The 56,689-nt window shown below is 72.8% G+C and carries 49 protein-coding genes, 2 tRNA genes, 1 pseudogene and 1 riboswitch; of the genes and pseudogenes, 16 read left to right on the top strand and 36 right to left on the bottom strand.

What is annotated here, in order from left to right:
- Together HS99_RS28670 and ilvA are read right to left on the bottom strand one after the other, a co-directional pair.
- A partial coding sequence (locus tag HS99_RS28670; protein ID WP_079151542.1) for an ATP-binding cassette domain-containing protein occupies positions 1-1,043 on the bottom strand: 1,043 nt, incomplete at its 3' end.
- A gap of 181 nt (positions 1,044-1,224) precedes the next feature.
- Positions 1,225-2,436 (bottom strand): threonine ammonia-lyase, encoded by a 1,212-nt coding sequence (ilvA, locus tag HS99_RS28665; RefSeq protein WP_030554279.1) that lies wholly within the window; start codon positions 2,434-2,436, stop codon positions 1,225-1,227.
- Positions 2,437-2,620: 184 nt separating this feature from the next.
- Here ilvA and HS99_RS28660 point away from each other — a divergent pair, with 184 nt between their 5' ends.
- Positions 2,621-3,100, top strand: coding sequence for a MarR family winged helix-turn-helix transcriptional regulator (locus HS99_RS28660; RefSeq protein WP_033347623.1), 480 nt, complete (start codon positions 2,621-2,623; stop codon positions 3,098-3,100).
- 11 nt (positions 3,101-3,111) lie between these two features.
- Here the strand turns inward: HS99_RS28660 and HS99_RS28655 are convergent, their stop codons facing one another.
- A complete protein-coding gene (locus HS99_RS28655; protein ID WP_030554277.1) occupies positions 3,112-4,266 on the bottom strand; it encodes a cystathionine gamma-synthase in 1,155 nt (384 codons plus the stop codon).
- 117 nt (positions 4,267-4,383) lie between these two features.
- On the opposite strand from HS99_RS28655, the gene msrA reads away from it, so the two are divergent.
- Positions 4,384-5,049, top strand: a complete 666-nt coding sequence (gene msrA, locus HS99_RS28650) for a peptide-methionine (S)-S-oxide reductase MsrA (protein ID WP_030554275.1) — start codon at positions 4,384-4,386, stop codon at positions 5,047-5,049.
- Between the two features lie 85 nt (positions 5,050-5,134).
- On the opposite strand, the gene HS99_RS28645 is transcribed toward msrA, so the two are convergent.
- The 5 genes from HS99_RS28645 to HS99_RS28625 form a co-directional block, all read right to left on the bottom strand.
- On the bottom strand, positions 5,135-5,770 hold the full coding sequence (locus HS99_RS28645; protein ID WP_063737956.1) for a hypothetical protein: 636 nt from the start codon (positions 5,768-5,770) through the stop codon (positions 5,135-5,137).
- 81 nt (positions 5,771-5,851) lie between these two features.
- The gene (locus tag HS99_RS28640; protein WP_043387839.1) at positions 5,852-6,403 is read right to left on the bottom strand and encodes a SigE family RNA polymerase sigma factor; all 552 of its coding nucleotides are present in this window, start codon (positions 6,401-6,403) and stop codon (positions 5,852-5,854) included.
- A 139-nt stretch (positions 6,404-6,542) separates the two neighbouring features.
- Positions 6,543-7,823, bottom strand: coding sequence for a L,D-transpeptidase (locus tag HS99_RS28635; RefSeq protein ID WP_046385487.1), 1,281 nt, complete (start codon positions 7,821-7,823; stop codon positions 6,543-6,545).
- Between the two features lie 189 nt (positions 7,824-8,012).
- Positions 8,013-8,345: a hypothetical protein gene (locus HS99_RS28630; protein WP_030286581.1), complete on the bottom strand. Its 333-nt coding sequence runs from the start codon at positions 8,343-8,345 to the stop codon at positions 8,013-8,015.
- Between the two features lie 543 nt (positions 8,346-8,888).
- A complete protein-coding gene (locus tag HS99_RS28625) occupies positions 8,889-10,289 on the bottom strand; it encodes a cystathionine beta-synthase (RefSeq protein WP_030286579.1) in 1,401 nt (466 codons plus the stop codon).
- A gap of 213 nt (positions 10,290-10,502) precedes the next feature.
- Between HS99_RS28625 and HS99_RS28620 the strand changes: the two genes are divergently transcribed.
- The 3 genes from HS99_RS28620 to HS99_RS43600 all read left to right on the top strand — a co-directional run bounded on the left by HS99_RS28620 (position 10,503) and on the right by HS99_RS43600 (position 14,079).
- Positions 10,503-11,564, top strand: coding sequence for an SGNH/GDSL hydrolase family protein (locus HS99_RS28620; protein WP_063737954.1), 1,062 nt, complete (start codon positions 10,503-10,505; stop codon positions 11,562-11,564).
- A gap of 64 nt (positions 11,565-11,628) precedes the next feature.
- The gene (locus tag HS99_RS28615; RefSeq protein WP_030286575.1) at positions 11,629-12,849 is read left to right on the top strand and encodes an acetyl-CoA C-acetyltransferase; all 1,221 of its coding nucleotides are present in this window, start codon (positions 11,629-11,631) and stop codon (positions 12,847-12,849) included.
- Positions 12,850-13,137: 288 nt separating this feature from the next.
- The gene (locus tag HS99_RS43600; protein WP_050366603.1) at positions 13,138-14,079 is read left to right on the top strand and encodes a hypothetical protein; all 942 of its coding nucleotides are present in this window, start codon (positions 13,138-13,140) and stop codon (positions 14,077-14,079) included.
- Positions 14,080-14,222: 143 nt separating this feature from the next.
- Here the strand turns inward: HS99_RS43600 and HS99_RS28605 are convergent, their stop codons facing one another.
- The 3 genes from HS99_RS28605 to HS99_RS28595 all read right to left on the bottom strand — a co-directional run bounded on the left by HS99_RS28605 (position 14,223) and on the right by HS99_RS28595 (position 15,767).
- The gene (locus HS99_RS28605; RefSeq protein WP_030286571.1) at positions 14,223-14,591 is read right to left on the bottom strand and encodes a hypothetical protein; all 369 of its coding nucleotides are present in this window, start codon (positions 14,589-14,591) and stop codon (positions 14,223-14,225) included.
- Positions 14,592-14,677: 86 nt separating this feature from the next.
- Positions 14,678-15,544: a Bax inhibitor-1/YccA family protein gene (locus tag HS99_RS28600; protein ID WP_030286569.1), complete on the bottom strand. Its 867-nt coding sequence runs from the start codon at positions 15,542-15,544 to the stop codon at positions 14,678-14,680.
- Between the two features lie 141 nt (positions 15,545-15,685).
- Positions 15,686-15,767: transfer RNA gene (locus HS99_RS28595), tRNA-Leu, on the bottom strand.
- Positions 15,768-16,035: 268 nt separating this feature from the next.
- Between HS99_RS28595 and HS99_RS28590 the strand changes: the two genes are divergently transcribed.
- Entirely contained in the window at positions 16,036-16,848 is an 813-nt protein-coding gene (locus HS99_RS28590) for an ABC transporter ATP-binding protein (protein ID WP_050366604.1), read from the top strand.
- A 44-nt stretch (positions 16,849-16,892) separates the two neighbouring features.
- Positions 16,893-19,448, top strand: coding sequence for an ABC transporter permease (locus tag HS99_RS28585; RefSeq protein WP_030290820.1), 2,556 nt, complete (start codon positions 16,893-16,895; stop codon positions 19,446-19,448).
- Positions 19,449-19,721: 273 nt separating this feature from the next.
- Here HS99_RS28585 and HS99_RS28580 read toward each other — a convergent pair whose 3' ends face one another.
- From HS99_RS28580 to HS99_RS28550, 7 genes are all read right to left on the bottom strand, one after another.
- Positions 19,722-21,089: an NAD(P)/FAD-dependent oxidoreductase gene (locus HS99_RS28580; protein ID WP_030290818.1), complete on the bottom strand. Its 1,368-nt coding sequence runs from the start codon at positions 21,087-21,089 to the stop codon at positions 19,722-19,724.
- A 428-nt stretch (positions 21,090-21,517) separates the two neighbouring features.
- Positions 21,518-22,453: a Ppx/GppA phosphatase family protein gene (locus HS99_RS28575; RefSeq protein WP_030290815.1), complete on the bottom strand. Its 936-nt coding sequence runs from the start codon at positions 22,451-22,453 to the stop codon at positions 21,518-21,520.
- Between the two features lie 2 nt (positions 22,454-22,455).
- The gene (locus HS99_RS28570) at positions 22,456-23,133 is read right to left on the bottom strand and encodes a DUF501 domain-containing protein (protein WP_078656355.1); all 678 of its coding nucleotides are present in this window, start codon (positions 23,131-23,133) and stop codon (positions 22,456-22,458) included.
- On the bottom strand, positions 23,105-23,584 hold the full coding sequence (locus tag HS99_RS47935) for an FtsB family cell division protein (protein WP_050366605.1): 480 nt from the start codon (positions 23,582-23,584) through the stop codon (positions 23,105-23,107). Before HS99_RS47935 ends, HS99_RS28570 begins: the two co-directional genes overlap by 29 nt.
- A 184-nt stretch (positions 23,585-23,768) precedes the next feature.
- Positions 23,769-25,055 (bottom strand): phosphopyruvate hydratase, encoded by a 1,287-nt coding sequence (eno, locus tag HS99_RS28560; RefSeq protein WP_030290807.1) that lies wholly within the window; start codon positions 25,053-25,055, stop codon positions 23,769-23,771.
- Between the two features lie 261 nt (positions 25,056-25,316).
- On the bottom strand, positions 25,317-26,093 hold the full coding sequence (locus HS99_RS47930; RefSeq protein WP_030290805.1) for a LysM peptidoglycan-binding domain-containing protein: 777 nt from the start codon (positions 26,091-26,093) through the stop codon (positions 25,317-25,319).
- A 5-nt stretch (positions 26,094-26,098) separates the two neighbouring features.
- Positions 26,099-26,266, bottom strand: a riboswitch (cyclic di-AMP (ydaO/yuaA leader).
- Positions 26,267-26,476: 210 nt separating this feature from the next.
- Positions 26,477-27,778 carry a cytochrome P450 family protein gene (locus HS99_RS28550; RefSeq protein ID WP_030290803.1) on the bottom strand — a complete coding sequence of 434 codons (1,302 nt, stop codon included), beginning with the start codon at positions 27,776-27,778 and terminating at the stop codon, positions 26,477-26,479.
- Positions 27,779-28,044: 266 nt separating this feature from the next.
- On the opposite strand from HS99_RS28550, the gene HS99_RS28545 reads away from it, so the two are divergent.
- The gene (locus tag HS99_RS28545; RefSeq protein WP_030290801.1) at positions 28,045-28,470 is read left to right on the top strand and encodes an SDR family NAD(P)-dependent oxidoreductase; all 426 of its coding nucleotides are present in this window, start codon (positions 28,045-28,047) and stop codon (positions 28,468-28,470) included.
- Positions 28,471-28,488: 18 nt separating this feature from the next.
- Here the strand turns inward: HS99_RS28545 and HS99_RS28540 are convergent, their stop codons facing one another.
- The 3 genes from HS99_RS28540 to HS99_RS28530 form a co-directional block, all read right to left on the bottom strand.
- Positions 28,489-29,508, bottom strand: a complete 1,020-nt coding sequence (locus tag HS99_RS28540) for a nucleoside triphosphate pyrophosphohydrolase (RefSeq protein ID WP_030552294.1) — start codon at positions 29,506-29,508, stop codon at positions 28,489-28,491.
- Positions 29,509-29,618: 110 nt separating this feature from the next.
- On the bottom strand, positions 29,619-33,251 hold the full coding sequence (gene mfd, locus HS99_RS28535; RefSeq protein WP_030290797.1) for a transcription-repair coupling factor: 3,633 nt from the start codon (positions 33,249-33,251) through the stop codon (positions 29,619-29,621).
- A 621-nt stretch (positions 33,252-33,872) separates the two neighbouring features.
- On the bottom strand, positions 33,873-34,199 hold the full coding sequence (locus tag HS99_RS28530; protein ID WP_157846534.1) for a beta/gamma crystallin domain-containing protein: 327 nt from the start codon (positions 34,197-34,199) through the stop codon (positions 33,873-33,875).
- Between the two features lie 404 nt (positions 34,200-34,603).
- Between HS99_RS28530 and HS99_RS28525 the strand changes: the two genes are divergently transcribed.
- Positions 34,604-35,323 carry a hypothetical protein gene (locus HS99_RS28525; protein WP_030290793.1) on the top strand — a complete coding sequence of 240 codons (720 nt, stop codon included), beginning with the start codon at positions 34,604-34,606 and terminating at the stop codon, positions 35,321-35,323.
- 10 nt (positions 35,324-35,333) lie between these two features.
- Here HS99_RS28525 and HS99_RS28520 read toward each other — a convergent pair whose 3' ends face one another.
- The 4 genes and pseudogenes from HS99_RS28520 to HS99_RS28510 all read right to left on the bottom strand — a co-directional run bounded on the left by HS99_RS28520 (position 35,334) and on the right by HS99_RS28510 (position 39,881).
- Positions 35,334-36,698, bottom strand: coding sequence for a coiled-coil domain-containing protein (locus tag HS99_RS28520; RefSeq protein WP_030552296.1), 1,365 nt, complete (start codon positions 36,696-36,698; stop codon positions 35,334-35,336).
- Positions 36,699-36,963: 265 nt separating this feature from the next.
- A pseudogene (locus HS99_RS48570) lies at positions 36,964-37,977 on the bottom strand (SUKH-4 family immunity protein); the annotation flags it as partial.
- A gap of 2 nt (positions 37,978-37,979) precedes the next feature.
- Positions 37,980-38,816 carry an SUKH-4 family immunity protein gene (locus tag HS99_RS48565; RefSeq protein WP_370863310.1) on the bottom strand — a complete coding sequence of 279 codons (837 nt, stop codon included), beginning with the start codon at positions 38,814-38,816 and terminating at the stop codon, positions 37,980-37,982.
- A 63-nt stretch (positions 38,817-38,879) separates the two neighbouring features.
- On the bottom strand, positions 38,880-39,881 hold the full coding sequence (locus tag HS99_RS28510) for an HNH endonuclease (RefSeq protein ID WP_030290661.1): 1,002 nt from the start codon (positions 39,879-39,881) through the stop codon (positions 38,880-38,882).
- Between the two features lie 595 nt (positions 39,882-40,476).
- Between HS99_RS28510 and HS99_RS28505 the strand changes: the two genes are divergently transcribed.
- Positions 40,477-40,938, top strand: coding sequence for a YwqJ-related putative deaminase (locus HS99_RS28505; RefSeq protein ID WP_046387190.1), 462 nt, complete (start codon positions 40,477-40,479; stop codon positions 40,936-40,938).
- A 137-nt stretch (positions 40,939-41,075) separates the two neighbouring features.
- Entirely contained in the window at positions 41,076-41,591 is a 516-nt protein-coding gene (locus tag HS99_RS28500) for an SUKH-3 domain-containing protein (protein ID WP_046386413.1), read from the top strand.
- Between the two features lie 59 nt (positions 41,592-41,650).
- Here the strand turns inward: HS99_RS28500 and HS99_RS28495 are convergent, their stop codons facing one another.
- Positions 41,651-42,919 (bottom strand): sensor histidine kinase, encoded by a 1,269-nt coding sequence (locus HS99_RS28495; protein WP_030290667.1) that lies wholly within the window; start codon positions 42,917-42,919, stop codon positions 41,651-41,653.
- A gap of 260 nt (positions 42,920-43,179) precedes the next feature.
- Between HS99_RS28495 and ppc the strand changes: the two genes are divergently transcribed.
- Complete coding sequence (gene ppc / locus HS99_RS28490) at positions 43,180-45,975, top strand: phosphoenolpyruvate carboxylase (RefSeq protein WP_030552302.1); 2,796 nt, start codon at positions 43,180-43,182, stop codon at positions 45,973-45,975.
- Positions 45,976-46,035: 60 nt separating this feature from the next.
- Here the strand turns inward: ppc and HS99_RS42795 are convergent, their stop codons facing one another.
- The 4 genes from HS99_RS42795 to pth all read right to left on the bottom strand — a co-directional run bounded on the left by HS99_RS42795 (position 46,036) and on the right by pth (position 48,473).
- On the bottom strand, positions 46,036-46,827 hold the full coding sequence (locus HS99_RS42795; RefSeq protein ID WP_030290670.1) for a hypothetical protein: 792 nt from the start codon (positions 46,825-46,827) through the stop codon (positions 46,036-46,038).
- Positions 46,817-47,338, bottom strand: a complete 522-nt coding sequence (locus tag HS99_RS28480; RefSeq protein WP_078867751.1) for a SigE family RNA polymerase sigma factor — start codon at positions 47,336-47,338, stop codon at positions 46,817-46,819. Before HS99_RS28480 ends, HS99_RS42795 begins: the two co-directional genes overlap by 11 nt.
- 93 nt (positions 47,339-47,431) lie before the next feature.
- Positions 47,432-47,755 (bottom strand): hypothetical protein, encoded by a 324-nt coding sequence (locus HS99_RS28475; RefSeq protein WP_141763841.1) that lies wholly within the window; start codon positions 47,753-47,755, stop codon positions 47,432-47,434.
- A 139-nt stretch (positions 47,756-47,894) separates the two neighbouring features.
- A complete protein-coding gene (gene pth, locus HS99_RS28470) occupies positions 47,895-48,473 on the bottom strand; it encodes an aminoacyl-tRNA hydrolase (RefSeq protein WP_030290675.1) in 579 nt (192 codons plus the stop codon).
- Here pth and HS99_RS47135 point away from each other — a divergent pair.
- Positions 48,472-48,579, top strand: a complete 108-nt coding sequence (locus HS99_RS47135) for an NAD-glutamate dehydrogenase (RefSeq protein WP_141763840.1) — start codon at positions 48,472-48,474, stop codon at positions 48,577-48,579. The two genes, pth and HS99_RS47135, sit on opposite strands and share 2 nt — an antisense overlap.
- Positions 48,580-48,591: 12 nt before the next feature.
- Here HS99_RS47135 and HS99_RS28465 read toward each other — a convergent pair whose 3' ends face one another.
- The 4 genes from HS99_RS28465 to HS99_RS28450 all read right to left on the bottom strand — a co-directional run bounded on the left by HS99_RS28465 (position 48,592) and on the right by HS99_RS28450 (position 52,391).
- Positions 48,592-49,179: a 50S ribosomal protein L25/general stress protein Ctc gene (locus HS99_RS28465; protein ID WP_030290678.1), complete on the bottom strand. Its 588-nt coding sequence runs from the start codon at positions 49,177-49,179 to the stop codon at positions 48,592-48,594.
- 342 nt (positions 49,180-49,521) lie between these two features.
- Positions 49,522-50,499, bottom strand: coding sequence for a ribose-phosphate diphosphokinase (locus HS99_RS28460; protein ID WP_030290680.1), 978 nt, complete (start codon positions 50,497-50,499; stop codon positions 49,522-49,524).
- Between the two features lie 200 nt (positions 50,500-50,699).
- Positions 50,700-52,166 carry a bifunctional UDP-N-acetylglucosamine diphosphorylase/glucosamine-1-phosphate N-acetyltransferase GlmU gene (gene glmU, locus HS99_RS28455; RefSeq protein ID WP_030552304.1) on the bottom strand — a complete coding sequence of 489 codons (1,467 nt, stop codon included), beginning with the start codon at positions 52,164-52,166 and terminating at the stop codon, positions 50,700-50,702.
- A gap of 154 nt (positions 52,167-52,320) precedes the next feature.
- A tRNA-Gln gene (locus HS99_RS28450) sits at positions 52,321-52,391 on the bottom strand.
- Positions 52,392-52,659: 268 nt separating this feature from the next.
- Here HS99_RS28450 and HS99_RS28445 point away from each other — a divergent pair.
- Positions 52,660-53,652, top strand: coding sequence for an acyl-CoA desaturase (locus HS99_RS28445; RefSeq protein ID WP_030552306.1), 993 nt, complete (start codon positions 52,660-52,662; stop codon positions 53,650-53,652).
- 218 nt (positions 53,653-53,870) lie between these two features.
- Positions 53,871-54,473, top strand: a complete 603-nt coding sequence (locus tag HS99_RS28440) for a TetR/AcrR family transcriptional regulator (protein ID WP_223886267.1) — start codon at positions 53,871-53,873, stop codon at positions 54,471-54,473.
- 100 nt (positions 54,474-54,573) lie between these two features.
- On the opposite strand, the gene HS99_RS28435 is transcribed toward HS99_RS28440, so the two are convergent.
- On the bottom strand, positions 54,574-55,365 hold the full coding sequence (locus HS99_RS28435; protein WP_030290688.1) for a methyltransferase domain-containing protein: 792 nt from the start codon (positions 55,363-55,365) through the stop codon (positions 54,574-54,576).
- Positions 55,366-55,475: 110 nt separating this feature from the next.
- Here HS99_RS28435 and HS99_RS28430 point away from each other — a divergent pair, with 110 nt between their 5' ends.
- Positions 55,476-55,973, top strand: coding sequence for a MarR family winged helix-turn-helix transcriptional regulator (locus tag HS99_RS28430; RefSeq protein ID WP_030290689.1), 498 nt, complete (start codon positions 55,476-55,478; stop codon positions 55,971-55,973).
- A gap of 15 nt (positions 55,974-55,988) precedes the next feature.
- Here the strand turns inward: HS99_RS28430 and HS99_RS28425 are convergent, their stop codons facing one another.
- A complete protein-coding gene (locus HS99_RS28425; RefSeq protein WP_100041113.1) occupies positions 55,989-56,687 on the bottom strand; it encodes a LuxR C-terminal-related transcriptional regulator in 699 nt (232 codons plus the stop codon).
- Positions 56,688-56,689 lie beyond the last annotated feature (2 nt).

The raw sequence follows: 56,689 nt of genomic DNA, 5'->3' as shown, positions 1-56,689 counted from the left end.
TCCTGCTGCGCGGCGCCGCCCGCGCCGCCGCCGCTGTTCCCACGGCCCCGGCCGCCCCGGCCGCGGCCCTCCGAGCCGGCGGCGCCGCCGTCCTCCTCGACCGCCTCGGCGACGTGGCCGGTGAGGGTGAGGAAGACGTCGTCCAGGGTCGGGCGGCGCAGGCCTATGTCGTCGATCTCGATGCCCCGGCCGTCCAGTTCGCGGATCGCGTCGGCAAGCACCCGGGCGCCGCCGCTGACCGGCACGGTGATCTTCCGGGTGTTCTTCTCCACGGCCGGCTCGCCCAGCGCGTACCGGGACAGCGCCGCGACCGCGTCCGCGACCAGGCCCGGGTCGTGCACCACGACCTCGATCCGCTCGCCGCCGATCTGCGCCTTGAGCCGGTCGGCCGTGCCGCGGGCGATCACCCGGCCGTGGTCGACCACCGCGATGTCGTGGGCGAGCCGGTCGGCCTCCTCCAGGTACTGGGTGGTCAGCAGCAGCGTGGTGCCCTGCTCGACCAGGGTCTCGATGACCTCCCAGAGCGCGAGCCGGTTGCGCGGGTCGAGGCCGGTGGTCGGCTCGTCCAGGAACATCACCGGCGGCCGGACGACCAGCGCGGCGGCGAGGTCGAGGCGCCGGCGCATGCCCCCGGAGTACGTCTTGGCGGTGCGGTCCTTGGCCTCGGTGAGGTTGAACCACTCCAGCAGCTCCAGCGCGCGGGCCTTCGCGTCGCGGGTGCGCATCTGGTACAGCTCGCCGACCATGGTGAGGTTCTCGAAGCCGGTGAGGTACTCGTCGACCGCCGCGTACTGACCGGACAGCCCGATCAGGCTGCGCACCCGGTCCGGGTGTTCGAGGACGTCGACCCCGGCCACCACCGCGCGGCCGGAGTCCGGGCGGAGCAGGGTGGTGAGGACGCGCACGGTGGTGGTCTTGCCGGCCCCGTTCGGGCCGAGCAGCCCGAGCACCGTGCCCTCGGGGACGTCGAGGCTGACGCCGTCCAGGGCTCGTACGTCGCCGAAGGTCTTGACCAGGTTCTCGGCTTGGATGGCTGGCGCCATGGCCTGCCTCATCTCCTCGGTCGAGTATGGGCGATCTGTCCCACTCCGCCCCCCGTTCGGGCGCGCGGGCGACTCGGTTCCCGATAACCGAAACAGAACGCGATGTATCGCGAGTGTGGCAACTCGCGATACATCGCGTCAAGGGGATTAAGGGGAACGGATCGGGAGAGGGGACGGCCGCTCAGCCCGCGACCACGTACCCCGCGTCCCGCAACTCGCCCACCACCAGCGCGCAGTGCTCCGGCCCCTTGGTCTCCAGGTGCAGGTCCACCTCGACCTCGGTCAGCCCCAGCCGCGGGTCGGTCCGCACGTGCGCGACGTCCAGCACGTTGGCGTCCACCCTGGTCAGCACCCCCAGGAGGTCCGCCAGCGAACCCGGCTTGTCCGCCAGCCGCACCCGCAGCGACAGGTAGCGCCCGGCCGCCGCCAGCCCGTGCCGCAGCACCCGCTGCATCAGCTGCGGGTCGATGTTGCCCCCGGAGAGCACCGCCACCACCGGGCCCTCGAAGGAGTCCGGCTGCTCGAGCAGCGCCGCGATCGGGGCCGCCCCGGCCGGCTCGACCACCAGCTTCAGCCGCTCCAGGCCCAGCAGCAGGGCCCGCGCCAGGGCGTCCTCGGAGACCGTGCGGATGCCGTCCGCCAGGGTGTTGACCACCTCGAACGGGATGTCCCCCGGGCGCCCGACCATGATCCCGTCGGCCATGGTGGCGAAGTGCTCCAGCGTCACCGGCCGCCCGGCCGCCAGCGAGGGCGGGTACGCGGCCGCGGCCGCCGCCTGCACCCCGACCACCCGGACGTCCGGTCGCAACGGCTTGACCGCCGCCGCGATCCCGGCCAGCAGCCCGCCACCGCCCACCCCGACCAGGATCGTGCGCACCTCGGGGCACTGCTCCAGGATCTCCAGGCCGACGGTCGCCTGGCCGGTGACCACGTCCCAGTGGTCGAAGGGGTGGATGAACACCGCCCCGGTCGCCTCCGAGTACCGCTGCGCGGCCTGTAGCGCCTCGTCCACGGTGGTGCCGTGCAGCCGCACCTCGGCGCCGTACTCGCGGGTGGCCGCGACCTTGGGCAGCGGCGCCGCGACCGGCATGAACACGGTCGAGCGCACCCCCAGCAGCGAGGCCGCCAGCGCCACCCCCTGGGCGTGGTTCCCGGCGCTCGCCGCCACCACCCCGCCGGCCCGCTGCACCGGCGAGAGTCCCGCGATCCGCACGTACGCCCCGCGCAGCTTGAAGGAGCCGGTGCGCTGGAGGTTCTCGCACTTGAGGTGGACCGGCGCGCCGATCAGTCCGGACAGGTGCCGGCTGCCCTCCATCGGGGTGACCCGGGCGACCCCGGCGAGCATCTTCTGGGCGCCGCGGACGTCGTCGAGGGTGATCGGCCAGTTGTGCATGATCCCAGCCTAGGGCGCCCCGCGTGGGGCAGGCCGGATCAGCACGCCCGGCCTGGCCCGCACGGGGCGCCCCCGGGCGCCCCGCACCCCACATCGGGGACGTCGGGCCTGTTCCCGGGCCCGCTCCGCCCGCGTACGCTGCTGGTTCTGAGCTTCTCTCACCGCATGACGATCGTGAGCCGCGATGACGACGCCCTCGCCCCAGGCCACCGACCGAACCGAGCCCGTGCACACCCAACTCCAGTACCAGCTGGCGGTGTTCGCCCGCCGGATGGAACAGGTCCGGACCTCCGGCGGCGTCGGCACGCTGGACCGGGCCGCCTATCTGCTGCTCGACCGCCTGGAGCGGCACGGCCCGGCGAACGTCAAGGCGCTGGCCGAGGCGCTGGGGGTGGACTCCTCCACGGTGACCCGCCAGGTCGCCCCGCTGGTCGCGGCCGGGCTGGTCGGCCGGGTGCAGGACCCGGCCGACCGCCGCGCGGTACGGCTCGCGCTGACCTCCTGCGGCACCGGTCGGCTGGCCGAAGTCCGGGACGGGCGGGCCGAGTTGACCCGCCGCCTGGTGGCCGGCTGGCCGCCCGAGGAGCAGCGGGCGTTCTGCGCCCTGCTGGCCCGCTTCAACCTCGCGATGGAGTCCTACACGGCGGACCAGCAGGGGCAGTAGGGCCAACGCCCTTAGCCGAGCGCCTGCTTGAGGTCGGCCAGCAGGTCGTCGACGGACTCGATGCCCACCGAGACGCGCACCAGGTCGGCCGGCACCTCCAGCGGCGAACCGGCCGCCGAGGCGTGGGTCATCCGGCCCGGGTGCTCGATCAGCGACTCCACGCCGCCCAGCGACTCGCCCAGGGTGAACAGCTGCGCACGGTTGCAGACCTCGACGGCCGCCTCCTCGCCGCCGGCGACCCGGAACGAGACCATGCCGCCGAAGGCCTTCATCTGCTTGGCGGCGATGTCGTGGCCGGGGTGCTCGGGCAGGCCCGGGTAGAGCACCTGGCTGACCTTGGGGTGGCTGCTCAGCAGCTCGGCGACCTTCTCCGCGTTGGAGCTGTGCCGGTCCATCCGGACGCCCAGGGTCTTGATGCCGCGCAGCACCAGCCAGGCGTCGAACGGCCCGGAGACGGCGCCCATCGCGTTCTGGTGGTACGCGACCTCCTCGCCGAGGCCCGCGTCGGCCAGCACCAGCGCACCGCCGACCACGTCCGAGTGGCCGCCCATGTACTTGGTGGTGGAGTGCACGACGGCGTCCGCGCCGAGCGAGATCGGCTGCTGCAGGTACGGGCTGGCGAAGGTGTTGTCGACCACCAGCAGGGCGCCGGCGCCGTGCGCGACCTCGGCGAGCCCGGCCAGGTCGGTGATGCCCAGCAGCGGGTTGGAGGGGGTCTCGACCCACACCGCGCGGGTGTTGGGGCGCAGCGCGGCGCGGACGTCACCCAGCGCCTGGGTGTTCGCGACGGAGAACTCGACGCCCCAGCGGGTCAGCACCTTGGCGAACAGCCGGAAGGTGCCGCCGTAGGCGTCGTTGGGGATCACGATGTGGTCGCCCGGCTTGAGGATGGTGCGCAGCAGGGTGTCCTCGGCCGCCAGGCCGGAGGCGAAGGCGAGGCCGCGGGCGCCGCCCTCCAGCGCCGCGAGGCACTCCTCCAGCGCGGTGCGGGTCGGGTTGGCGCTGCGGCTGTACTCGTAGCCGCCCCGCAGGCCGCCCACCCCGTCCTGCTTGTAGGTGGACACCTGGTAGATGGGTGTGACGACGGCCCCGGTCTGGGGGTCTGCTTCCTGACCCGCGTGGATGGCGAGGGTCTCGAAGCCGTGGGGAAGCTGGTGCTCGGTCATGGCTCCGAGCCTAACGGCCGTACGGCCGAGCGCTCGCCGGAATCGGCGGACGGAATCCGCAGGCCGTCCGGTGCGTTGAACCCTGGGCAACCCTCCCTACCCCCGCTGGAGCAGGCCGTGCTGTTCAACCGCCACAAGACCTCGCTCGTCCCCGCCGACCAGGCACTGCCCGGCCGCCAGGCCCCGGGTTTCGCCCTGACCGAGCCGCACACCGTGCTCGGACACCCGCTCACCGGCCCGTATCCGGAGGGTCTGGAGGTGGCCGACTTCGGGCTGGGCTGCTTCTGGGGCGCGGAGCGCACGTTCTGGCTGCTGCCCGGCGTCTGGACGACGCTGGTCGGTTACCAGGGCGGCCACACGCCCAATCCCACGTACGAGGAGGTGTGCAGCGGGCTGACCGGGCACACCGAGGCGGTCCGGGTGGTGTTCGACCCGGCGGTGATCTCCTACGAGCGGCTGCTGAAGACCTTCTGGGAGGCCCACGACCCGACCCAGGGCAACCGCCAGGGCAACGACGTGGGCACCCAGTACCGATCCGCGCTCTACACCCACTCCCCCGCCCAGGCCGCCGCCGCGGGCGCCACCAGGGACGCCTTCCAGCCCGCCCTGACCGCGCTCGGTTACGGCCCGATCACCACCGAGATCGCGCCGGCCGGCCCGTTCTACCCGGCCGAGCCGTACCACCAGCAGTACCTGTCGGACGCCAAGAACCCCAACGGTTACTGCGGTCTGGGCGGGACGGGCGCCTCCTGCCCGATCGGCGTGGCCCGCACCCAGGGCTGACCGCCGCCGCCCCTCGCCGCCCGGCCCGGGAGCGGGCGGAGCCGACCGGGCGCGACCGGAGCCGGAACGGGTCGGCCGCGCCCGGTCACAGCCGCTGCGGCGCCCGCTCGTCGGAGCCGTCGGAGGCGGTGCCGGGGTTCTCCGCCAGCAGTTTGCCCTCGGCGTCGTACACCCCGATCGCGGGGCCGGCCGGCCGCCGGTGCGCGGACGGGTCGCCCGTCGGCATCGGCGGCAGGACCACGTAGTAGCCGGTCCAGCCCTTCATCCCGGCGGTGGTGACGATGGTGGCGACGGTCGGCTTGCCGTCGAAGAACGCGACGATCCGGGAGGGGGTCGGTCCCAGGTAGAAGCTGGCCACGACGGAGCGGTCCCGGTTGCCGCTGGTCTGCGCGTAGACGCTGGGCTTGTCGTGCTCCAGGTTGTCGCTGCGCACGTCCCGGCAGCCGAAGGAGGTGTGCCAGCTGCCGTCGGACTCGCGGGACTCGTCGCAGCGCTGGTTCGCGGTGAACCAGATCCGGGTGTCGTCGGTGACCAGGATCTTCTCCCCGGGGGCGACCTGCCGCACCGGCGAGAGCGGCAGCGCGGTCCGGGTCGAACTCGGGGTCGGTGAGCCGGTCGGGGTCGGTGCGGCCGCCCCCGTCGACCCGGCCGCCCCCGTGGAGGGGGCCGACGCCGCCTCCAGCTCCGCCGCGGCGTTCCCGGGCGCGCCGCCGCCGGGCACCGGCGATGACCGCCGCCGGCTCCGGCCCGGCCGCGTGCGGGTCCTCGTTCCTGAACAGCTCTCCGAGTCGGTCCTCGAAGCTCATACCGTCACCTCGATGTGCGTCGTGGCACCCGCCGGGCCGCCCGTGCGGTCGGCGAGTTCGGGGTGTGCGCGCAGCTTCGACATCGCCCGGTTGAGCGTGCTCTTCACGGTGCCCCGGGCGATTCCCAGTTCGGCCGCGACGGCGGCCTCGGTGAGGTCCCCGTAGTACCGCAGCACGACGACCGTCCGCTCCCGGCGGGTGAGGGTGCCCAGCGCCTGGTGCAGCAGCGCCCGTTCGGCCTGCCGTTCGGCCAGGTCCTCGGCCAGCGGCCGGTCGGGGGCGTGGTCGGTGGGCAGTTCGCGGTTGCGCAGCCGGCGCCACCAGTCGCGGTGCTGGTTCACCACGATCCGGCGGACGTACGCGATGGGGTCGTCGCCGGTGATCCGGTGCCAGTGCAGGTAGGCGCGTTCCAGCGCCGACTGCACGATGTCCTTGGCCCGCTCCGGATCTCCGGTCAACAGCTCGGCCAGCCGCAGCAGTTGGCGGCCGCTCCCGGCGACGAAAGCGCTGAACTCGGCATCCTGCCGCTGTCTCTGCTCGCGTTTCACACCCACCTGACTCCTCGGGCGGACCGCGAGGTTCGGTCCGCCCGGAGCTTTTCTTCGGATACGGGGGTGCGGGAATGCAGGAATGCGGCTGTGCGGGGGTGCCGGGGATGCGGACCGGCTCCCGCCGGCCCGGACCCGATCAGACGGCGCTGCCGGCCTTCCAGTCGGCCCAGCTCAGGTTCCAGCCGTTCAGGCCGTTGTCCGGGGCGACGGTCTTGTCCCCGGAGTTCACGACCTCGACCACGTCGCCGATCATCGAGGACTTGTAGAACTTGTAGCCGTCCGTGCTGCTGTCCGAGGCGCCCTTGGCGTCCTGCAGGCCGACGCAGCCGTGGCTGGTGTTCTGCCCGCCGAAGATCGACGGCGAGGACCAGTAGTTGCCGTGGATGAAGGTGCCGGAGGTGGTCAGGCGCTGGGCGTGCGGCACGTCGGCGATGTCGTACTCGCTGCCCAGGTTGACGGTCTGCGAGTTCATCCGGGTCTGGGTGAACTGCTCGGAGATGACCATCTTGCCGCCCCAGGTGGTGTGCTCGGGGGCGCCGCCGGAGATCTTGTAGACGGCGCTGACCTGGCCGTCCGTGGTGACGGTGAGCTTCTTGGTGCCGAGGTCGGCGACGCTGGTCTGGGCGCGGCCGATGGTGAAGCTCACGTCCTTGGACTGGGTGCCGTAGACGCCCTTGGCGCCCTCGACGTCCTTGAGCCGCAGCTTCAGGGTGACCTTGGTGCCCTTGGCCCAGTACTCCTGGGGCCGGAAGTCGAGGCGGGTGCTGGAGAACCAGTGGCCGACGATCTCGACACCCGGCTCCGCTATCACGGAGATCGCCGACTGGACGGCCTTCTTGTCGGTGATCGGCTTGCTGAAGTTGATCGAGACCGGCATGCCGACGCCGACCACCGAGCCGTCCTCGGGGGTGAAGTACCCCACGAAGGTGTTGGCCGGGGTCGCCGTGGTGAAGGTGGCGTTGGCGTCCGCCTCCAGCTTGTCCTTGTCGACGCCGCTGGCGGTGACGGAGTACTTGGTGCCGCTGGCCGGGGCCGCCGCGGAGGTCCAGCTGGTGTTGTCGGAGGAGAGCTGGCCGGCCAGCTCCTTGCCGGTGGAGTCGGTGACCTTGACGGCGCTCAGGGTGCCGTTGCTGACGGTGACCTTGACCGGCTCGCTGAAGCTGGCGCCGGTGGTGCCGTCCGCCGGGCTGACGGTGATCACGGCGGCCGAGGTCTTCGGGGCGCTGCCACCGCCCGAGCCCCCGGCGCCGCCGTTGGCACCGCCACCGCCGGAACCGCCGTTGCCGCCGCCGCTGCCGCCGCTGTTGTCGTTGCAGGCCGCGAGCAGCAGGACCGGCGCACCGATCAGGCCCGCGAGCACTCCGCGCCGGCTCCAGCCGCCCCCGGCCACCCGCCCCTGACCGTCCCGTGCCGTCACGTCACGTCTCCCTGCTGATTCGTCCCGGGCAATTACGGATACAGAAACGCAATCCGGCTGCTCACGGTTCCATCCCCGAAGGGTAAGCGATCGTATGAGATGACCCAACTTCCCGCCTAACATGGACAAAACGCCCGGTCCGCGGAAAGCGGACCGGGCGTTCACGGGCGTTCACGGCACGTACGGCCGTTACTCGGCGGACTCCTCCACCGTGTACTCGTCCCACTCCTCGCTCTCGGGGTCGAACTCGGTCTGCGCCGACTCCCAGGTCGCCGAGGCGAGCTCGACGCCCGGGACGTCGCCGAGCAGCGCGACGGGGTCGATGAAGTGGGCGAGCGAACCCGACGGGTCCACCTCGATGGCCTCGACGGACTGGGCCCGCTCCTCGTCGTCCAGGTACTCGTCCCCGGCGACCTGCTGCAGGGCCGCCGCCTTGAGGGCGCCCTCGTCGGTGATCTCCGCGATGAGCTCGATCTTGAGCTTGACGTAGCGCGGGGCGTCGGTCGTTTCAGTGCTGGTCATGCGTGCGAGCGTACGGGAACGGAGGCTCCCCGGCGCGCACACGGAGGCCGGACGCACGGGAGGGCCGGTCCTCGGAACAGGACCGGCCCCACCGTTCCTCCGCCTCGGCTCCCCCACCCGGGAGCCGCGGAGCCGCGCCGTGCGGCGCGGTGATCGCCGCGGGAGTCGCCGCACCCTGTCGACCGGCCGGAGCCGGACAGGGGCGGGACGACGGCGCCTCCCGCGGAGGGCCCCTCCCTCCGGTACCGGTCGGGGAGGGCGGACACGGCGGCCGGGTCAGGACCGTCCGACGTGTCCGGAGCCGACCGCGCCCGCCGGGGAGCCGCTCCCAGTCGGCCGCTGCCGCCTCGCTCGGCGTCTCGCCGTTGACCACCACGATGCCGGAGCCTTGTTAACCACGTGCTGCGGGCAGGTGACGCCGGTGTACCACTTCGCCCGTGGACGAATCCTTCCGATCCGCCCACGGGCCGCGCGGGGTGAGCGGGCCTCAGCGCGCACCGGGCCCGGGAACGGGCCTCAGTGCCCGCCCGCCGTGATCCGGCGTCAGTGCGCGCCGCGGGTGGTCAGGAAGCTCAGCAGGTCCTGGCGGGTGACGATGCCCTGGGGCTTGCCCTCGACCAGCACGACCGCCGCGTCGGCCTTCTCCAGCACGGTCATCAGGTTGGTGACGGTCTCGCCCGAGCCGACCACCGGCAGCGGCTTGGACATCACCTTGTCCAGGGTGTCGGTCAGCTCGATCTCCTTGGCGAAGATGCCCTCGAGCAGCAGCTTCTCCACCACCGAGCCGATCACCTCGCCGGCCATGATGTCCGGGTGGCCGGCGCCCGGGGAGACCACCGGCATCTGCGAGACGCCGTACTCGCGCAGCACCCGGACCGCCTCGGCGACCGTCTCGTTCGGGTGCATGTGGACGAACTGCGGGACGCCGCCCTGCGCCACGGACTCCTTGCGGGCCAGCACCTCGCCGATGTGGGCCTCGTCGGTGGAGGAGGGCAGGAAGCCGTAGTCGGCCATCCAGTCGTCGTTGAAGATCTTGGACAGGTAGCCGCGGCCGCCGTCCGGCAGCAGCACCACGACGACGTCGTCCGGCCCGAGCTTGCGGGCCACCTCCAGCGCGGCCACCACGGCCATGCCGCAGGAGCCGCCGACCAGCAGGCCCTCCTCCTTGGCCAGGCGGCGGGTCATCTGGAACGAGTCCTTGTCGGAGACCGCGACGATCTCGTCCGCGACGTTGCGGTCGTAGGCGGTCGGCCAGAAGTCCTCACCGACGCCCTCGACCAGGTACGGACGGCCGGTGCCGCCCGAGTAGACCGAGCCCTCCGGGTCGGCGCCGACGACCTTGACCTTGCCGCCGGAGACCTCCTTCAGGTAGTTGCCGGTGCCGGAGATGGTGCCGCCGGTGCCGACGCCCGCCACGAAGTGGGTGATCCTCCCGTCGGTCTGCTCCCACAGCTCCGGACCGGTGGAGTGGTAGTGCGAGGCCGGGTTGTCCGGGTTGGAGTACTGGTCCGGCTTCCAGGCGTTCGGGGTCTCGCGGACCAGGCGGTCCGAGACGTTGTAGTAGGAGTCGGGGTGCTCCGGGGCGACGGCGGTCGGGCAGACGACCACCTCGGCGCCGTAGGCGCGCAGGGTGTTGATCTTGTCGGTGGACACCTTGTCGGGACAGACGAAGATGCACTTGTAGCCCTTCTGCTGGGCCACGATCGCCAGACCGACACCGGTGTTGCCGGAGGTCGGCTCCACGATCGTGCCGCCCGGCTTGAGGGCGCCCGAGGCCTCGGCGGCCTCGATCATGCGCATCGCGATGCGGTCCTTCACCGAGCCGCCGGGGTTGAAGTACTCGACCTTCGCCAGCACAGTCGCGCTGATGCCCTCGGTGACCTTGTTCAGCTTGACCAGCGGCGTGTTGCCGACCAGGTCGATGATCGAGTTGTGGTACCGCACGGGGGTCCTCCCGGTCTATGGGCATGCGAGTGCATTCGGTACTGCAAAGCCTAGGGCGTGGGTGGCACCCCGGCGCTCCCCTCCGGCACACCGCCCCCAATGGCCCACCTCCGCCCGTGCCGCCGGTAGTCCCACCCCCGGTCCGGGTAAGAGCGCTGTGCAGGCGTTGCCGTGCCTCGAGGGGACGGCACGAGGACGCGAAGGGGGCGCCGGATGCCAGGCGCACAGGACTCACGGGCCCGGGTGGCCCGCCGGATCGCCACCGCCGCGGCGTACGGCGGCGGGGGCCTCGGCCTGCTCGGCGTGGGCCTGGTGGGCCTGCTGCTGACCGAGAGCAAGCTCGCCATCCAGGCCATCGGCGTCCTGGAGACCGTCCCGCCCAAGGCCGACGGGGTCTACGGCGAGGCCTTCGCCGACCGCTGCGCCGCCCCGCAGGCGCCGCTGGTGCTGGCCGTCCTCGGCGACTCCACGGGCGCCGGGCTCGGGGTGGCCCGGGCCCGCGAGACCCCGGGCGCGCTGCTGGCGGCCGGCCTGGCCTCGGTGGCCGAGCGCCCGGTGCGGTTGGTCAACGTGGCCCGGTCCGGCGGCCGCTCCGCCGACCTCCCCGGCCAGCTGGAGCAGGCCCTGCGACACCGCCCGGACATCGCGGTGATCATGATCGGGGCCAACGACGTGACCCGGCACAGCCCCGCCCAGGTCGCCGTCCGGCAGCTCGGCGAGGCCGTCGCCGCGCTGCGCGCGAACGGCTGCGAGGTGGTGGTCGGCACCTGCCCGGACCTCGGGACGATCAAGCCGGTGCGCCCGCCGCTGCGCTGGGTGGCCCGGCGGCTGAGCCGCCAGCTGGCCGCCGCGCAGACCATCGCGGTGGTGGAGGCGGGCGGCCGCACCGTCTCGCTGGGCTCGCTGCTCGGCCCGGAGTTCGCCGCCCGCCCGGAGATGTTCGCCGCCGACCGCTACCACCCCTCCGCCCAGGGCTACGCCACCGCCGCGATGGCCGTCCTGCCCTCGGTGTGCGCCGCGCTGGGCCTGTGGCCGGAGGAGGAGCGGCCGAGCGCCGCCGTTCCGGGTGAGTCGGTGCTGCCGGTCGCGCTGGCCGCCGCGGCGGCGGCCGGGCGGGCGGGCACCGAGGTGGCGGCCGTGGAGGCGGAAGGCACGGGCCGGCGCTGGGCCCTGCTGCGCCACCGGCTGCGGGTCGGCGCGGAGGCGCCGACGGAACCCGGCGCGGACCCCGGGAACACGTCGGCCAGCTCACACGCCGGGGCCGGTGACGGTTGAGCTACCAACCGGTAGCTTTCCTCCCGGACCGCCAAGTCCGCCGTCACTCAGCGAGGAGCCCGCAATGCCCGAAGCCGTCATCGTCAGCGCCGCCCGTTCGCCGATCGGCCGGGCCTTCAAGGGCTCGCTCAAGGACGTCCGCCCGGACGACCTGACGGCCCACATCATCCAGGCCGCCCTGGCCAAGGTCCCGCAGCTCGACCCGCGCCAGATCGACGACCTGATGCTCGGCTGCGGCCTGCCCGGCGGCGAGCAGGGCCACAACCTGGCCCGCATCGTGGCTGTCCAGATGGGCATGGACTACCTGCCCGGCGCCACCATCACCCGCTACTGCTCCTCCTCGCTGCAGACCACGCGGATGGCGCTGCACGCGATCAGGGCCGGCGAGGGCGACGTCTTCGTCTCGGCCGGTGTCGAGACCGTCTCGCGCAGCATCAAGGGCACCTCGGACGGCCTGCCGGGCACCATGAACCCGATCTTCGACGAGGCCCAGGCCCGCACCGCCAAGCGCGCCGAGGAGGGCGGCGGGGAGTGGCACGACCCGCGCGAGGACGGCCTGGTGCCGGACGCCTACATCGCGATGGGCCAGACCGCCGAGAACCTCGCGGCGCTCAAGGGCATCACCCGCGCCGAGCAGGACGAGTTCGGCGTCCGCTCGCAGAACCTCGCCGAGGCCGCCATCAAGGCCGGCTTCTGGGAGCGCGAGATCACCCCGGTCACGCTGCCGGACGGCACCGTGGTCAGCACCGACGACGGCCCGCGCGCCGGCGTGACCCTGGAGGGCGTGTCCGGCCTGAAGCCGGTGTTCCGCCCGGACGGCACCGTCACCGCCGGCAACTGCTGCCCGCTGAACGACGGCGCGGCCGCGCTGGTCATCATGTCCGACACCAAGGCCCGCGAGCTCGGCATCACCCCGCTCGCCCGGGTGGTCTCCACCGGCGTCAGCGGCCTGTCCCCCGAGATCATGGGCTACGGCCCGGTCGAGGCCTCCCGGCAGGCGCTCAAGCGGGCCGGCCTGACCATCGACGACATCGACCTGGTCGAGATCAACGAGGCCTTCGCGGCCCAGGTGATCCCCTCCTACCGCGACCTGGGCATCGACCTGGACAAGCTGAACGTCAACGGCGGCGCCATCGCGGTCGGCCACCCCTTCGGCATGACCGGCGCCCGGATCACCACCACGCTGATCAACTCCCTGCAGTGGCACGACAAGCAGTTCGGTCTGGAGACCATGTGTGTCGGCGGCGGCCAGGGCATGGCCATGGTCATCGAGCGCCTCAGCTGACCCTCCCGCACTCCCGAAGGGTCTGGACCACCCGTTTGGAGTGACACTGGGTAATTGAGGGCCGGATCACACCGAGAGGTCGATCCGGCCCTCTTCTCTGTCATTTCCGGTCCCGAAATCGACACTGCGGAGCGGATCAACTCCACTGCGTAGAAGGGTGTTACCTAACAATTTGGGGACAAGCGCGAAACTCCCGGACGAATTAGACATTCGCCACTGCGGTAACAGCCCCGCATACGGCAGTGTGGACACGTAACCCCGTTCCGCTCCGCGCTAGGAGTACGTTCCGTGAGCGTCGTCTACACCATCCTGCTGCTGATCCTGATCACCGTGTCGTCCGCCGTGCTGCTCCGCCTGCGCGGGATCTCCCGCCGGCTGGACGCGCAGGCCGCGGCCCCGACCGTGCCCGCACCGGTGGACGAGGCCGCGATACGCCGGGCCGTCGGCGAGGCGCTCGCCGCCGACCGCGAGCGGGAGATCACCGAGGCCCGGGCGTTCTGGGCCGAGCAGGAGGCCCGCGCGGCCGAGGACGCTCCACTGTTCGACTCCCCGTTCACCGGTGCCTTCACCGGCACCGCCGAGTGGCCGGTGTTCTTCCCCCGCCCCACCGGCCCGCAGGATGCCGCCGACAACGCCGGGACGATGGACCCGGAGTTCGGCGAGGCGTTGCGCTCCGCGCTGGAGGACCTGATCGGCGAGGGCGGCACCGGCCCGGCCGAGCCCGGCGGCGAGGGCGGCGCCCCGCTGCGCCCCGGCCACCCGGTCGGCGAGCCTTCCAAGGACGCCCGAGCCCGCCGCGAGGCCGACCTGCTGGCCACCGGCCTGGAGGCCGGACTGCTGGACGCCGAGCCGGTCGTGGAGGACGCCCCGGTCGCCGTGCCCGACCCGCGCCGCCACCCCTCGCACCCCGACTTCGTGCCGAGCCAGTCGCCCTCCCGGGAGTGGACCGACACCCGGCTCGCCGCCCTTGCCGAGGAGGCCGTCGCCCTGGTCGACGTCCGCCCGGGCCCGCTGGGCACCCTGGACGTGTACGCCTTCGCCGACGGCACCACGCTGTGCGTGGCCCCGGGCGACCGGGAGGCCGCCTACCGGCTGATCGACGCGGTCCGTGCCGGTGAGCACGTCCGGCTGCTCGGCGGCTCGCGCTTCTCCGGCTCGTACTCGCTGACCTTCTCCACCGACGACGAAACCGTCTACGTGCTCGCGGACCGGGTGGTCGCCAGCATCTGACGTCACCTCACCCAGCAGCGGGACCGAAGGCCGGCCGGGCCAAGGGGTTAGTTACCCGGCCGGCCTTCGGCGTGTCCGCGCCCGCGCCGTCCCCTACCCGCGCCGGCCCGAACGCGTCGGGGGTCAGGGGCGTCGAGGCTCGGTCAGGCGCAGAGCTCGGCGGTCTCCCGCACCGCGGCCACCGCCCCGGCCAGCACCTCGGCCGCCGCCGCCGGCCCGTCCGGCAGCGCCACCGCGGCGCCCTCCGGCAGGGCCGCCAGCGCGGCCGCCAGGTCGTGCCCCGCGACGGCCAGCTGGTCCCCCGCCGCGAAGGCCCCGGCGTCCGGGAACTCCCGCTCCGGCCCGCCCTCCGCCGCCAGCGCGAGCGCGGCCAGCCGCCGGGCCAGCGCCAGCGCGGCCGCCGCCCGCGAGGGGTGCCCGGGCACCGCGCCCAGCAACTTGCTCTGCGGCAGCGAGCGGAAACGATCCGCCAGTTTGTCGACGGCTTCGACCAGGGGCTGTACGTCATGCATGCACAGGAGCCTAACCACAAACGCCGCCGGGCCCCGGAGCGGTCGGCTCCGGGGCCCGGCGGCAGTGGTACGGCGGGGAGTGGGCGTCAGTCGTCGCCGCGCAGGCTCGCGATGAGGCGCATCATCTCGACGTAGATCCACACCAGCGAGAAGGTGAGCCCGAAGGCGGCGCGCCAGGCCTCCTCCTGCCGGGCACCCCGGGCGATCGCCTCCTCGACCTCACTGAAGTCCAGCGTCAGGTAGAACGCGCCGATGGCGACGCCGAGCAGGCCGATGCCGAAGCCCAGCGGGCCGCCCCAGGTGTTGAGGCCCCCACCGAACGCCCAGGCGATGCAGTTGATCAGCAACAGCCCCGAGAAGCCCAGGCCGATCGCCAGGCCGATCCGGCGGTACTTCGAGCCGACCCGGAGCCGACCGCTCTTGTAGACGTAGAGCGTCGCGCCGAAGACCACCGCCGTGCCGACGACCGCCTGGATCGCGATGCCGGACCAGATGGTGTTGAGGACGTGGGTGGTCGCACCCAGCGCGAAGCCCTGGAACGCCGCGTAGGCCAGCACCAGGGCGGGGCTGATCTTCTCCCGGAACTGGACGACCAGACCGACGATCGCGGCGACCAGCGAGGCGCCGATCGCGAAGCCGTAGTTCTCGAACGGCAGGGTCAGCCAGGACACCGCGCCGGCCACGACCACGGTCAGCAGCGTCATGGCGGTGCGGGCGACCACGTCGTCGAGCGTCATCCGCCCGGTGGCCGCGGGGCCGGCCGACGGACCGCCGTACATCTGGTGGAGCTGGTCGTCCGTCAGCGGGCCCTGCCCCTGGGGCTGCGCGTACTGCGTCCCCGCGTAGGGGTTGCCGTACGGGCCCCCGGCCTGACCGCTCGTTCCGAACCCCGCGTAGCCGGGCTCGCGGGTGAACGACCCCTCCCGCGAGAAGACCGGGTTGCTGCTTCTCATTGCTCATTCCCTCCGTGGCGGCACTGCACCGCCCGCGCACCAGGGTAATGGCTTGGCAAAAATTTCGGGATACGCCGCGAGGAGGATCCGGTGAACGACTCCCGGCGGGGACGCCGGTGGCGCCCCCGCGGGTCGTTGCGGTGCCCGGAGCCGGACTCGAACCGGCACGGCCTCGCGGCCAAGCAGTTTTAAGCTGCCCGTGTCTGCGTTCCACCATCCGGGCGTCCTGCGAACCACCCCTGAGAGTAGTCGCCCGGATCACTCTTTCGCATGTTCCCGGCCCGGGAAGTTGTCATGTTTCCTTGCCATCTGACGAACAGTTCGGAATTCGGCCACGAAGCACGGTGATTCCGGCCACCGCCCGGCCACCGCGCCCGACCTCAGGGTTCCCGTCATACCGCAGGAGGAGGGTGCCGCCCCTCCCTACACCCAGCGGCGGTCGGGCCAACCGTCCGGCGGAGCGACGCCGGACCATGATCACGTAACGGAGCATGGGGGTACGAATCCGCGAACCAGCAAGGAGCACCCCCGTGACCACGTCGACCGCAACCGCCGTCCACACCGGCCTGGCGGCCGCCCGCGCCACCGGTCTGAACAAGGTCTACGGGGAGGGGGAGACCCGGGTCGTCGCCCTCGACAACGTCAGCGTGACCTTCCCCCAGGGCGAGTTCACCGCCATCATGGGCCCCTCCGGCTCCGGCAAGTCCACCCTCATGCACTGCATGGCCGGCCTGGACACCGTCTCCTCCGGCTCCACCACCATCGGCGACACCGAACTCGTCGGCCTCAAGGACAAGCAGCTCACCCAGCTGCGCCGCGACCACATCGGCTTCATCTTCCAGGCCTTCAACCTGCTCCCCACCCTGACCGCCCTGGAGAACATCACCCTGCCGATGGACATCGCCGGCCGCAAGGCCGACCAGGCCTGGCTCGACCGCGTCGTCGACACCGTCGGCCTGTCCGGCCGCCTCGGCCACCGCCCCTCCCAGCTCTCCGGCGGCCAGCAGCAGCGCGTCGCCTGCGCCCGCGCCCTCGCCGGAAAGCCCGACATCATCTTCGCCGACGAACCCACCGGCAACCTCGACTCCCGCTCCGGCGCCGAGATCCTCTCCTTCCTGCGCAACTCCGTGCGCGAACTCGGCCAGACCGTCGTCATGGTCACCCACGACCCGGTCGCCGCCTCCTACGCCGACCGCGTCGTCTTCCTCGCCGACGGCCGCATCGTCGACGAACTCCACGCCCCGACCGCCGACACCGTCCTGGACCGCATGCGCCGCTTCGAGGCCAAGGGCCGCACCAGCTGACACCCGGCCCGTACGCCCGACGCCCTCGATTCCCAGGACACCTCATGTATCGCACCGCACTGCGCAACGTGCTGGCCCACAAGGGCCGACTGCTGATGACGGCACTGGCCGTCATGCTCGGCACGGCGTTCGTCGCCGGCACCATGGTCTTCTCCGACACCTTCGGCAAGGCCCTGCGGGACAGCAACTCCAAGAGCTACTCGGACATCGCCGTCCAGGTCGTGGACCGCTCGGCCGGCTCCAGGGCCTCCGCCAGGGAGAAGAGCGAGGGCGGCTCCGCCACGCTCACCGACGAAACCGTCCAGCAGCTGGCCTCGCTGCCGGGCGCGGCCGGCGCCCGCGGCGTGGCCGGCGGCTTCACCGGGGTCGCCGACAAGAAGGGCGACCTGATCGGCCAGGTCTGGTCCGCCAAGGGCGCCAACTTCGCGCCCGGCCAGGACGGCCGGGACCCGCGCTACCCGATGGTCGAGGGCCAGGGCCCGAAGAACGCCAAGGAGATCGCCCTCGACCGCAGGACCGCCGACAAGGCGGGTTACAAGGTCGGCGACACCGTGCGGGTGGCCGCCAACGGGCCGGTGATCGAGGCCAAGCTCACCGGCGTCTTCACCACCGACGACCCGGTGGTGAACACCGGCGGCACGCTCACCCTGTTCGACAAGGCCACCGCCCAGCAGACGCTGCTGGAGCCGGGCCGCTACAGCAGCATCGTGCTCACCGCCAAGCCCGGCACCTCCCAGGACGCGCTGCTCGCCCAGGTCGAGCCCAAGGTGACCGGCCACCAGTTCGACGTCGAGACCGGCACCAAGCTGCAGGCCGACGAGCAGGCGCAGATCACCCAGGGCACCGACAGCATGCGCACCATGCTGCTGGTCTTCGCCTTCATCTCGCTCTTCGTCGGCATCTTCATCATCGCCAACACCTTCACCATGCTGGTCGCCCAGCGCACCAGGGAGCTCGCGCTGCTGCGGGCGATCGGCGCCAGCCGCAAGCAGGTGACCCGCTCGGTGCTGATCGAGGCGCTGGTGATCGGCGTCGTCTCCGCAACGGCCGGTCTGCTGGCGGGCATCGGGATCGGCGCCGGGATGCAGTCCCTGATCGGCTCGCTGAACGAGAACATGCCGAACGGCTCGCTGGTGGTCAAGCCGCTCACCGTCGTGGCGACCCTCGTGGTCGGCGTCCTGGTGACGGTCCTGTCCGCCCTGCTGCCGGCCATGCGCGCCGCCCGGATCGCCCCGGTGGCGGCGATGAGCAGCGGCGACCAGCCGGCCAGTCAGAAGAGCCTGGTGGTCCGCAACACCATCGGCTCGGTGCTCGCCGGCGGCGGCCTGGCACTGATCGGCTACGGCGCCTCCACCGGCAACGACAGCGGCCGGCTGCCGGTCGGCGCGGGTGCCTTCCTGGCCCTGATCGGCGTGTTCGTCCTGCTGCCGCTGCTCTCCCGCCCGGTGGTCGCGCTGGTCGGCCCGCTGCTGCGGGCCCTGGGCGGCACCCCGGGCAAGCTCGCCCAGCAGAACGCGGTGCGCAACCCGCGCCGCACCGCCGCCACCGCCGCCGCACTCACCATCGGGCTGACCCTGGTCACCGGTCTGACGGTGCTCGGCACCTCGATCGGCGACACCATCGACCGGGCCGTCACCAAGTCGATGAAGGCCGACTACATCGTCTCGACCGCCAACGGCATGAACCTGTCCGGCCAGGTGCCCGCCCAGATCGCCAAGGCCCCCGGCGTGGCGGCCTCCTCGCCGATGACCGCCGCCTACTGGAAGCTCGACGGCACCTCGAAGGCGATCAGCGGCCTGGACGCGGCCGCCTTCGAGCAGCTCGCCGAGATCAAGCTGACCAGCGGTTCCGCCGACGCACTCGGCAAGGGCCAGCTGCTGGTGGACCAGGACGTCGCCACCAAGTTCAACGTCGCCACCGGCTCGACGATGACCGCCACCTTCCCGGACGGCTCCACCGGCCCGCTCACCGTCGGCGGCGTGTACGAGAAGGGCGGCATGCTCGGCCCGGTCCTGCTGGCCAACAGCGAGATCGCGAAGCACGACCCGAAGCCGTACGTCGCCGACGTGCTGGTCAGGGGCAAGAACGGCGCCACCCCCGAGCTCAAGCAGGCGCTCAAGGACGCCACCGGCGCCAACCCGGTGATCGAGGTCAAGTCCAAGCAGGACGTCCGGGACGACTTCAGCCAGGTCATCACCTTCGCGCTGAACCTGATGTACGGCCTGCTGGGCATGGCGGTCCTGATCGCCGTCCTCGGCGTGATCAACACGCTGGCCATGTCGGTCTTCGAGCGCAAGCGCGAGATCGGGATGCTGCGGGCGATCGGCCTGGACCGCAGCGGCATCAAGCGGATGGTCCGGCTGGAGTCGGTGGTGATCTCGCTCTTCGGCGCCGGGATCGGCCTGCTGCTCGGCTGCTTCATCGCCTGGGCGATCAACGGGACGCTGAAGTCCAGCCTGGCCGGGCTGACCACCGTCCTGCCGTACGGCCAGCTGGCGGTCTTCCTGGGCCTGGCCGGGCTGGTCGGCCTGGTGGCCGCGATCTGGCCGGCCCGCCGGGCGGCCAAGCTGGACATCCTGGAGAGCATCAAGACGGACTGACGCCCCGGCACCGGCTCCCGCCCCCGGTCGCACCCGCGGCCGGGGGCGGACCTGTGGCCGGGGGCGGACCCGTGGTCGGGCGCGGACCTGTGGAGGCCGTCCCGGGACACGGCAAGAGCCCCTGCCGGAGGGTTTCGGCAGGGGCTCTTCTACTGCTGTACTCCGCCCGGTCGCACGGCCGGCTGAGCACCACGGAGGTCGTGGTCCGGCGACACTGCCGGGCGGAGGGCCTCCGACTCATACCCCGGCGCTCCCACACCGGGGTCCAGTCGCTTACTTGCTGGCGAGCTCCTTGTCGGCGGCCGGCTTCGCGGCCTCGACGGGCTTGGTGGGCGGCGTGACCTCCTGGATCGGAAGCTGCGGGTTCTCCATCTGGGAGAGGCCCACCGCCTCGCGCTTCAGGAACATCGCGAGGGTCCAGTCGGTGAAGACCCGGACCTTGCGGTTGAAGGTCGGCACCATCGCGCCGTGGTACAGGCGGTGGAACCACCAGGCCGGACGGCCCTTCAGCTTGTACTTGCCAAAGAGGATCGCCACGCCCTTGTGCAGGCCGAGACCGGCGACCGCACCCAGGTTCTTGTGCTTGTACTCCTTCTGCGGGAAGCCCCGCATGCCGGAGATGACGTTGTCACCGAGGACGACGGCCTGGCGGCAGGCGTGCTGGGCGTTCGGCGGGCACCAGGCGCCCTCGCCGGCGGCGAGGTCCGGGACCTGGGCGTTGTCGCCGGCGGACCAGACGTAGTCGAAGCCCTGGACCTGGAGGGTCGGCGCGGTGTCGACGTGGCCGCGCGGGCCCAGCGGCAGGCCGAAGTTGGCCAGCACCGGGTTCGGCTTCACGCCGGCCGTCCACACGATGGTGGCGGCGTCCATCTCCATGCCGTTCTTCAGCATGACGTGGCCGTCGATGCAGGAGTCCATCGAGGTCTCGATGTAGACCTCGATGTTCCGCTCCTCCAGCTTCTCCTTGGTCCACAGACCGAGGTCCGGGCCCATCTCGGGGAGGATGCGGTTGGCGGCCTCGACCACGACGAAGCGCATGTCGTCGCGGCTGACCGTCTTGTACAGCTTCGACGCGTCGCGCGCCATGTCCTCGATCTCGGCGACCGTCTCGATGCCGGCGAAGCCGCCGCCGATGACGACGAAGGTCAGGGCCTTGCGGCGGACCTCCTCGTCCGAGGTGGACTCGGCCTTGTCGAGCTGGGCCATGACGTGGTTGCGGAGGCCGATGGCCTCCTCGACCGTCTTCATGCCGATGCCGTTCTCCGCCAGACCCGGGATCGGGAAGGTGCGGGAGACCGAGCCGGTCGCGACGACCAGGTACTCGAAGGGCAGCTCGTAGCTGTCGCCGGCCGCCGGCTGGATGGTCGCGACCTTGCGGGCGTGGTCGATGCCGGTGACGGACCCGGTCAGCACCTCCGCCTGCTTGAGGGTCTTGCGCAGCGGCGCGACGAGGTTGCGGGGCGCGACGTTGCCGCCGGCCGCCTCGGGGAGGAAGGGCAGGTACGTCATGTACGACCGCGGGTCCACGACCGTGACGGTCGCTTCGCCGTAGCGCATCTTCTTGAGGATGCGCATCGCGGCATACAGGCCGACGTAACCACCGCCGACAATGAGGATGCGAGGACGCTCCGTGGTGCTCATATCCGAAAGTATCCAGCACCGTCCGGAGCAGCCTTCGTGAGCCCGGTCACAAGCTCGTCGACACCCCGTGCTACACTCCGCGCCCACAAAAACGCCACCGGCGCGCCGGCGCAGGGGCCCCGGCGGCCCCTCGTGAACGCGCGCCGGAGCACCACCCGGCTGAGCAGCAACGATCCGCACAGGGCCCGGGTTCCCGCTCGTGATTTCGATTTTCAAACCCCAACCGAGGCCTGACCTGCGATCCAGTGGGCCCCATCGGGGGCGGGCCTTCGGTCCCACAATTCGGACGTAGCGGGCGGCGGGGTGGGGCGAATGACTGGATCGTCATGTGAAGAAATTCACGAACTTTTCCACTCGCGCCCGGGCGCGCCCCGGCCCCGGCACCCGCAACGGGGCGCCGGGGCCGGTTCGGTAAGCCATGCGGACCGTCAGGAGGCCGTACTCCAGGCGATGCCGTCCAGGATGTCGTGCTCGCTCACGACCAGCTCGGCGGCGCCGGTCCGGTCCATGATCTCCAGCAGCTCCAGCGCGCCCGCCGCGATCACGTCCACCCGGCCCGGGTGCATCGACGGGATGGCCGCGCGCTCGGCGTGGGTGGCGGACAGCAGATCACGGGCGATCTCCGCGACCCGCTCGCGGCTGAGCCGGGAGTGGTGGATCCGCGCCGATTCGTACCCGGGCAGGTCCTGGGCGATCGCGGACACCGTGGTGACCGTCCCCGCCAGGCCGACCAGGGTGGCCGCGCCGGTCAGCGGGACGACCTCCTCCGCCTTGTCCAGCTCGGCCCGCACGTGCGCCCGGGCCTCGGCGATCTGCTCCTCGGAGGGCAGCTCGGCGCCGCCGAAGTGCCGCTCGGTCAGCCGCACGCAACCGATGTCCACCGAGCGCGCCGCCTGCACGTCCTCCCCGCCGAGCACGAACTCGGTGGAGCCGCCGCCGAGGTCGAAGACCAGGTAGGGGGCGGGGAACTGGCCACCGGTCAGCTCCTTGGTGGCGCCCACGAAGGACAGGTGCGCCTCCTCCTCGCCGCTCACCACCTCCGGCTCGACGCCCAGGATGTCGCGCACGCCCTTGACGTACTCGTCGCTGTTCTCGGCGTCCCGGGAGGCGCTGGTGGCGACGAAGCGGGTGCGCTCCGGGCCGACGCCGAAGCCGGTGATGATCTCCCGGTACTCCCGGCAGGCCGCGAAGGTGCGGGCCAGGGCGTCCGGGTGCAGCCGGCCGGTCCGGTCCACGCCCTGGCCCAGCCGGTTGATGATCATCCGGCGGTCGAGGTCGGTGATCTCGCCGGTCTCCGGGTCGAGGTCGGCCACCAGCAGCCGGATCGAGTTGGTGCCGCAGTCGATCGCGGCCACGCGGGTCATGGTCACTCGGACTCCTGCTCCGCCGCGGACCCCGCGGACTCCTCGGCGGCGCGCTTGGCGGCACGCTCGGCGGTCTTCTGCTGCTTGGCCGCGATCACGGCCTCGTGGTCCTGCTCCTTGGCGCGGTTGCGGGCGACCCGCTCACCGGCCGCCTGGACCTCGGCCGGGGAGACGCACGGGCCCTTGGCCCACCAGTCCTCCAGCATGCCGATCGCCTCGTCGCCGAGCGGGTTGACGCCCTCTCCGGCCGCCAGCGAGTGGCCGACCAGCACGTGCAGGCACTTCACCCGGTCCGGCATGCCGCCGGCGCTCGGGAAGCCCTCCAGCACCTCGATCGCGTCGCGCCGGGCGATGTAGTCCTCGTGCGCCTTCTGGTAGGCGGCGGCCAGCTCCGGGTCCTCGGCGAGCCGGGCGGTCTGCTCCTTCATCACACCCTCCGCCTCCAGGGTGCCGATCAGCGAGGCGGCCTTGGGGCAGGTCAGGTAGTACAGCGTCGGGAACGGGGTGCCGTCCGGCAGGCGGGGGGCCGTCTCCACGACGTCGGGGTTGCCGCAGGGGCAGCGGTGGGCCACGGCGCGCAGGCCGCGCGGCACCCGGCCGAGCTGGGCGGCGATGGCCGCGACGTCGGCGTCGGAGACGGCGGGGTGGTTCTCAGTGGTCATGGGGGGTGGGGTCTCCAACGGGGGACGGGGGGAGCGGACGGGGGGTCGCGGGGGCCAGCGCGGCGGTGTCGGCGGCGTCCACCGAGTCCCAGATGCCGGCGTACCAGGGCTTGGCCGCGTTCGGGCGGCCCGCCGCGTCGGCGGACGGCCCGGTCGCGGTGGCGGAGGCGGACGGCCGGGCGGCCGCACCGGACGGATCCGCCGCGATGTACGGGGTCTCCCCCGGCACCGCGTAGTGCAGCCGGGCACGGGCCTGCGCCTTGACGTACTCCGGATCCTGCCAGCGGGCCTTGTCCCGGCGCAGCTGCTCGACCTGCTGGCGCACGTGGTCGGCCTTCGCCCGCTGGGCGGAGATCTCGGCGCGCTGGGAGATGAACTGCCGCGTCGGGTAGGCCAGGATCGCCACCAGCGAACAGAGCACCAGGACGAGGACGGTCGCCCGGCTCGTGAACCGAGGCCGGGCCGCCAAGCCCGGGATCCTCCAGCCAGCCATCTCCCGTATCCCCTCCTGGTCGCGACGGTGCCCCGCCGTCCAACCCTACGGGGTGTGCGGCGGGGCACCGGTCAGGCGTGCGCTACCGGGGACCTTCGGCCCCGGGGTTTTCAGCCCTCGTGCTTGCTGTGCTCAGTGGTCCGCGGAGCGGCCGTGCTCGTTACTCCGCGGAGCGGAAGCGCGGGAAGGCGCCGCGGCCGGCGTACTCGGCGGCGTCGTCGAGGATCTCCTCGATGCGCAGCAGCTGGTTGTACTTGGCGACGCGCTCGGAGCGGGCCGGGGCGCCGGTCTTGATCTGGCCGCAGTTGGTGGCGACGGCCAGGTCGGCGATGGTGACGTCCTCGGTCTCGCCGGAGCGGTGCGACATCATGCAGCGGTAGCCGTTGCGCTGGGCCAGCTCGACGGCGTCCAGGGTCTCGGTGAGCGAACCGATCTGGTTCACCTTCACCAGCAGCGCGTTGGCGGTGCCGGTCTCGATGCCCTTGGCCAGGCGGGCCGGGTTGGTGACGAACAGGTCGTCGCCGACCAGCTGGACCTTGTCGCCCAGCTTGTCGGTCATGGCCTTCCAGCCGTCCCAGTCCGACTCGTCCAGCGGGTCCTCGATGGAGACCAGCGGGTAGGCGGCGACCAGCTCGGCGTAGTACTCGATGAGCTCGGCGGACGAGAGCGCCTTGCCCTCGAACTGGTAGGCGCCGTCCTTGAAGAACTCGGAGGCGGCGACGTCCAGGGCGAGCGCGACGTCGCGGCCCGGCACGTAGCCGGCCTTCTGGATGGCCTCGGTGATGAGGTCCAGGGCCTCGCGGTTGCTGTCCAGGTTCGGCGCGAAGCCGCCCTCGTCGCCGAGGCCGGTGGACAGGCCGCGCTCCTTCAGCACGCCCTTGAGGGTGTGGTAGACCTCGACGCCCCAGCGGACGGCCTCCGAGAAGGACTCCGCGCCGATCGGGGCGATCATGAACTCCTGGATGTCGACGTTGGAGTCCGCGTGCGAGCCGCCGTTGAGGATGTTCATCATCGGGACGGGCAGGACGTGCGCGTTCGGGCCGCCCAGGTAGCGGAACAGCGGCAGGTCGCTGGCCTCGGAGGCGGCGTGCGCGACGGCCAGCGAGACGCCCAGGATGGCGTTGGCGCCGAGCGAGGACTTGTCCGGGGTGGCGTCCAGGTCGAGCATGGCCTGGTCGATCAGGCGCTGCTCGGTGGCGTCGTAGCCGACCAGCTCCGGGCCGATCTGCTCGATGACGGCCAGGACGGCCTTCTCCACGCCCTTGCCGAAGTAGCGGTTCTTGTCGCCGTCGCGCAGCTCCAGCGCCTCGAAGGCGCCGGTCGAGGCACCCGACGGAACAGCGGCACGACCCGTGCTGCCGTCGTCGAGGCCGACCTCGACCTCGACCGTGGGGTTGCCGCGGGAGTCGAGGATCTCACGGGCTACGACGACATCGATGGACGGCACGAGGCATCTCCTTGCGGAAGCAGGGTCCGGCCGACGGTGGTGCTGTCGGCCGGAGGATTGCGGAGTCGTTACGACCAGAGCCTAACCGCCCGGGCTCCCGGGACCACGTCCACCTCGGCTCCGTCTCAGCGTGTGGCCCCACTACCCACCGGTAGTTCACCTGCTTGTCCCAGCTTGTCCCATCGGGGCGGGCGAAGCCGGACGAAAGCGGATGAATCCTGATGAAGGGGGCCGACCGGTCGGTCGGCCCCCCGTCAGGTCTCAGCCCAGGTGCAGGACCTGGCCGGGCACGATCAGGTTCGGGTCGCCGCCGACGGTGCCGCGGTTGCCGTCGTACAGCGCCTGCCAGCCGCCGGACACGCCCTGGGCGGCGGCGATGCCCGACAGGGTGTCACCGGAGCGGACGGTGTAGTCGTGGCCGGTCTGCGGGGTCGGGGCCGGCTGGGCGGCGCGCGGGGCCGCGTGCTTCGGGGTGTACTGCTGGGCCGGCTGCTCGACGGGCTGCTCGGCCTTCTTCGGCGCGGCGTGCTTCGGCGCGTACTGCTGGACCGGCTTCGGGGCGGCCTTCTGGGCCTGCTGCTTCGGGGCCTGCTGCTTCGGCGCCGCCTGCTGCTTCTGGGCCCTGGTGTCCGAGGAGGTGTCCACGGCCGCCGGGGCGCCGCCCTTGCTCAGACCCGCCTTGACGGAGCAGACCGGCCAGGCGCCCGGGCCCTGCGAGGCGAGCACCTTCTCGGCGACCGAGATCTGCTGCGCCCGGCTGGCCTGGTTGGCCTGCGCCGCGTAGGCGGTGCCGCCGTACGCCTTCCAGGTGCTGGAGGTGAACTGCAGTCCGCCGTAGAAGCCGTTGCCGGTGTTGATGCTCCAGTCGCCGCCGCTCTCGCACTGGGCGACCGAGTCCCAGGCGGAGGCCGGGGCGGCGGAGGCGCCGGTGGCGGTGAGGAGCGGCAGCGCGAGTCCGACGCCGGCCACCCCGGCGACGGCGATGGCCTTCTCGGCCTGGGTGCGACGGCGATGACGGCCAGATCCAACGAGCAGCATGAAGAGGTCCCTCTCCGTACGCCTGCGAGGTGAGCTGTCGGGTTCGGACCGGGAGGTGGCCCGGCCGCCGTAAGCGGAAACGATTCCGCTCGGGCGGCTTCACCCCAAGCCGTGGAGGAACGGCAACAAACCTGGTTCCCCCGCCCCTGCCCAGGGTCTGGTCGGTTTCCCGTGGCGCGGCGGGCAGGATTCGGCGTTCCGCGCACGGGGTCCGCAGCTGCGAACTCCAGGGAGACTAGACAGATCCTCAGACCAATCACAAGCTCATATCGTCGACATCACACCACAATTACGGCCCGTGTTCGATCGCCTACCAACGGCGGAGCTTTGTCCGGTTTGATGGTTGTTCATACGGGCGCTGGAGGCCGAAAAGCGACGTCAGGTCAGTGTGTCGGTGGCTCAGGAAGGACGTGCGGAGAGCGCGGCTCGGGGCTGAATTCGACCGGAAGTTCGCGCAATCCACGCATGATCAGGCCACCTCGCCAGCGCAGGTTCTCCGGGCTCTCGGCCAGTCGCAGATCGGGCAGCCGGGAAAGCAGCGTGGCCAGCGCGGACCGCCCCTCCAGCCGGGCCAGCGGGGCCCCGATGCAGTAGTGGATGCCGTGCCCGAAGCCCAGGTGGGGGTTGTCGCTCCGGGCCAGGTCGAGGGTGTTCTCGTCGGCGAACCGGGCCGGGTCGCGGTCCGCCGCCGCGAGCACCACCAGCACCGGGTCGCCGACCGGGATCTCCACCCCGCCGACGGTCAGCGGCGCGGTCGCGAACCGCCAGGTCGCCAGCTCCACCGGCCCGTCGTAGCGCAGGAGTTCCTCGATCCCGGTCTCCAGCAGCGCCGTCTCGCCACGGACCACCGACTCCTGCAGCAGCGCCCGCTGCTCCGGGTTGCGCAGCAGCGCGTACGTCCCGTTGCCGATCAGGTTGACCGTCGTCTCGAACCCGGCGAACAGCAGGATGAAGGCCATCGCGGCGGCCTCGTTCTCGGTCAGGTGCTCGCCGTGGTCGCTCGCCCGGATCAGACCGGAGATCAGGTCGTCGCCGAGGTCCGCCCGCTTGCGGTGGATCAGCTCCAGCAGGTACGCCCGCATCCGCTTCACCGCCCGCCCCACGCCGCCGCGTTGGCCGCCTCCATGGCGGATCATCATTCCGGCCCAGTCGCGGAAGTCGTCCTGGTCCTCGGCCGGCACGCCCAGCATGTCGCAGATCGCGTAGATGGGGAGCGGGAAGGCGAACTCGTGGATCAGGTCCGCCGAACCACGCTGCGCGAAGCCGTCGATCAACCGGTCGGTCAGCTGCTGCACCCGCGGCTCGAACTCGGCCACCCGGCGCGGCGTGAACGCCTTCGACACCAGGCGGCGCAGCCGGGTGTGGTCCGGCGGGTCGATGTTCAGCAGGTGGGTCATCAGGTCCGCCTGCCGCTCCCCCGGGATGCCCACCCGGCCGGTGCGGTGCGCCTGCTCGCTGTGGTGCGCCGGGTTCTTCGACAGCCGGCTGTCCGCGAGTGCCTGCCGGGCGTCCGCGTACCTGGTCACCAGCCAGGCCTCCACCCCGCTCGGCAGCTTGGTGCGGTGCACCGGGGCGTGCTCGCGCAGCCAGGCGTAGGCGGGGTACGGGTCGGCCGCGAACTCCCAGGTGAAGAGCTGCGGGGCGGACTGGGCGGCGGGCTGGACGCCGTCGGGCTGAGCTGGCATGGGTCGACCGTAACCGGTGGACCGCACGGGCCCGGGACGACCGCCGGGGAGCCGCCGCGTCACCGGTGCGCGAACCGTCCGTGAGCGGCACGTGAGCGGCGCGCCAACAGCACGTGGACAGCCCTTGGACAGCTCTTGCCCGGGCGGCAGGCGTGAGCCTGGTCACCTGCGGGGTAATCCCTGTTGCGGAGGGTCAGGACGTGCCTACGATCCTCCGCAGTACGCGTGGGCGCCGGTGCGGTGCCGCCCACAGGGAGGAGCAGGCCATGCGGGTCAGCGGAGCAGTCGTCGTCATCGCGGTACTCGACGGCGGTTCGGGAGCCGACCTCGCCCGCCGGTTCACCGCGGCCGGCGCCGCCGGGATGCTGATCGCCGACCAGCACGTCGGGATCGCCGAGGACCTCGCCGCCGAACTCGACCGGCCGGGCTGCCCGGTGGTGGGCGTCTGCGGCGACATCCGCCGGCCCAGCGACGTCGCCGCCCTGGTCGACACCGCCGAGAAGCACCTCGGGCCGATCGACCTCTTCTGCGTCGCCGGCCCGGAGGGCGAGCGGGTCGTCTCCCTCGCCGACCTGCCCGACCACCTCGACCTGGAGCGCCTCGCCGAACTGGTCGCCCTGATCGGCGAGGCCATCGGCGAACTCGTGCCGCCGCAGCGTCGCCCCTCGGAGAGCACCGCCACGGCCGCCTGAGCCGGCCGTCCCGCCCTACTACGGTTCGAGCCCCTCGGCCGCGCGCACCGCGTCCCGGTAGCCGCGCGCGGCCGAGCGCAGCGCCGCGTCCACGTCCACCCCGGCGTCGTGCGCCCGCTGGGTCACCGCGAGCAGCAGCCGGCCCGCCGACTCCGCGGTCAGCTCGGCCGGCAGCTCGTACGGCTCGTCCGGCACCCCCGTGAAACCGGCCCGGCGCACCCGGGACACCAGCTTCGCCGCGTACGCCAGCGCGGGCAGCCCGGCCGGCACGCCGTCCAGGACGGACTCCCGGTCCGTCTTCTCGGCCGCCTTCAGCTGCTCCCAGTTCGCCTCCACCTCGGCGGCGCCCCCGGCCTCGACGTCTCCGAACACGTGCGGGTGCCGGTACACCAGCTTGTCCACGAGGTCCCCGGCCACGTCGTCGACGCTGAACGGCTCGGTGGGGTGCTCCTCGGCGATCCGGGAGTGGAAGAACACCTGCAGCAGCACGTCGCCCAGCTCCTCGCGCAGCGTGTCCCGGTCCCCCTCCTCGATCGCCTCGACCAGCTCGTAGGCCTCCTCGACCAGGTACTTCACCAGGCTCTCGTGGGTCTGCTCGGCGTCCCACGGGCAGCCGCCGGGCGAGCGCAGCCGGTCCATCACCGAGGCGAGGTCCAGCAGCCGGGCCCCGGGCAGGTCGTACGAGCCGGGCAGCACCTCGATCTCCGGCACCTCGCCGGCGTGCTCCACGGCGAGGCGGGCCAGCGCGTCCGTCAGCCCCGGGTCCCCGTCCGGGCCACCCAGCCAGACCGTCGGCCCGGCCTGCGCCGGCTGCCCGGTCAGCAGCCGGGCCAGGGCAGGCGCCGACCCGGCCGGCACCACCTCGACCGTCACCCCGGCCTGCCGCACCGCCGCCACCTGCGGATGCCCCTCGTCGGCGACCAGCACCCGCCCCGCGGAGCGCAGCGCCTCCCAGGCCGGCCAGGCCAGCAGCCCGGGGGCCACCCGGTGGGTGGTGGTCAGCAGGATCAACTTCGCGCCCGGAGCGTTCGCAGGCACAGCATTCGTCGTCACACCTCGAACCTACCCGCCCCGCCCGGCCCGGACCCCGCCGATCCCGGAGGGCGACGGCGGCCCGGGCCGGAGCCCGGGCCGCCGGTCGCCGGGGGCTACTTCTTCGCCCCCGCCAGGTCGTCGAACATCGCCGACAGGAACTCGGTGCACCAGTCCAGCAGCTCCCGCCCGACCAGCGGCCTGCCGCCGATGCGCCCGGTGCTCGGCCGCGGCACCAGCAGCTGCTGGGCCGCCGCCTTGACCTGGCTGCGCGGGTAGAGCCGGTTCAGCCGCAGCTGCTGGGACTCACGCAGCTCCACCGGGCCGAAGCGGACGTTCGAGCCCTGGAGGGTGATGTCCGAGATCCCGCACCGCCGGGCGTACAGCCGCAGTGCGGCGACCAGCAGCAGGTTCTCCACCGGCTCCGGCAGCTTCCCGTAGCGGTCCACGAGTTCGTCCCGGACCTGCTGGATGTCCGCCTCCGAGTTGACCGCCGCGATCGAGCGGTAGGCCTGCAGCCGCAGCCGCTCGCCGGGCGCGTAGTCGTGCGGCACATGGGCGTCGACCGGCAGCTCGATCTTCACCTCCAGCGGCTCCTCCTCCGGCTCCGCGCCGCCGTTGGCCAGCGACTCGCGGAACTCGGCCACCGCCTCGCCGACCATCCGCATGTAGAGGTCGAAGCCGACGCCCGCGATGTGCCCGGACTGCTCGCCGCCGAGCAGGTTGCCGGCGCCGCGGATCTCCAGGTCCTTCATCGCGACGTACATGCCGGCGCCCATCTCGGTGTGCTGGGCGATGGTGGCCAGGCGCTCGTGCGCGGTCTCGGTGAGCGGCTTCTCCGGCGGGTACAGCATGTACGCGTAGCCGCGCTCCCGGCCGCGGCCGACCCGGCCGCGCAGCTGGTGCAGCTGGGAGAGGCCGAAGGTGTCGCCGCGCTCGACGATCAGGGTGTTGGCGTTGGAGATGTCGATGCCGGACTCCACGATCGTGGTCGACACCAGGACGTCGAACTCCTTCTCCCAGAAGTCGACGACGACCTTCTCCAGCTGGGTCTCCCCCATCTGCCCGTGCGCGGTGGCGATCCGCGCCTCGGGCACCAGGTCCTTCAGCCGCGCGGCCGCCTTGTCGATCGACTCCACCCGGTTGTGGATGTAGAACACCTGGCCCTCGCGCAGGAGTTCACGCCGGATCGCGGCCGAGATCTGCTTCTCGTCGTACGGCCCGACGAAGGTCAGCACCGGGTGGCGCTCCTCCGGCGGGGTGGTGATGGTGGACATCTCACGGATGCCGGTGACCGCCATCTCCAGGGTGCGCGGGATCGGCGTCGCGGACATGGTGAGCACGTCCACGTTGGCGCGCAGCTTCTTCAGCTGCTCCTTGTGCTCGACGCCGAAGCGCTGCTCCTCGTCGACGATGACCAGGCCGAGGTCCTTGAACCTGGTCTCGGAGGAGAACAGCCGGTGGGTGCCGATGACGACGTCCACCGAGCCCTCGAACAGCCCCTCCAGGACGGCCTTGGCCTCGCTGTCGGTCTGGAAGCGGGACAGCGCCTTCACCGTCACCGGGAAGTTGGCGTAGCGCTCGGCGAAGGTGGAGAAGTGCTGCTGCACCAGCAGCGTGGTCGGCACCAGCACCGCCACCTGCTTGCCGTCCTGCACCGCCTTGAAGGCGGCCCGGACGGCGATCTCGGTCTTGCCGTAGCCGACGTCGCCGCAGATCAGCCGGTCCATCGGGACGGACTTCTCCATGTCGGCCTTGACCTCGGCGATGGTGGTCAGCTGGTCCGGCGTCTCCGCGTACGGGAAGGCGTCCTCCAGCTCACGCTGCCACGGGGTGTCCGGGCCGAAGGTGTGGCCGGGCGCCGCCATCCGCGCCGAGTACAGCCTGATCAGGTCGGCGGCGATCTCCTTGACCGCCTTCTTGGCCCGCTGCTTGGTCTTCGCCCAGTCCGCGCCGCCGAGCCGGTGCAGCGTCGGGGCCTCGCCGCCGACGTACTTGGTGACCTGGTCGAGCTGGTCGGTCGGCACGAACAGCCGGTCGCCGGGGTGGCCGCGCTTGGCGGGGGCGTACTCCAGCACCAGGTACTCGCGGGTGGCGCCCTGGACGGTGCGCTGCACCATCTCCACGTACCGGCCGACGCCGTGCGCCTCGTGCACCACGTAGTCGCCGGCCACCAGGGCCAGCGGGTCGATCGCGTTGCGCCGACGGGACGGCATCCGGCGCATGTCCTTGGTGGAGGACTTCTGGCCGGACAGGTCGGTCTCGGTGATGACGGTGAGCTTGAGGGCCTCGTCGACGAAGCCGTGCTCGATGGAGCCGCAGGCGACGTACACGACGTCCCGGGTGGGCGCCTCGGCGAGGTCGGCGACCAGCCGGGCCGGGATGCCCTCGTTGCCGAGTACCTCGGCCAGGCGGGAGGCTGGGCCGTGGCCCTCCGTCACCATGACGACCCGCCAGTCGGCGGCCAGCCGCTCCTTGGCGTCGGCGATCGCCCGGGCGGTGTCGCCCCGGTAGGCCTCGACGGCGTGCATGCCGAGGGTCAGCGTGTTGGCGTCGAACTCCAGGATGGTGTCGACCGTGGACTCGCTGGTCGCGAACGGGCTGACGGACCACCAGGGCAGCCCGATCTCGGCGGCGTGCTCGCGCACCTCGGCGAGCGAGCGCAGCGAGGCGGCGGAGACGTCGATGGTCTCCAGGTCGATCGGCCGGTCCCCGCCGGCCGCCGCGGCGACCCAGGAGGCCTGCAGGAACTCCTGGCTGGTGGCCACCAGGTCGGCGGCCCGGGTGCGGACCCGCTCCGGGTCGCACACCACCGCGACCGAGCCGAGCGGCAGCACGTCGACCAGCAGCTCCATGTCGTCCACCAGCACCGGCGCCAGCGACTCCATGCCCTCGACCGCGATGCCCTCGGCGATCTTGTCCAGGATCTCGGCCAACCCGGGCTGCTCGGCGGACAGTTCGGCGGCCCGCGCGCGCACCTCGTCGGTCAGCAGCAGCTCACGGCAGGGCGGCGCCCACAGGCCGTGCTCGGCGATCTCCAGCGAGCGCTGGTCGGCGACCTTGAAGTAGCGGATCTCCTCGACGTCGTCGCCCCAGAACTCCACCCGCAGCGGGTGCTCCTCGGTCGGCGGGAAGACGTCCAGGATGCCGCCGCGGACGGCGAACTCGCCGCGCTTCTCGACCAGTTCGACCCGCGCGTAGGCGGCCGCCGCGAGCCGGCGGGCCACCTCCTCCAGGTCGTGCGACTCCCCGCGCCCGACGGCCACCGGCTCCAGCTCGGCCAGCCCCTTGACCTGCGGCTGGAGCACCGAGCGGACCGGGGCGACGATCACCTGCACCGGACCGGCCGCCGGGTCGTCGGCCCGCGGGTGCACGATCCGGCGCAGTACGGCCAGCCGGCGGCCGACGGTGTCCGACCGGGGCGACAGCCGCTCGTGCGGCAGGGTCTCCCAGGCCGGGTACTCGGCGACCGCGTCGGGGGGCAGCAGCGAGCGCAGCGAGGCGGCCAGGTCCTCGGCCTCCCGGCCGGTGGCGGTGACGGCCAGCACCGGACGGCCCCGCTCGCCGGCGGCGTGCCCGGCCAGCGCCCGGGCCAGCGCGGCGATCGCGAACGGCCGGGCGGCGGGCGGTCCGACCAGGTCCAGGTGGCGGCGGCCGCCGGCCGCGGCTCCGGTGGCGGTGGCCGCCTCGATCGCCTCGGCGAGCGCCGCGTCCCGCGCGACGACATCGAGCAGTCCGGTCAGGCTCATCTGGGGTCTCTTCTTCGTCCCGTGGCTGGTGCTGCCTCCGGGCGGCGAGAAGCCCGCCGGGGCAACGCGAACGGCCCGGCACGCCGAGCGGCCGGGGGTCTCCAGCCTACGCCGCGGCACGGACGGGCACGCGGCGTACGAGTCCGGCGGGGCCGCGCCGACCGGGCGCCGGAGCGCGCGGGGACGGACCGGCGGGCGCACCCACCGTACTGTCAGGGACACGACCGCAGGCGAACCACTGGACGGAACACCGGTCGGCCGGCGGACGCACCGGCCGGACACCGGTCCGGGCCGGACCCCACCATCCGCCACGCACTGGACATACTCCTGTCACTGGCCGTCCATGGAGATCGCGCACCATGGTGAACGTGCCCGCCGCACCCAACCGTGGGGGATGGCTGTGGCGGCACTGTCGCACCCCCGATGGGGGTCGGAGGTGCGAGGCCGGGCGACCCTGGGTGGGGGCGCCCGCCCAAGCGCCGGGAACCGTGGCGCCCTTTCCTGGAGGGCGCCACGGGTCTCGGCCTCTTCGCCTTCGCCCTCCCGCCCTCGCTCTGCTGCCCCCGTCCACCGCTCCGGACGTCCGCACCCGTCCGGGCGGCGGGCAGCGCCGTGCCGGGACTACCAGCGGGACAGGTTGATGTCGTACATCATCACCTGGTGGCCCTGGTTGGCGTTGAAGTCGTAGCGCTCCCAGGTGAAGACGGTCCAGGAGCCGAGGCCGCCGCCCAGATAGGTGATGACCTTGTTGTTGCCCGCGTCGATCCGGTCGACGTTGTAAATCCGCACCGCCATCCAGCCGTCGTTCGCGAAACAGAGCTGCCCGCTGTAGCCGTAGTTCCACACCTTCGCGAAATCGTCCCGGCCCCCGCAGTCGATCCGCTCCACGGCTCGCGCCGCGGTGGTCGGCAGCAGCGTCGCGGCGGCGGCCGTCAGAACCGCCAGCACGCCCACCCGCCGGGCTGCGCCATTTCTTCCCCGACCGGCCGTGCGGGGATTAGTGCGGCGAATCATGTAACCCCTCCATCGATAGCGGTTGGGCACCCGAGATTTGCACGGCGGGGCAGCGCCGGACAGCCGTTTTCCGGCCAAGCCGGGCTTTCGACGGAACTCGGTGAACGTACCCGGACGAAATGAGCTAGGGTCCCAACACGCCTGCCGCGCTGAAGGATCGGAGCAAAAGCTTGGCACGACCCGACAGATTGGGACGATTCACCGCAGCCGCCCTGGCGGCCGTTCTTCCGGTTTTATCCGCGGGCTGTGCGGACAACTCCGGGAAAGGATCCTCCGATTCCGCGCCGACCCCGCCGGAGATCGGTTCGACGGCCGCTCCGGAATCCGGTCGGGGCGGAATGACCGGACTTCCGCTCTCCGCTTACCAGGCCGACGACCGGTCCGCGGTCAAGGAGATCCAGGCGCGGAACGCGCTGATCGTCTCGTGTATGCACCGGGCCGGCTTCTCCGCGTTCACCGGGGACGGCCTGCAGGCAGCGCAGCCGCCGGACAACGCGACCGCGCTGCCGGCCGGCGCCTGGGGATACCTCGGGGCCGAGGCCGCGGCCACCCTGGGCTTCCACCCGCCGAAGCGCACCCCGCCCCGGCCGAACCCCGCCCCGGCCGGCTCCGGCGAGGCGTACGACGGCGCCCGGGTCGACTGCGACCGGCAGGCCGCCGAACGGATCGGCTCACCGCCCGCCGCGGGCAGCCGGCTGGTGGGCCGGCTGTTCGACGAGTCGACGAAGGCCACCGCCAAGGACGCCCGGGTGGTGGCGGCCACCCGGCAGTGGAGCGCCTGCATGACCACTGCCGGGTTCGGGGCCACCACTCCGGAGGAACTGCCGCAGCGGTACCAGACCGCGCCGGAGGTCACCCCGGCCGAGCTGGCCGCCGCCCGCGCGGACGCCGACTGCACCGCCGGAACCGAGCTGGCGGGCCTCTGGTTCGCCGTGCTGGCCGGCTACCAGCGCCAGCTGATCGACCGCAACGCGGAGGCCCTGACCGCCCAGAAGGAGGCGGTCAGGGCCCAGGACGCCAAGCTCACCGAGCTGATCGCGGGTGAGGGCGGCAGCTGACGACCGACGGCTAGCGGCGGCGGTAGGTCACCGTGTTGGGGGCCGCGTAGCCGGCGCCGTCGTCCACAATGATGATCTTCGGGATGATCCGGGTCTCCTCGACGCCGTCCGCACCGTCCGCACCGTCCGCTTCCGCTGCGCCCGCCGCGCCGTCCCCTTCGGCCGCCGGCAGGGGCGGCACGGCCGGCTTCGGGGGCACCGCGACCGGGGCGACCGGGCCGGTCACCACCTCGGTGTCCTGGGCGCCCCCTGGGGCGGCGGCCCTGGGGAGAGCCGAGACGGCCGAGGAGCCACCGAGCACCGGCCGCCGCACCGCGGTCGTCCGCTCCTCGGCCCGGGCGTCCGCCCCACCGTCGGCCGGCACCGCCTTCGGCAGGTCCGGCGCCGGGATCTCCCCGGTGTCCGCCTCGGAGTCCACCGGCTCCGCGTCGGCCACCGCGTCCACCGGAACCGGAGCCGCCGCGGCCCCGGCGGCGGCGAGCGCCCCGGGCTCGACCTGCCCGACGGCCGCGCCGGTGAGCGAGGCCAGGGTGGCCTTGATGTGGTCCAGGTGCTGCTGCACGGTCTCCAGCCGGGCCTCGAACTCGCGCTGCTCGCGCTCGCTCTCCGCGTTGATCCGCTCGGCCTCCCGGCGGGCGTTCTCGATCAGCTGGTCGGCCTTGGCCTGGGCGTCCGTCTCCAGCTGCTTGATCTGGTTCAGCACGGTCTCCCGGTGCTGCTCCGCCTCCTTGACCCGGCGCTCGGCGGTCGCGGAGAACTCGGCCTCCTCGGCGTCGGCCTTGGCCAGTGCCGCGGCGAAGGCCTCGTCGGCCCGGCGCCGCTTGGCGGCCAGCTCGGCCTCGGCCTGCTCGCCGGCCTCGGCGGCGGCCACCCGGACCTTGGCGGCGTAGGCGGTGGCGCCGTCGCGGGCGGCGCGGCTCTCCCGGTCGGCCTCGGCGCGGATGGCCTCGGCCTCGGCGCGGGTGCGCTCCTCGGTGCGGCGGGCGGCCGCGTCGGCCTCGGCGCGGGTGGTGGCGGCGTACTCCTTGGCCGCCTCGGCGAGCGCCTGCCCCTGCTCGTACACCTCGTCCCGCAGGTCCTCGGCGAAGCGCTCGGCCTTCTCCCGGACGGCGCGGGCCTCGTTCACGGCCATCTCGGCCAGGCCGGCGGCCTGCTCGCTGAGCACCTGGTAGTCCGGCTCCGGGGCCTCGTCGGCGGCGCGGCGGATCGCCTCCAGCCGGGTCTCCATCTGCCGGATCCCGGCTCCCAGGACGCTCAACCGCTCCCAGGCCTCGTCGCGTTGTGCGGTCAGGGCGACGAGCGCCCGGTCGACCTGCTCGGGCGCGTAGCCGCGCCGGGCCTGGGTGAAGCCGTACTGGGGGACGGCGTCGCTCATGGGCTCTTCCCCTCGTTTCGCGGGCTGCGGAGCCCATGATCGGACGGAACGGCCGGATCCGGAACCGGTTGGGAGACCGGGGCCGGATTCGACCGTCGTGCGGACCGGAATAGGTCGAGGACCGGGCGAACAGACCCATCCTCTTGACCTATTTTGCGCAGATCCGGACGAAACCCCAACGAGGCACAGCTGCCGGGACGTGCCGGAGGGGTCGTTCCGGACACCGGAACGACCCCTCCCCACCTGCGAGGATCGCGACGGTCCGCTACAGCAGACCGTCCCAGAACTGCTCCAGCAGCACGGCCCACCAGGTGTCCGTGGACTGCAGGGCCGCCGGGTCGATCGCGGCGAGCTCCGCCTGGAAGTCGGTCGTCCAGCGACCGGCCTGCTCCGGCGTCAGCCCGTACCGCAGCCGCCACATCCGGCCCAGCAGGGCCAGCGCGCGGACGAACTCCGGTACACCGCTGTTGACGAAGCGCGGCGGCTGGCCGGTTCCGTCGACGTCCACGGCGACCACGTTCGCGGTGCCGTACTGGACGCACAGCTGGCGGCCGTAGTCGTTGCCGAGCACCAGGTAACCGCCGAAGTCCGCGGCCGCGGGCAGGCCGCGCTCGGCTGCCAGTTCGGCCAGCGTCGGGATCGGCCGGCCCTCCTGCGCCTGGGCCCAGAAGAACGGCCCGAAGTCGCGCGGCAGCCCGGCCCACATCAGGGTCTGCGACACCGGCTCGGGCACGCCCTGGCGGGAGACGGCGCGCTGCTCGTAGCGGAACAGGTTCTGCCCGAAGGCCGTCCCGAGCTCCTGGGCGAGCTGCTGGGGCGGCAGCGGGGGCAGCGGCTGGACCGAGCCGGGCGCGGGCAGCGGGGCCCGGAACGGGCGGACCCGCTGGGCGCCGGAGGCCAGCTGGTGCAGCTCGTCCAGGTGGTCCAGCAGCTCCGCCATACCGGCCTGCCGGGAGGCGTGGTCGCGGCCGTACGGGGCGGTGTGGGTGAGCCGCACGTTCGGCCAGGAGGCCGCGATCATGCGGTTGCAGTAGCCGCCGGGCAGATCGCAGGACTCCAGCTCGGTGTACAGCTCCAGCACCTGCTCCGGGGGCACGTTCAGCCGGCGCAGGTCCTGGAGGATCTTCCACTCCGGGTGCGGGGTGCCGGGCTCGCTGCGGTGCAGCAGCTTCTGCTCCGAGCCGTCCGGGCCCCGGTAGCTGAGCGCGGCGAAGTAGCCCGGGCCGACCGCGGGCACCCCGGGCGGCACCGGCGCGCCCGGCGGCGGGCCGGTGACCGGAGTCACCCTGGTGCTGCCGCACCAGCGCCGCGGCGTCTTCCGCCTGATGGAGGACGCGGGCGTCGACGCCAGCCGCCACATCCTACCGGCTGGTGTTCTTCGCCGGCCACCACCGGGGGTACTGAAGCCAACGTCGGTAGGAGCCCGAGTGAATACGAATACCCCTTCCTCTTCTCTCGGGGCGGCCAGGGCGGCGGGGCCAGCATGGTGGGCGCGTCCCCGGCGGGCCGGTCGGAGACCGGCGGCTCGGTCAGCACGGCGGGCGCGGACGGCACGGCGGCCGCGGGCGGCACCGCAGGCACCGGCGCAGGCGGCTGGGGCTGGGGCTGGGGCTGGTCGGCGGACACCGGAGCAGCCGGAGCGGGAACCGGAGCAGGCGCAGCGGCCGGAGCGGCGGCAGCGCCCCCCAGCTTCTCCGCCTCCGCCGCGATCGCCGCCGCCCCCGCCTCCTGCAGCCACTGCGGCGGGCTGAGCAGGAAGGAGGTGGCCTCCACCGGCCCCGGTGCGGGCTTCGCCGCCCCGGCCGGGTTGGCCGCGACCGGCCGGCCGTACACCTCCTCGTACTGCCGGACCACCTCGTTCACGGGCAGCGCGGGCCACAGCGTGCTGGCGCCCGAGTCACGGGCGATCACCAGCCGCGCCTCACCCGAGCCAGAGCCCGAACCCGGACCGGCTCCGCCGTCGGCACCGGCAGCGACCGCCGCCTCCGCGGGCGAGACCGCCCAGCAGACGAAGCCCAGGTCGAACTCCCGGACCCGCACCTCGCGCTGCTGCCCGTGCGGCACGCCGCCGTTGATCCACTCCTCGGCGAGCTCCTGCGCCTGCGCGTACGTCACCACGCCCGGTTCACCCCTGTCCCCGTCGTCCCCACTCGTTCCCTCAACGCCGTTCCCGCGGTCACGTCAGTCCACCGGGACGGCCCGGGCGAACCCGCCGTCCACCATCAGCTCCGCGACCGTCTCCAGCTCCGGCGGGCTGCCGGCCAGCCGCAGCAGGAAGGCGTCGAAGTCGTCGCCGCAGGGCAGCAGCAGCCGGGCGCAGCGCTCCTCCGGGGCCTCCGGGGCGCCGGAGTCGCGGGCGTCGTCGTACAGGTGGAACCAGACCGAGCCGATCCGGTCGCCGCGCACCTTGAGCGCGACGATGCCGCCCTGCGCGTAGGCGATGCCCAGGTAGTCCTTGGTGAGGTGGTCGCGCAGGCACTTGTTGGCGTACACGACGTCCTCGGTGCCGTACTCCTCGGTGAGGGTCAGGAACGGCTGGTCGAGCAACATGCCGAGCTCGGTGTCCAACGCCACGCCGACCGGGCCGCGGCCGCCGCCCAGCTTGAGGAAGGTGCGGTAGGCGCCGGGCAGCCGGTAGCCGAGGCGCTCCTCGGCGCGCTGCACCAGGTCCTCGGGGACGCCGATCGGGTCCCCGCCGTCCCTGGCCAGCGAGAAGTGGACGGGCCGGCGCTCCTGCAGCGGGCGGGTGCCGCGGCGGGTGTGGTCGGCGGGCGAGGTGGCCAGGCCGCCGTGGTGCCGCAGCAGGGCCTTGACCTCGACCGGGACGAGCTCCATCCGGCGCCAGCCGGGGGCGGCCCGGCCGACCGCGTGGTGCCAGGTCCAGCCGGGCGGGGTGGCCACGGCGGTCTCCAGGTCGGCCCAGAGCGGGTGGCCCTGGGTGAACAGCGCGACGTTGGCCGAGACGTAGTCGGTCAGCCGCAGTTCGTCCACGCCGAAGCCCTCCGGCGGGTCGGCGACCTCGGCCGCCGCGGCGGCGTACGGGCCGAAGTCCGGGTAGCCGGACTCGTCCACCCGGACCCCGGCCGGGTGCCGCTCCGCGCGAACCGGGTCCGGGAACTGCACCACCTGACCTGCGTACGCCGCGTTCGGTGCGGCGGCGACGCCGGGCCGACCTGTCGTCATCTGGGAGCCCCCACTGGCTGCTGCAAATTCTTCGGTGCGCTTGCTGGGCACCAGCCTATTGGTTCACCCGCCCGGCCGATCCCCCGCACCCGGAGCCCGTTCCAACACCTCCACGACCCGCAGTTGCCGCGCCTCCGTGAGGTGCGGGTGCAGCGGCAGGTCGAGCGGTTCCCGGGCGGCCCGCTCGGCGGCCGGGAGACTCCGGCGGGACCCTCCACGGCTCCCGCGCCCGGGGCGGACCGGCGCCCGGCCGACGGCCTCAACGTCCGGCGCGGGCACCGGAGTCGGGCCCGCCGACGGTTGTCCGCACGCCGGCCGCGCCTCCTCCGGCCGCTGCCGGAACCGTACCGGCCGGGGTCCGGGCCGGGGGGCGGTTTCGGTAGATCGGTGGACAAGTCATGACGAGACCGTGCGGATCCGGCCCCGGCCCGGCCAGGATGCGGATGGGCGGGGACGCGATCCGCCAGGAACCGTACGGGTGTTCGCCCGGCCCGCACCCCGGTTGTGCGGTTGTCGGGGTCGAATGACAGGCTTGCCCCGGACCCCACGGGACCGACAGGAACCGGACCGCCAGGAACGAGGAGGAGGAAGCCGCATGACCACCGGTGAGCCGGCGGGCCCGCCCGTGCTGCGCCACCACCGCGACAGCCTGCTGCCCGCCGTCGCCGCCGCGCTGTCGCTCAAGGGCGGCGAGGTGCACACCCTGGCGGGCGCCAAGGAGGACCGGCGCCCGGTCCTGCACCCGCTGGTCGGCGAGTTCCTGGACACCCTGCCGGTCGAGGCCCGCGAGCGGTTCACCGGCCGCTGCCCGGAGGCCGTCCTGCTCTCCCAGTACCTGACCACGGTCGACGGGAAGCGCTCCAAGCGCGCCGCCCGCAAGCCGATGAGCCTGCACGAGGCCCGCAAGGCGCTCAAGGGCGCCCGGATGACGACCCTGCGGATACGCGAGGAGGGCGACCCGGCACACGGCACCCACGCCCCGCCGTGCCGCTCCTGCGCCCCGATGCTGGAGCACTTCACCGTGCAGAGCGTCGCCGTCGGGCCGCCGGCGCGCTGAGCCGTCCGCCCACCGGACCCCGCGCCCGCAGCCCTTCGTACGCCCCCGTCCCCGAGCCTCCGGAGCACGCCCTGAATCCGCCCAGCCCGCCCCCGCCCGCACCGGCCGCACTGGCCCCGGACACCCTCGCCCCGGGCATCCCGTCCCCGGCCGCCGCCGGACGGACCCGCCCGCGCTTTCCGGCCGACGTCGCCGCCGAGCTGAAGGCCTCCGGCTGGCACCCCGGCCGCTGGCAGATCCGGCAGGCCGAGGAGTGGGCCGACACCCTGGTCGGGTACGGCGGTCCCGGCGGCGTCCCGCACGCGGTGTTCCCGGCGGCCGTGGAGGCCTGGGCCGAGTTCGGCGGCCTCGCCTTCGACCTGTCCGGCCCGGGCCGCCAGCTGGCCCGCACCCCCTTCCTGATCGACCCGATGTGCGGCCTGCACCAGCCGCGCACCCTGTTCGACCTCGGCCGGGCACTGGGCACCCAGCTCGCCCCGCTCGGCGAGGAGGCGTACGGGCAGGCACTGCTGGCGGTCGACCAGGAGGGCCGGGTCTACAGCCTGGACCACACCGGCGAGTGGTTCCTCGGCCACGGCATCGACCAGGCGCTCAGCACCCTCGTCCTGGGCACCGCCCCGGGACGGCTGCGCACCGCCGAGGCGTACGACTAGGACCTGTCTGCAAACTCGCGTCTGCGGGGCGGCGGATCCTGCCGGACCGGCCTGAAGCGCTACCCGAGCCGGTCGCTCCGGACGGCCAGCCGGGACGGCAGCACCGCCTCCACCCGGAACCCGCCGTCCGCCTCCGGCCCGGACGAGAAGGTGCCGCCCAGCGCGATCACCCGCTCCCGCATCCCGACCAGCCCGTTGCCGCCGCTCGGCAGCTGCGCCGCGCCCCGCTCCCCGCCCGGGCAGGCGTTCACCACGCTCACCCGCACCCCGTTCGGCGCGTACGCCAGCAGCACCGACACCTGGGCGCCGCCCGCGTGCTTGTGGGCGTTGGTCAGCCCCTCCTGGACGACCCGGTAGGCGGTCTGCTCGGCGTCGCCGGTGAAGTCCTGCCGGCTGCCGCTGACCGTCAGCGTCACCGCCATCCCGGCCGCCCGGGACTGGTCGACCAGCCGGGGCAGCCCGGCCAGCGAGTCCGGCTCCGGCTGCCGCTCGTCGTCCATCCGCAGCACGCCGAGGATCTCGCGCAGCTCGTTGAGCGCCTGCCGGCCCACCTCGCCCATCAACTTGGCGCTCTGCGCGGCCTTCTCCGGGTCCTTGACGGCTATTCGCTCCAGCGCCCCGGCGTGCACCACCATCAGCGAGACCCGGTGCGCCACCACGTCGTGCATCTCCCGGGCGATCCGGGTGCGCTCCTCCAGCCGGGCCCGGCGGGCCCGCTCCTGGGCCTGCTCGGCCAGCAGGTCCAGTTCGGTCTCCAGGCCGTGCGCACGGTCCTTGAGCGACTCGATCAGCCGCCGCCGCGCCCCCACGTACAGGCCGGTCACCACCGGGGCGACGGTCAGGCCGACCGCCACCAGCAGCGAGAACAGGATCTGGATCCACAGCGGCGGCTGCTCCACCGACGAGTCGCCCGGCACGATCAGCGTCACGGCGATCACGGCCGCCGCCTCGGCGAAGGCCAGTCCGGACAGCGCCACCACGCGGCGGCGCCGGGAGGGCCACTCCCAGGTCTCCGCCAGCGTGTACAGCGACACCACCAGCAGCAGCACGCCCAGCATCCCGGGCGTCACCAGCAGCGTCGCCAGCACCGGTACGGCCGGCCAGCGCCGGCGCACCACCAGCGAACCGCCGGCCAGCGTGCCGAGCACCGCGATCCCGACCGCGCCCGCGAGGCTCACGTGGATCCGGGCGGACAGGAAGGCGATCGTACCGGCCGAGCACTCGACCGCGGCGAGCAGCGCAAGCCCGATGTCGAGGAGGGCGCTGCGCCGCCGCTTCCACCACCAGAACGACCGGACCGGCACGCGCTCCCCAGGCGACTTGCTCATGCCTGACAGGTTAAGCGGCAACCCCTTCCCTTCCCCACCGGGATTGCGGGGTACGCCGATCACGCCCGTCAAGTGGTCCAGACCACAGGCGGTCCTCGGCAGCCCTGTCCGCCATCCGGCCACCTCTCGGACAGCAAACGCCCCGACACCTATGCTGGTCGCGTCGGACAGCGCGGTCCGCACGCGTCACACCCGCCACACTGCGCGTGGACCTGTGACGATGAGCCGTTGCCGAACCCCACCACCACAGGGAGCCAGCCGTGACCGCTCCGGTCCCCAACCCGGCGGACAGCCCCACCGCCATCGCCGACAATGCCGCCCTGCGCGCGGACATCCGCCGCCTCGGCGACCTGCTCGGCGAGACGCTGGTCCGCCAGGAGGGCCCCCAGCTGCTGGGCCTGGTCGAACAGGTCCGCCTGCTCAGCCGCACCGACGGCGAGGCCACCGCCGAACTCCTCTCCGACATCGACCTGGACACCGCCGCCAAGCTGGTCCGCGCCTTCTCCACCTACTTCCACCTCGCCAACGTCACCGAGCAGGTGCACCGCGGCCGGGAGTTCGCCACCCGCCGCGCCCGTGAGGGCTCGCTGCTCGCGCAGACCGCCGACCAGCTCGCCGACGCGGACCCCAAGCACCTCGAGGACACCCTGGCCCACCTCGCGGTCCGCCCGGTCTTCACCGCCCACCCCACCGAGGCCGCCCGCCGCAGCGTGCTCAACAAGCTGCGCCGGATCGGCGAACTCCTCGACCGCATCCACCACGAGGAGCTCGCCTCCGGCCTGGCCGCCGCCGACCCGGCCCGCACCAGCAGCGCCAAGCGCTCGGCCGACCGCCGCCTCGCCGAGGTCATCGACCTGCTGTGGCAGACCGACGAGCTGCGCATCGCCCGCCCCGAGCCCACCGACGAGGCCCGCAACGCCGTCTACTACCTGGACGAGCTCTACCGCGAGGCCGTCCCCGAGGTCCTGGAGGAGCTGCACGAGGAGCTCGCCCGGGTCGGCCTGCGCCTGCCCGACGGCGTGCGCCCGCTCACCTTCGGCACCTGGATCGGCGGCGACCGCGACGGCAACCCCAACGTCACCCCGCAGGTCACCTGGGACGTCCTCAACCTCCAGCACGAGTACGGCATCAAGGACGCCCTGGACGCAATCGACGACCTGCGCAACACCCTCTCCACCTCCGAGCGGCTGGCCGGCGCCTCGGTCGAACTGCTCGCCTCGCTCAACACCGACCTGCACCGGCTCCCCGAACTCAGCCCCCGCTACAAGCGGATGAACGCCGAGGAGCCCTACCGCCTCAAGGCCACCTGCATCCGGCTCAAGCTGGAGAACACCCGCGAGCGCCTGGCCGGCGGCACCCCGCACGTCGAGGGCCGCGACTACGTCGGCACCCGCGAGCTGATCGCCGACCTGCGGCTGATCCAGGACTCACTGCGCGCCCACCGCGGCGAACTGATCGCCGACGGCCGCCTCGCCCGCGCCATCCGCACCATCGAGGCCTTCGGCCTCCAGCTCGCCACCATGGACGTGCGCGAGCACGCCGAGGCCCACCACCACGCCCTCGGCCAGCTCTTCGACCGGCTCGGCGAGGAGGCCTGGCGCTACGCCGACATGCCCCGCGAGTACCGGCAGAAGCTGCTCGCCAAGGAGCTGCGCTCGCGCCGCCCGCTCGCCCCCACCCCGGCCCCGCTGGACGCGGCCGGCACCAAGACCCTCGGCGTCTTCAACACCATCCGCGAGGGCTTCGAGCGCTTCGGCGACGAGATCGTCGAGAGCTACATCATCTCGATGTGCCAGGGCGCCGACGACGTCTTCGCCGCCACCGTGCTGGCCCGCGAGGCCGGCCTGATCGACCTGCACTCCGGGATCGCCAAGATCGGCATCGTGCCGCTGCTGGAGACCACCGACGAACTCCAGCAGGCCGACCGCATCCTGGACGAGATGCTCTCCGACCCCTCCTACCGGCTGCTCGTCTCGCTGCGCGGCGACCTCCAGGAGGTCATGCTCGGCTACTCCGACTCCTCCAAGTTCGGCGGCATCACCACCTCCCAGTGGGAGATCCACCGCGCCCAGCGCCGGCTGCGCGACGTCGCCCACCGCTACGGCATCCGGCTGCGCCTGTTCCACGGCCGAGGCGGCACCGTCGGCCGCGGCGGCGGCCCCTCGCACGAGGCCATCCTGGCCCAGCCCTGGGGCACCCTGGAGGGCGAGATCAAGGTCACCGAGCAGGGCGAGGTCATCTCCGACAAGTACCTGCTCCCCTCCCTCGCCCGGGAGAACCTGGAGCTGACCGTCTCCGCCACCCTCGCCGCCTCCGCGCTGCACACCTCCCCGCGCCAGGCCCCCGAGGAACTGGCCCGCTGGGACGCCGCGATGGACCGGGTCTCCGAGGCCGCCCACACCTGTTACCGCGCCCTGGTCGACCAGGAGGACCTGCCGAAGTACTTCTTCGCCTCCACCCCGGTCGACCAGCTCGCCTCGCTCCACCTGGGATCCCGCCCGTCCCGCCGCCCCGACTCCGGCGCCGGACTGGACGGCCTGCGGGCCATCCCCTGGGTGTTCGGCTGGACCCAGTCCCGCCAGATCGTCCCCGGCTGGTACGGCGTCGGCTCCGGCCTCGCCGCCGCCCGCGCGGCCGGTCTCGGTGACGTGCTGAACGAGATGTACGGCCAGTGGCACTTCTTCCGCAACTTCTTGTCCAACGTCGCCATGACGCTGGCCAAGACCGACCTGCGGATCGCCCGCCACTACGTCGAGCAGCTGGTGCCCGCCGAGCTGCGGCACATCTTCGACCAGATCGTCGCCGAGCACGAGCTCACCCTGCGCGAGGTGCTGCGGCTCACCGGCGAGAGTGAACTGCTGGAGCACAACCCGGTGCTGAAGCAGACCTTCACCGTCCGCGACGCCTACCTCGACCCGATCTCCTACCTCCAGGTCGCGCTGCTGCGCCGCCAGCGCGAGGAGGTCGCCGCCGGCCGCCACGAGGACCCGCTGCGCGCCCGCGCGCTGCTGCTCACCGTCAACGGCATCGCCGCCGGCCTGCGCAACACCGGCTGACCGCCGCCCGGGCACGCGTCGGGGCCGGTGCTCTCCACGAGCACCGGCCCCCACGCCGTTTCAGAGGCCGACCGAGACCAGGTTTCCGTACTGCCGGACGATCTCCGCCCGCGCGGTCTCCGCCTGCGGGGTGTGGACGATCACTCCCTTGCCGTCCAGGGCGATCTCCACCCACGCGATGTACACGCCCTTCGTCGCCGACCAGTCCCCGGCCTCGGCCCGGATCTCCTTGGCGAGGGTCAGCTGCGAGGGGTACGAGGGCGCGGCGACGAACCGCAGCTTCACCGTGGGCCACGGGGCCACGGCCTGCGACGCGGCGGCGTCCAGGCCCGTCGGGGCCGGGTTGCGCATCACGACCAGCGTGCCCTCGGCCGTGTCCAGGCAGGTCGCGAAGTAGTGGTCCCCGTACTCCTGCCGCGCCATCCGCTCGACCGCCCGGCCCGCCGCCACCAGGTCCGCCCCCGCCTGCTGGTCCGACGCCGGTGCCGAGGACGGGCCGCTCCGGCCGCAGCTCAGGACGGTCTTCACCCGCTCGTCGGTCTCGGCTCCCCGCGATGTTCTGCCCGGGGTCCCGGTCGGCGTCACGACCGCGGTCCCGGTCGGCGTCACGACCGGGGTTGCCGCCGGCCCGGCGCCCGAGGCCGCGTTCCCCCCGCCGCCCAGCTGCGTCAGCGCCCCCGCGCCGACCGCCAGCACCGCCACCGCCGTGACGGCCCGCACGACCCCCCGTCGCCGGGCCCGTCGGCGTCCCGCCTCGCGCAGCTCGGCCAGCGGCGGGCTGCCGCCGATCCCCGCCGCCCGGGCCCCGAGCCGGACGGACAGCTCCTCCTCGAACTCGTCCTCAGCCCTCACGCCCCACCAACTCCCTCGCCGGTTCCAGTTCCTGTCGAAGCGCCTTGAGCCCCCGCGCCAGGTGGGTCTTCGCCGTGGTCACCGAGCACCCCAGCTCCACCGCCACCTGGGCCACGGGCAGGTCCAGGTAGTAGCGCAGCACCACCGCCGCCCGCTGCCGCCGCGGCAGACCGGCCAGCGCCGCCGCCAACTGCCCGTCCCGCTCGGCCTCCTGGACCGCCGGCCCGTCCGGCAGGACGGATGTCAGCACCTCGCGTCTGGTCCGGCGCCACCGCGAGACGTGGGTGCGCACCATCGTCCGGCGGACGTAGCCCTCGGCCGCGCCGGGCTCCCGGATCGCCGACCGCTTCGGGTACACCCGTGCCAGGGCGTCGTGCAACAGGTCCCGGGCGTCGTGAACATCCCCGGTGATCAGGTACGCCCCCCGCAGGAGGGCCTGGTACCGCGCCGCGACGAACTCGTCGAACGGGTCGGATCCGGAACCCCCCGGGCGCATCGATTCGCGCTTCATACCCTCAGGACGCACCGGCCGCCGGAAACGGATGACAGGACGACGAGGGGCCGGTGCCCACTTCCGTGGACACCGGCCCCTCGCATCACGTTCCTACTCCGCGGGCTCCCCCGCGCGCCGGCGCTTCAACCACAGCGCCGCTCCGCCGGCCGCGACCACCAGGCCGCCGCCGACCGCCAGCAGTCCGGCGTCCGGGCCGACCGAGTCGCCCAGCACCGGACCGAACTGCGCCGCCGCGGGCTCCGGCGTGACCCCCGGATCCGGCTCGGCCACCGGATCGGCGTGCGCCACCGCACCGCTGGACAGCAGCATCCCCGCCGCTCCCAGCGCACCGGCGGTGCCCACCCGTCGTCCGAGCTGCTTCAGCCGAACCACCCGGAGCCGCCGAAGTCGGCGGACCGGACGCAATCTCCGCATCGAGAACTCCCCAGGACCCGTTCGCGTACCAGGCCGACGCTATCCGATCCCGCACAGGGTTCTCACATGGTTTCAGGTTTGGCGGGGCAAGCGTTGCACGACTGTTGTGTACCCGGCACACCGTGCACATGACGGACGGTCAGGAGTTGTACGTGCCCTGCGCCCGCTCCAGCCCCTCGGACAGCAGCGCCTCCACCGCGTCCGCCGAGCGGTCCACGAACCACTCCAGCTCCTTGCGCTCGGTCGAGGAGAAGTCCTTCAGGACGAAGTCCGCGACCTCCATCCGGCCCGGCGGGCGGCCGATCCCGCAGCGCACCCGGTGGTAGTCCGGCCCGAGCGACTTGGTGATCGACTTCAGCCCGTTGTGGCCGTTGTCCCCGCCGCCCAGCTTCAGCCGCAGCGCCGCGTAGTCGATGTCCAGCTCGTCGTGGACGGCGATCAGCGCCGAGGCCGGCACCTTGTAGAAGTCCCGCAGCGCCGTCACCGGCCCACCGGAGAGGTTCATGAAGGACATCGGCTTGGCCAGCACCACCCGCCTGCCCGCCAGCCGCCCCTCGGCCACCTGCGCCCGGCTCTTGTGCGCCTTGAACTTGGCGCCCATCCGCTGCGCCAGCAGGTCCACCACCATGAAGCCGATGTTGTGCCGGTTCCTGGCGTACTGCTCCCCGGGGTTGCCCAGCCCGACCACCAGCCAGGGGCCCTCGTAATCCTCGGCCATGCCTCTCTCCTTCGCGCTCGACTCCGCGCTCGACGTCATCATCCCGGACGCACCGCTGCCCCGGCCGCTCCAGGGGAGCGACCGGGGCAGCGGTCAAAAGCCGTGAAGGCTACGAGGCTCAGGCCTCGGCACCCTCGGCCTCGGCGGCCTCGTCCTCGACCGGGGCGGCCTGGGCGGCGATGACCTGCAGCACGACGGCGTCGGCGTCGACGGCCAGCGAGACGCCGGCCGGCAGGGCGATGTCCTTGGCGTGGACGGAGGCACCGGCCTCCAGGCCCTCGACGGAGACGGTGACGGCCTCGGGCAGGTGGGTGGCCTCGGCCTCGACCGGCAGGGCCTGCAGGACGTGCTCCAGCAGGTTGCCACCGGGGGCCAGCTCGCCCTCGGTGTGGACCGGAATCTCGACGGTGACCTTCTCGCCACGCTTGACCAGCAGCAGGTCGACGTGCTCGATGGTGCGCTTGATGGCCTCGCGCTGGACGGCCTTCGGCAGGACGTACTCGTCCTTGCCCTCGATCGGAACGACCAGCAGGGCGTTCGGGGTCTTGAGGGCCATCATCAGGTCGTGGCCGGGCAGGTTCAGGTGAACCGGGGCGTGGCCGTGGCCGTAGACGACACCGGGGACGAAGCCGGCGCGGCGGGCGCGACGGGCGGCACCCTTGCCGAACTCGGTACGGGTCTCAGCGGCAAGGCGGATCTCGGACACGACTGCACTCCTCGTGAAGACTGGCGCGGGGGTGCAGGCAACGCGAAAAACCGCCGGGACCACACCCTCAGTACGTTCGGGGGTCACTCGGCGGCAACGGCCTCTGCCGGCGGACGGAATCCGCTACCGGCAGCGCGTCGATCACGGTGTCGGCGCCCGTCGAGCAGGCACACGGCATCCCTCGCCGAGCAGTTTCACGAGTCTAACCGCACCGGCCCCCTCCCGCGAAATCGGCCCCCTCCCGGGGAAACGGCGGCGGCCCCGGACCGTGGATGGTCCGGGGCCGCCTGCGCGGGGCTTCGTCAGTGCACGCCCCCGAAGGTCAGTGCACGCCCTCGAAGGTCAGTGCACGCCCTCGAAGAGGCTGGTGACCGAGCCCTCCTCGAACACCTCGCGGATCGCGGCGGCGATCGACGGTGCGATGGACAGCGTGGTGATCTTGTCCAGCTGGAGCTCCGCCGGGGTGGGCAGCGTGTTGGTGAACACGAATTCGCTCACCCGCGAGTTCTTCAGCCGGTCCGCGGCCGGGCCGGAGAGCACACCGTGGGTGGCGGCCACCACGACGTCCGCGGCACCGTTGTCGAACAGCGCGTCGGCGGCGGCGCAGATCGTGCCCGCGGTGTCGATCATGTCGTCGACCAGGACGCAGACCCGGCCCTTGACGTCACCGACGACCTCGGCCGACAGGATGGTGTTGGCCTGGGTCATGTCGCGGCGCTTGTGGATGATCGCCAGCGGGGCGTCCAGCCGGTCGCACCACTGGTCGGCGACCTTGACCCGGCCGGCGTCCGGCGAGACGACGGTCAGCTTGGAGCGGTCCACCTTCCCGCCGATGTAGTCGGCCAGCAGCGGCAGCGCGAACAGGTGGTCCACCGGGCCGTCGAAGAAGCCCTGGATCTGCGCGGTGTGCAGGTCCACGGCCATCAGGCGGTCGGCGCCGGCCTGGCGCAGCAGGTCGGCGATCAGGCGGGCCGAGATCGGCTCGCGGCCCAGGTGCTTCTTGTCCTGGCGGGCGTAGCCGTAGAACGGCAGGATCGCGGTGATGCTCCGGGCGGAGGCCCGCTTCAGAGCATCGATCATGATCAGCTGCTCCATGATCCACTGGTTGATGGGAGCCGTGTGGCTCTGCATCACGAAGCAGTCCGCACCGCGGGCCGACTCCAGGAAGCGGACGTAGATCTCGCCGTTGGCGAAGTCCAGGGCCTTGGTCGGGACCAGCTCGCTCCCCAGCGCCTCGGCAACCTCCTTCGCCAGTTCCGGGTGGGCACGGCCGGAGAAGAGCTTGAGCTTCTTCTCACCCGACGTCGTGATCCCGCTCACTGCACCGTCTCCTCGCGTTGCGGACGCTGAATCCCTCTCCCGAGGAGGGCAGGCGCAGCCCGCACCCACGGGGGATCAGGGAATTGTCGGTACGCCTGGACACGGGCGGTAGGCCCAGTGGCGCACGTATGTCCCCAAGGTTACGCGCCCGCGCAGAAACCGTCCGCCCCGGGACCGTCCGGCCGGCCTCCGGCGCCCGGTCAGGCCTCCCCGGCGCCGTCCCCGGCGCCGTCCACCGCGGCCTTGGCGGCCTGCGCGGACACCGTCCCGGGGCGCTTGCGCTCGACCCAGCCCTCGATGTTGCGCTGCTGCGCGCGGTTCACGCCGAGTGCGCCGGGCGGAACGTCGGTGCTGATCACCGAGCCCGCGCCGGTGTAGGCGCCGTCACCAACGGTCACCGGGGCGATGAACATGTTGTCCGAGCCGGTGCGGCAGTGCGCGCCGATGACCGTGCGGTGCTTGTTGACCCCGTCGTAGTTCACGGTGACCGAGGCCGCGCCGACGTTGGTGCCCTCGCCGATCGTGGCGTCGCCGATGTAGGAGAGGTGCGGGACCTTGGCGCCCTCGCCCAGCTCGGAGTTCTTGACCTCGACGTAGGTGCCGACCTTCGCCTTGCGCGCCAGCTTGGCCCCCGGCCGCAGGTAGGCGTACGGGCCGGTGGCGGCCAGCTCGCCGATCTCGGCGCGGTCGGCCGTGGTGTTGCTCACCCGGGCGCCGGCGCCGACCAGGGTGTCCTTCAGGGTGGAGTTCGGGCCCACCTCGCAGCCCTCGCCCAGGTGGGTGGTGCCCTGCAGCTGGGTGTTCGGCAGCACGACGGCGTCCGGCTCGTACGTCACCTGGACGTCGACCCAGGTGGTGGCCGGGTCCACCACGGTGACGCCGGCGCGCATCGCCTGCTCCAGCAGGCGGTCGTTCAGCAGACGGCGGGCCTGCGCCAGCTGGACCCGGTCGTTGATGCCCAGGATGTCCCGGTGGTCCTCGGCGACCACGGCGCCGACCCGGTGCCCGGCCTTGCGCAGGATCTCCAGGGTGTCGGTCAGGTACTCCTCGCCCTGCGAGTTGTCCGTGGTGAGCTCGGCCAGCGCCTCGGTGAGCAGCTTGGCGTCGAAGGCGAAGACACCCGAGTTGATCTCGGCGATCGCGCGCTGGGTGTCGGTGGCGTCCCGCTCCTCGACGATCGCGGCGACCGTGCCGTCCTCGTCGCGCAGGATCCGGCCGTAGCCGAAGGGCTCGGGGACGACGGCGGTCAGCACCGTGACGCCGTTCTGCTGCGCCTCGTGCGACTTCGCCAGCCGGCGCAGGGTGTCCCCGGTCAGCAGCGGGGAGTCCCCGGCGGTGACGATCACCGTGCCGTCCAGCGTGACGCCGTCGGCGGCCAGCGCCTCCAGCGCGGTGCGCACCGCGTGGCCGGTGCCGTTCTGCTCCTCCTGCACGACCGGGCGCACGCCGGGGTAGTGCGCCGCCAGGTGCTCCTCGACCTGCTCGCGCTGGTGCCCGACGACCACGACGAGCTGTCCCGGCGTCAGCTCCCCGGCCGCCGACACCGCGTGACCCACCAGCGAGCGCCCGCACACCTCGTGCAGCACCTTGGGCAGCTTGTTCGACTTCATCCGGGTCCCGCCACCGGCGGCGAGCACGACAACGGCGGCAAGCGAATTGGCACCCATGCGGGGAGGCTCCTCATTAGGTTCACAGAGAGGGCAGAGCAGGCCAGAACGCGGGTCCGCACATGTGCTCTGGCAGTTCGAGGATAGTGCGGGGCAGCCGGCCGGAATGCCAGCGGCCCGGCCCGCGCATGCCCGCCCGCGGCCGTACTCAGTGCTCCCGGAGGAGGATTCGAACCCCCATAAGCTGGACCAAAACCAGCTGTCCTGCCCTTAGACGATCCGGGACCGGAGCGCCCGCCGCCGGAGCCCCGACGGCGCGCTGGGGCAAGACTACGGGGTAGCGCGCTTCACATCTACCACCTGTGCCGACCGTGCTGGCCCGTCCGATCCCGGCACGGCGGCGGTCCCGGGTTCATCCATCCAGTCGGGTGAATTCACCCGGGCGCCGCGCAGCGGTGTGTTCCCCTGGCCGCGGAGCGCAACCTACGATTCCGTAGGTTACGCCAACGTAGGTTTTGCCGTCCCGGTCCCGGGACGCCGCGAAGGGATGCCCATGACCATCCAGGCCGGCGAGGAGCGCGCGGGGGCCGCCGCGCTTCCCGATCCCTCCTCCGATCCCTCCGCCGACGCCGCGACCCGGCTGTCCGCCACCCGCGGCGGGGAGAAGCAGGGTCTCGCCGAGCGGATCGCACTCGCCCTCTTCATCCTCGTGCCGTTCGCCGCCCTGGTCGCCGCCGTACCGGTGGCCTGGGGGTGGGGACTCGGCTGGACGGACGCGGCGGTCACCGTCGCGATGTACTTCCTCACCTGTCACGGCATCACCGTCGGCTACCACCGCTACTTCACCCACGGCGCCTTCAAGGCCTCCCGCCCGATGCGGCTGGTCCTCGCGATCGCCGGCAGCCTGGCGGTCGAGGGCCCGCTGGTGCGCTGGGTGGCCGACCACCGCAAGCACCACCGGTTCAGCGACAAGGACGGCGACCCGCACTCGCCGTGGCGCTACGGCGAGAGCGTCCCGGCGCTGATCAAGGGCCTGTGGTGGGCGCACATGGGCTGGATGTTCGACGAGGAGCAGACCCCGCACCTCAAGTACGCGCCGGACCTGGTCGGTGACCCGGCCATGCGGCGGATCTCCCGGCTGTTCTGGCTCTGGACCACCATCTCACTGCTGCTGCCCGCCCTGGTCGGCGGTCTGGTGAGCCTCTCCTGGCAGGGCGCGCTGTCCGCCTTCTTCTGGGGTTCGCTGGTCCGGGTCGCGCTGCTGCACCACGTCACCTGGTCGATCAACTCGATCTGCCACGCGATCGGCCGGCGCCCGTTCCGCTCCCGGGACCGCTCCGGCAACGTCTGGTGGCTCGCGGTGCTCTCCTGCGGCGAGTCCTGGCACAACCTCCACCACGCCGACCCGACCTCGGCCCGGCACGGGGTGCTGCGCGGGCAGATCGACTCCTCGGCCCGGCTGATCCGCTGGTTCGAGCTGGCCGGCTGGGTCCGGGACGTCCGCTGGCCGGACCCGCAGCGGATCGCCGCCCGCCGCGCAGCATGAGGCGGCGCTTCCAGCATGATGTAGGGGTGAACGGGAGCAGCGCAGACAGCACAGGCGGTCACCAGAGCACGCGGACGGACGCGGCGCCCGGAACGGCGCCGGCCCGTCCGCGGGCCGCCGCTGCGGCGGGCGCGGCCCCCGACGGCGGCACCGAGGGCGCCGCGGAGGCGGTGCCCGGTACGGCGCCGGCGCCGCGCCGGCGGGGCGGCCGGGTCCGGATGACCGGCAAGCAACGCCGGGAGCAGCTGCTGGAGATCGGCCGAACGGTCTTCGCCGAGCGCGGCTACGACGGCACCTCGGTGGAGGAGATCGCCGAGCGCGCCGGCGTCTCCAAGCCCGTGGTGTACGAGCACTTCGGGGGCAAGGAGGGGCTCTACGCGGTGGTGGTGGACCGCGAGATGCAGCTGCTGCTGGACATGGTGACGGGGGCGCTCACCGGCGGGCACTCGCGCGAGCTGCTGGAGCAGGCGGCGTTCGCGCTGATGGACTACATCGACACCTCGACGGACGGCTTCCGGATCCTGGTCCGGGACTCGCCGGTGGCCCAGTCGACCGGCACCTTCGCCTCGCTGATCAGCGACATCGCGACCCAGGTCGAGGACATCCTCGGCCTGGAGTTCAAGTCCCGGGGCTTCGACGCCCGGCTGGCCCCGATGTACTCGCAGATGCTGGTCGGGATGGTCGCGCTGACCGGCCAGTGGTGGCTGGAGGTCCGCAAGCCGGACAAGGCGACGGTGGCGGCGCACCTGGTGAACCTGGCCTGGCACGGGCTGGAGGGCCTGGAGCGGCACCCGAGGCTGGTCGGCGACCGCAGGGCCTGATCCGCCACCGCCCCGTTCCACAGCTCCGTCCCGCCCTTACCGCCTCACTCTCGTCCGCCTCTGCCCCACTCCTGTCCGCTTCGGCCTTACCGCTTCGGCCTTACCGCTTCACCCCCACCGCGAAGATCCGCCGGAACGGGAAGACCGTCCCGTGCGGCCCGGCCGGGTAGGCCTCGCGCAGCAGCCGCCCGTACTCGGCGAGGAAGGCGGCCCGGTCGGCCTGGTCGGTGAGCCGGCCGAGCACCGGGCGCAGCGCGGTCCCCTTGACCCATTCCAGTACCGGGTCCGGCCCGGGCAGCAGGGTGCTGTAGGTGGTCTCCCAGACGTCGACGGCGCAGCCGGCCCCGGCGAGGGCGTCGAGGTACCGCCCCGGCGGGTGGACGCCGCTGCGGACGGCGTCGGCACCGAGGGTGTCGCGCCAGCGGGGGCTGCGGCGCAGTTCGGCGAGCAGGGTGTGGCTGGGGGCGTCGAAGTTGCCCGGCACCTGGAAGGCGAGGACCCCGCCGGGCCGAAGGGCGTCCGCCCAGCGCGCCAGCACCGCCAGGTGCCCGTCCACCCACTGGAGGGTCGCGTTGGAGGCGATCAGGTCGGGCCCGGCCGGGGCCGGGTCGTAGTCGCGGGCGTCGGCGAGCAGGTAGTCGGCGGTGGGCTCGCCCTCGGTGCGGGCGGTGGCCAGCATCGGGGCGGAGTTGTCGACTCCGGTGATCCGGGCCTGCGGCCAGCGTTCGCGCAGGACGGCGGTGGAGTTGCCGGGGCCGCAGCCGATGTCGAGGATCGTTGCGGCGGGCTCGTTCGGCAAGGCGGGGACGCGGGCGAGCAGGTCGCGCAGCGGGCGGGTACGTTCGTCGGCGAAGCGCAGGTACTGCGCCGGGTCCCAGACGGGGCTGGTCATGGTTCACCTCGCAGGTATCTCGATATCAAGATATCTCCCGCAGCCTCCCCCGCACATTTCTCGATGTCAAGAGACTTCACATCGACACATCCACCGATACACTGATCGCCATGGAGGACGAGGTCGACAGGCTGGTCGCAGCGTGGCGCCGGGAGCGCCCCGACCTCGACGTGGAGCCGCTGGAGGTGCTCAGCCGGGTCAGCCGGCTCGCCCGCCACCTCGACCGCGCCCGCCGCACCGCCTTCGCCGAGCACGGCCTGGAGCCCTGGGAGTTCGACGTCCTGACCGCCCTGCGGCGGGCCGGCTCCCCCTACCAGCTCTCCCCCGGACAGCTGCTCACCCAGACCCTGGTCACCTCCGGCACCATGACCAACCGGATCGACCGCCTCACCGGCAAGGGCCTGGTCAAGCGCCTGCCCGACCCGGACGACCGCCGCGGCGTGCTCGTCCGGCTCACCGACGACGGCCGCGACCGCGCCGACCAGGCGCTGGCCGGCCTGCTGACGCACGAGCGCGAACTGCTCGCCCAGCTCAGCTCCGGCCAGCAGGGCGAACTCGCCGCCCTGCTGCGGCTGCTGGTCGCACCGTTCGACAACATCCCGGGCTGAGCCCCCGGCCTCCGGCTACGGGGCCGAGGCGATGGACGGCGGCACGACCGGCTCCGCCGGACTGACCCCGGCCCGGCGGGCCACCGCGACGGCGGCCAGCGTGGAGTGCACCCCCAGCTTCCCCAGCACGTTCTGCATGTGGGTGCGGACGGTGTGCGGCGACAGGTAGAGCCGCTCCGCGACCGCCTGCCGGCCCAGGCCCGCCACCATGCAGCGCAGGATCTGCTTCTCCCTCGGCGTCAGGGTGTCGACCAGCCGCTCGCTCTCGGTGCGGTCCCGCCGGGCGGTGGTGAGCTCTCGGATCACCCCGGTGAGCAGCGCGGGCGGCAGGTGCGTCTCGTCCCGCAGCACTCCCCGGACCACCGCGAGCAGCCGGGCCAGCGAACTCTCCTTCGCCACCCAGCCGGTGGCGCCCGCGTGCAGCGCCCGGGCCGCGCGGTGCGGGTCGTCCACGGTGGCCAGCACCACCGCGCGCAGCCCCGGATGGGCCCGGCGGAGCCGGCCGAGCAGGGTGATGCCGTCCGGCTGCGGGGCGGCGGGCCTGAGCTGCTCTGCGCGGGCCTGGTCGGCGCGCAACTGGTCGGTACGGAGCTGGTCCGCGCGGGCCTGCTCGGCGCGCAGCTGCTCCGCGCGTACCTGCTCCGCGGAGCGGGCCACGGCCCCCGGGACGGCGGACACGGCGCCCGGCCGGCGCGGCGGCGGTACGGCCGACAGCG

Source organism: Kitasatospora aureofaciens, assembly GCF_001188955.3.
Lineage (GTDB): Bacteria > Actinomycetota > Actinomycetes > Streptomycetales > Streptomycetaceae > Kitasatospora > Kitasatospora aureofaciens.
This window is presented reverse-complemented; position numbering and strand designations above follow the sequence as displayed.

What these genes read in the sequence shown, in the direction of transcription:
- HS99_RS28505 (WP_046387190.1), top strand. Translation starts at nt 40,477, where the DNA reads ATGACCACCGGTGAGCCGGCGGGCCCGCCCGTGCTGCGCCACCACCGC.
- HS99_RS28480 (WP_078867751.1), bottom strand. Translation starts at nt 47,338, where the DNA reads ATGAAGCGCGAATCGATGCGCCCGGGGGGTTCCGGATCCGACCCGTTC.
- HS99_RS28440 (WP_223886267.1), top strand. Translation starts at nt 53,871, where the DNA reads ATGACCGGCAAGCAACGCCGGGAGCAGCTGCTGGAGATCGGCCGAACG.
- HS99_RS28585 (WP_030290820.1), top strand. Translation starts at nt 16,893, where the DNA reads ATGTATCGCACCGCACTGCGCAACGTGCTGGCCCACAAGGGCCGACTG.
- HS99_RS28600 (WP_030286569.1), bottom strand. Translation starts at nt 15,544, where the DNA reads ATGAGAAGCAGCAACCCGGTCTTCTCGCGGGAGGGGTCGTTCACCCGC.
- HS99_RS28615 (WP_030286575.1), top strand. Translation starts at nt 11,629, where the DNA reads ATGCCCGAAGCCGTCATCGTCAGCGCCGCCCGTTCGCCGATCGGCCGG.
- HS99_RS28575 (WP_030290815.1), bottom strand. Translation starts at nt 22,453, where the DNA reads ATGACCCGCGTGGCCGCGATCGACTGCGGCACCAACTCGATCCGGCTG.
- HS99_RS28660 (WP_033347623.1), top strand. Translation starts at nt 2,621, where the DNA reads ATGACGACGCCCTCGCCCCAGGCCACCGACCGAACCGAGCCCGTGCAC.
- HS99_RS28475 (WP_141763841.1), bottom strand. Translation starts at nt 47,755, where the DNA reads ATGCGGAGATTGCGTCCGGTCCGCCGACTTCGGCGGCTCCGGGTGGTT.
- HS99_RS28605 (WP_030286571.1), bottom strand. Translation starts at nt 14,591, where the DNA reads ATGCATGACGTACAGCCCCTGGTCGAAGCCGTCGACAAACTGGCGGAT.
- HS99_RS28580 (WP_030290818.1), bottom strand. Translation starts at nt 21,089, where the DNA reads ATGAGCACCACGGAGCGTCCTCGCATCCTCATTGTCGGCGGTGGTTAC.
- HS99_RS28655 (WP_030554277.1), bottom strand. Translation starts at nt 4,266, where the DNA reads ATGACCGAGCACCAGCTTCCCCACGGCTTCGAGACCCTCGCCATCCAC.
- mfd (WP_030290797.1), bottom strand. Translation starts at nt 33,251, where the DNA reads ATGAGCCTGACCGGACTGCTCGATGTCGTCGCGCGGGACGCGGCGCTC.
- HS99_RS28525 (WP_030290793.1), top strand. Translation starts at nt 34,604, where the DNA reads ATGACCGGACTTCCGCTCTCCGCTTACCAGGCCGACGACCGGTCCGCG.
- HS99_RS28495 (WP_030290667.1), bottom strand. Translation starts at nt 42,919, where the DNA reads ATGAGCAAGTCGCCTGGGGAGCGCGTGCCGGTCCGGTCGTTCTGGTGG.
- pth (WP_030290675.1), bottom strand. Translation starts at nt 48,473, where the DNA reads ATGGCCGAGGATTACGAGGGCCCCTGGCTGGTGGTCGGGCTGGGCAAC.
- HS99_RS47930 (WP_030290805.1), bottom strand. Translation starts at nt 26,093, where the DNA reads ATGCTGCTCGTTGGATCTGGCCGTCATCGCCGTCGCACCCAGGCCGAG.
- HS99_RS47135 (WP_141763840.1), top strand. Translation starts at nt 48,472, where the DNA reads ATGCCTCTCTCCTTCGCGCTCGACTCCGCGCTCGACGTCATCATCCCG.
- HS99_RS28430 (WP_030290689.1), top strand. Translation starts at nt 55,476, where the DNA reads ATGGAGGACGAGGTCGACAGGCTGGTCGCAGCGTGGCGCCGGGAGCGC.
- HS99_RS28620 (WP_063737954.1), top strand. Translation starts at nt 10,503, where the DNA reads ATGCCAGGCGCACAGGACTCACGGGCCCGGGTGGCCCGCCGGATCGCC.
- HS99_RS28435 (WP_030290688.1), bottom strand. Translation starts at nt 55,365, where the DNA reads ATGACCAGCCCCGTCTGGGACCCGGCGCAGTACCTGCGCTTCGCCGAC.
- glmU (WP_030552304.1), bottom strand. Translation starts at nt 52,166, where the DNA reads ATGGGTGCCAATTCGCTTGCCGCCGTTGTCGTGCTCGCCGCCGGTGGC.
- ilvA (WP_030554279.1), bottom strand. Translation starts at nt 2,436, where the DNA reads ATGCACAACTGGCCGATCACCCTCGACGACGTCCGCGGCGCCCAGAAG.
- HS99_RS28630 (WP_030286581.1), bottom strand. Translation starts at nt 8,345, where the DNA reads ATGACCAGCACTGAAACGACCGACGCCCCGCGCTACGTCAAGCTCAAG.
- HS99_RS28590 (WP_050366604.1), top strand. Translation starts at nt 16,036, where the DNA reads ATGGGGGTACGAATCCGCGAACCAGCAAGGAGCACCCCCGTGACCACG.
- HS99_RS28545 (WP_030290801.1), top strand. Translation starts at nt 28,045, where the DNA reads ATGCGGGTCAGCGGAGCAGTCGTCGTCATCGCGGTACTCGACGGCGGT.
- HS99_RS28550 (WP_030290803.1), bottom strand. Translation starts at nt 27,778, where the DNA reads ATGCCAGCTCAGCCCGACGGCGTCCAGCCCGCCGCCCAGTCCGCCCCG.
- HS99_RS28445 (WP_030552306.1), top strand. Translation starts at nt 52,660, where the DNA reads ATGACCATCCAGGCCGGCGAGGAGCGCGCGGGGGCCGCCGCGCTTCCC.
- HS99_RS28510 (WP_030290661.1), bottom strand. Translation starts at nt 39,881, where the DNA reads ATGACGACAGGTCGGCCCGGCGTCGCCGCCGCACCGAACGCGGCGTAC.
- HS99_RS28520 (WP_030552296.1), bottom strand. Translation starts at nt 36,698, where the DNA reads ATGAGCGACGCCGTCCCCCAGTACGGCTTCACCCAGGCCCGGCGCGGC.